Origin of the sequence: Prosthecomicrobium pneumaticum (genome assembly GCF_014199915.1) — a bacterium.
In the GTDB taxonomy this organism is placed as follows: Bacteria; Pseudomonadota; Alphaproteobacteria; order Rhizobiales; family Kaistiaceae; genus Prosthecomicrobium; species Prosthecomicrobium pneumaticum.
Window position 1 is genome coordinate 333,181 of sequence record NZ_JACHOO010000004.1, and the last position, 55,691, is coordinate 388,871.

The window sequence follows — 55,691 nt, forward strand, 5'->3', positions numbered from 1 at the left end:
AAATGGCGGCAGACGATGGGCCGAGTGGACATGGATGAGAGCGTCGGCCGGGTTCCCCTCTCCCGCGCCGCGGGAGAGGGCAGGGTGAGGGCTCTTCCCTTCACCGATCAGGAGGAACCCACCCTCACCCTTCCGTCCTAAGCGTCTCGGTCGCTCGCGCTCCCTGCGACGCCAAGGCCGGAAGCCCTCTCCCGCGGAGCGGGAGAGGGCTTCCCGACCGGCAGCTCAGATCGCCTCTCCCGCACGCGCGGCGAACCCCTCTCCCGCCGGCGAAGTCGGCTGTTGCCGACTTCGCCCTTTATGCGCTCGGCTCGGCAACAGCCGGGCCGAGTGGGGAGAGGTTGGGTGAGGGCTCTTCCCTTCACCGATCAGGAGGAACCCACCCGCACCCTTCCCTCCCAACCGTCTCGGTCGCTCGCGCTCCCTGCGAAGCCGAGGCCGGAGGCGGCGCCGGCGGTGCCGGGACACGTCGAAAGGATAAAGGCAATGCGGGGGTCACCTCTCCCCCCGCGGGAGAGGGGGCGGCCCTGTGACGACCCCGCCGCAAGCCTCTGGCGCGGAGGGGAGAGCGGGGGTCGGCGAATTGTTGGAAGTCCGCGCCTTGCCGAAAGGCGGCATTGCGCCTATATTACTGAAATCGATCTTGCTCGAAGCCTGCTGTCTTGCGGAGTTGCAACTCCCTCATGACGGCGAAATTCCTCAAAATCGACTTCGCATCGTGTCCGTCGGTCGTCGGCGGGCATGGGATTACCGTGGAACGATTGAAAGGAAATCGTCATGACCGTCGGAACAGTCAAGTTTTTCAACACCACCAAGGGTTTCGGTTTCATCCAGCCGGATGATGGCGGCTCGGACGTGTTCGTCCATGCGACCGCGCTCGAGCGCGCCGGCATGGGTCCGCTCGTCGAGGGCCAGAAGATCGGCTTCGAGGTCGTGACCGACCGCCGCTCCGGCAAGAGCGCCGCCGACAACCTGCGCGCCGTCTGAGGCGCCCCGCTCCCGCAAGCGGGAGCCGCGAGACATCGGTCGAGCCCGGTCGCCGGGCTCGGCCTTCACGGCCATCGCCGCCCCGGCGGGCCGTTTCCCCGGGCCGTGCGCCCGGTTCCGGCACGCCCGCGAGGGCTTCGCGCCGTGACCAATGCATACCGACATCGCGCGTACCGGCACCCGCCGGATTCCGGGCTTCGGCGCGCGCCGGCTCCGCCGAAGGCGACCGGCGCCGCGATCCGGCTCATTGCGCATCCGTTCGATGGCCGCTGCGCCTCCGGATGAGCCCCTGTCGCAGCGCCGCAAGGAGAAGCCAATGATCAAGATCGAGTTTTCGAGCGGTGATCTCGTCAGCATCACCACGCGCTCGATGGGCGACATCGCCATCGGCGACCAGTTCACCGTCGTGCGCAGCTATCCGGTCGAGCACGGCGAGGCGGTCTATCGCGTCCGCAATGTGCGCGACCAGCGCGAACGCATGGTGCCCGGCAGTGCGCTGCGCCGCCTCGTGGCGCCGCGCACCGATGCGTTCAGCGCCTTCGGGCACTTCTCGTAACGCTCTTCCCCTCCACCCCGACGAAGGAGCCGACCATGACCGAGAGATCCGGCAGGCAACCCGCGGCGGTGACGATCGCCCGCAAGGAGCGGGCCGCCCGCCAGGCCGCCGAAGGCGCGACCAACGCCGCGATCTACAATGCCGAAGTGCGCCGCACCCAGGACCGCATCTCGGCGCTCAGGGCGCTGCGCGTCAGCCAGGCGGAGGAGGCCTCGGCCGCCGCCCCGCCGGTCGCCAAGCGGGCGAAGGCGAAGAGCCCGGCAAAGGGCGCGAGGCCGGCCAAGGCCGCGGCGGCGAAGAGCCTCGCGAAGGTCTGAGTCCGGCGGCCGGGCCGAGCGGTCCGGCGCGCCCGCCCATGGCGCCGGACGACGCGGAGCGGCCGCCCGGCCGCGGGGGCGTCCCGCCGTTCCGCCTTTTCGTCCCGCCACGATCCGGCCGGTGACCTCCGTCGCCGGCCTTTTCGTATGGGGCGAGGGGCGGCACGTGCCGTCCCTCGCCGCGGATCAGACCGCGGCGCGACGCTCGCGGCGGCGCTCCTGGACCGGCTGATAGGCGATCCGGCTGTGATATTCGCAGTACGGCACGCCGACCTTCGAGCGATTGCCGCAGAAGTGGAAATCGTCGCCGCCCGGGTCGCCGATCGGCCATTTGCAGGTCTGCTCGGTGAGCGTCATCAGCGAGGCGCGCAGGCTGATCGGCACCACCACCTCGCCATTGCCGCGCGTTTCGCGGCGCGGTTCCGGCACGGCGGCCGGGGCGAGCTTGATCGCCGTATTGCCGGCGATCGCCGGGCGCGGCGGCGGTGCGGCGGGCGCCGCGGGCCGCGCATTGGTCGCCGGACGGGCCCCGGCGGTCGCCTTGCGCGGCCGGGCCGGCGCGGCCGCGGCCGGCCGGGCGCGGCCCGACAGCGAAAGCCGATGAACCTTGCCGATCACGGCGTTCCGCGTGATGCCTCCGAGTTCGTTCGCGATCTGACTCGCGCTCAGCCCCTCCCCCCAGAGGCGCTTGAGCAACTCAACCCTCTCGTCCGTCCAAGTCATGCCGGGGTCCTTGTCGGTCGGAGCAGCGGAAACGCCCGAATCCTTCATCGCTCGCTGTGCCCCGGGAGGAGGGACAGCCAGTACGCCATAACGGATCGGGAGGGGCCGTTGCTCGATATTTCGTATCTTAACGAGCGTTAAGATACTATATGCGTTGACTCGGTGACAAGAGTCGGAGGAAATCCGATTCGGTTTTCCCCAACTCCCGCGCCCCGTCGGCAGTTCTTGAGTCGCGTCAGAGTCTTAGCCGGCGACGATTCGGCGCCGCCGCCGCCCGCGTTGACAGAAAACGCCCCCACCGTGATATAAGGGCAACGCAAAGGTGCCTGTTCGAGGGGTCGACCCCGGGCGGCACCTTTTGATTTTGGTGCCACGAAACAGTCGGGACGTCGTCATGTCCAGCTCGGCCCTCTACGACACCTTTGCGCGGGCGCCGCTCGAATTCGAGCGCGGCGAGGGAGCGTGGCTGGTCGCCCGAGGCGGCGAGCGCTATCTCGATTTCTCCTCGGGCGTCGCGGTGAACGCGCTCGGTCATGCCCATCCGGCGCTCGTCGCGGCGCTGACCGAGCAGGCCGGCAAGGTGTGGCACACCTCCAACCTCTTCCGCGTGCCGGAACAGGAGCGTTTCGCCGACCGGCTCGTCGCCGCGACCTTCGCCGACAAGGTGTTCTTCGCCAATTCGGGCGCCGAGGCGAACGAATGCGCGATCAAGACGGCGCGGCGCTGGCATTTCGTCGAGGGCCGGCCGGAGCGCACCCGCATCCTGACCTTCGAGGGCGCCTTCCATGGCCGGACCCTCGCGACGCTCGCCGCCGGCGGCCAGCAGAAATATCTCGAGGGCTTCGGCGCCAAGGCCGAGGGCTTCGACCAGGTGCCGTTCGGCGATCTCGCCGCTGCGAAGGCGGCGATCGGGCCGGAGACGGCGGCGATCATGGTCGAGCCGATCCAGGGCGAGGGCGGCGTGCGCGTCGCGCCGGCCGGCTTCCTCAAGGCCTTGCGCGAACTCTGCGACCAGAACGGCCTGCTCCTGATCTTCGACGAGGTGCAGACCGGCATCGGCCGCACCGGCCATCTCTTCGCCTATCAGGCGACGGGCGTCGCGCCCGACATCCTCTCCTCGGCGAAGGGGCTCGGCGGCGGCTTTCCGGTCGGCGCCTGCCTCGCCACCGCGGATGCGGCGAAGGGCATGACGCCCGGCACGCACGGCTCGACCTTCGGCGGCAATCCGCTCGCCATGGCGGTCGGCAACGCCGTGCTCGACGTGGTGCTCGCGCCGGGCTTTCTCGAGGGCGTGCGCGAGACGGCGGGCTATTTCGGCCAGCGGCTCGGCGAGGTGGTGGCGAGCCATCCGGAGGTCTTCGACGGCGTGCGCGGCGAGGGCTTCCTCCTCGGCCTGCACTGCGTCGCGCCGGCGGGCGACGTCGTCAGGGCGCTGCGCGATGCGCACATGCTCGTCGCCGCGGCCGGCGACAATGTCGTCCGGCTGCTGCCGCCGCTGATCTGCCGCAAGGCCGAGGTCGACGCTGCGATCGAGCGGCTCGAGACGGCCGCGACCGCGCTCGATCACAGCGCAGCGGCGGCGTGAGGCGATCATGCCGCGGCATTTCCTCGACATCGCCGATCTCGATTCCGCCACGCTGCGGGGGATCGCCGACACCGCCCGCTCGCTCAAGGCGACCGTCGACGGCGCGCGCGACGGCGTCGGCCCGCTCGCCGGCAAGGTCGTCGCGCTGATCTTCGAACAGCCGTCGACGCGCACGCGCGTCTCCTTCGACGTCGGCGTGCGCCAGCTCGGCGGCCAGACGCTGATGCTGACCGGCGCCGAGATGCAGCTCGGCCGCGGCGAGACGATCGCCGACACGGCGCGGGTGATGTCGCGCTATGTCGATGCGATCATGATCCGCATGCTCGACCACGCCGCGCTCGTCGAGCTCGCCCGGCACGCCACCGTGCCGGTGATCAACGGCCTGACGCGGCGCTCGCATCCCTGCCAGATCATGGCGGACATCATGACCTTCGAGGAGCATCGCGGGCCGATCGCCGGCAAGACGGTGGCCTGGCTCGGCGACGCGAACAATGTGCTCGCCTCGTGGGTCCATGCCGCGGCGCGCTTCGACTTCCGGCTGCGCATCGCCGCGCCGCCCGAACTCGCCCCCTCGCACGCGCTGATCGAATGGGCGCGGCGGGAGCATGCCGGGGTGTTCGTCGGGGAGAATGCCGAGGAGGCGGTCGAGGGCGTCGACGCGGTCGTCACCGACACCTGGGTGTCGATGGGCGACAGCGAGGCGGAACGCCGCCACAATCTGCTCAAGCCCTATCAGGTGACGGGGCGGATCATGGCGCGGGCCGCGAAGGACGCGGTCTTCATGCATTGCCTGCCCGCTCATCGCGGCGAGGAGGTCACCGCCGAGGTGATCGACGGGCCGCAATCGGTGGTGTTCGACGAGGCCGAGAACCGGCTGCACGCGCAGAAGGGCGTGCTCGCCTGGTGCCTGGGGGCGGAATGAGCGAACGGCTCGAACCGAGCGAGAGCTATGGCGTGCATCTGGCGGGGGACGACGCGGTCGTTCCCTTCCAGGTCGACGCGCTCGACCTGCGCGGCCGCACCGTGCAGATGGGCCCGGCGATCGACGCGATGCTCGCCCGGCACGATTACCCGCCGGCGGTGTCGAAGCTGCTCGCCGAGGCGATCGTGCTCACGGTGCTGCTCGGCTCCTCGCTGAAATTCGAGGGGCAGTTCCTGCTGCAGACGCAGACCGACGGGCCGGTCGACATGCTGGTCGTCGATTTCCGCACGCCGGGCGATCTGCGCGCCTATGCCCGCTTCGACAAGGCGCGCGTCGCCGCGATGGCGGCTGGCGCCGACCCCTCGGCGCTGCTCGGCACCGGCATCCTCGCCATGACGATCGACCAGGGGCCGCACACCAGCCGCTATCAGGGCATCGTTGCGCTCGAGGGCGGCACGCTCGAAGACGTCGCGCACGCCTATTTCGCGCAGTCGGAGCAGATCCCGACCCTCGTCCGCCTCGCCGTCGCCGAACTCTACACGCGCGGCGAGACGGGCGCGGCGCGGCACGGCTGGCGGGCGGGCGGCCTGCTCGTGCAGTTCCTGCCCGACGCGCCGGAGCGGATCGCGCATCGCGACATTTCCGGCGGCGACGCGCCGGAAGGCGTCGAAATGCCCGGGGGCGACGAGGACGACGCCTGGGTCGAGGCGCAGTCGCTGGTCGGCACGATCGAGGACCACGAACTGATCGATCCGGACGTGCCGGTCGAGCGGCTGCTCTACCGGCTCTTCCACGAGCGCGGCGTGCGCGTCTACGATCCGACCCCGGTGCGCGACCAGTGCTCCTGCTCGCGCGAGCGGATCGCGGGGGTCCTGCGCAGCTTCACGGCCGAGGAGATCGAGGAGTCGATCGAGGACGGCGCGATCACCGTCACCTGCGAGTTCTGCGGCACGCGCTACGGCTTCGACCCGGCGGAGTTCCGCGCGGCGGGGTGAGCCCGGCGGCGCCGGCTGTGCGGAACGGTGGCCGACGAGAGCAAGGCTCGGGGACCCCCTCTCCCGCCGGCGAAGGCGGCTGTTGCCGACTTCGTCTTTTCCGCGCTCGGCTCGGCAACTGCCGAGCCGAGTGGGAGAGGGCAGGGTGAGGGCCTTTCCTTCCTTCGCTGTGCGAGAAGAGCCACCCTCACCCTTCCGGCCTACGCGTCTCGGTCGCTTGCGCTCCCTGCGACGCCAAGGCCGGAAGCCCCCTCCCGCGAGCGGGAGAGGGGGGGCCGCCATCGCGTGCCCGAAACGGCGGCTCATGCGGGCCGCACCGGCGAACGGAACCGGATGAGCGCGCCGCCGGGGGTTACCCTCTCCCGCCCCGCGGGAGAGGGCAGGGTGAGGGCTCTTCCTTTGGTTGAAGAAGGAGAGCCACCCTCACCCTTCCGGCCTACGCGTCTCGGTCGCTTTCGCTCCCTGCGACGCCAAGGCCGGAAGCCCTCTCCCGCCGGCGAAGTCGGCTGTTGCGGACTTCGCCTTTTCCGCGCTCGCTCGGCAATTGCCGAGCCGAGTGGGGAGAGGGCCGGGGTGAGGGCTCTTTCCTCAGTGCAGGACGCGGGTGGCGTCGGGCATGTCGAGGGAGAAGGCGGGGATCTCGACCGAGAACATCTCGCCCTTCTCGGTCTGCATCTGATAGGTGCCGACCATGATGCCGGACGGCGTCGAGAGCGGGCAGCCGCTCGTATATTCGAAGCTCTCGCCCGGCTTCAGCAGCGGCTCCTTGCCGACCACGCCGATGCCGCGGACTTCCTCGACCCGGCCGCGGCCGTCGGTGATCCGCCAGAAGCGGGACCGCAGCTTGACCGCCTCGAGGCCGAGATTGACGATCTCGACCGTATAGGCCCAGAAATAGCGGCCCTCGCCCGGCGAGGACTCGTCCTCGACGAAGCTCGGCTCGACCGTCACCTGGATCGACCGGGTGACGGCGCGGTAGACCGACGCTTCGGAGCGTTCCGCTTGCTTGTCCATGGTCGGGACATAAGCCCGATCGCGGCGAGCCGTCAATCGGCAGAACCGACGCGACGTCACGCCGCATCGAGCGCGGCGGCGATGTCCTCGGCGAGATCCTCCGGATCCTCGAGACCGACCGACAGGCGCAGCATGCCCTGGGTGATGCCGAAGCCGAGCCGCACCTCCTCGGTGAGCCGCTGATGGGTCGTCGTGGAGGGATGGGTGACGAGGCTCTTCGCATCGCCGAGATTGTTCGAAATCTTGACGATCTCGAGCGCGTCGGCGACCCGGTAGGCGGCCTCCTTGCCGCCCTCCACCTCGAAGGCGAGGAGGTTCGAGCCGCCCTGCATCTGGCGCGCGACGATATTCGCCTGCGGATGGTCGGCGCGGCCGGGATAGATCAGCCGGGTGACCTTCGGATGGGCGGCGATCTGGTCGGCGAGCCGGGCGGCGGTCTCGGTCTGGCGGCGGACGCGCACCTCGAGCGTCTCGAGCCCCTTCAGCAGCACCCAGGCGTTGAACGGGCTCATCGACGGCCCGGTCTGGCGCAGGAAATTGTGCAGATGGTCGTTCACATAGGTCTCGTCGGCGAGGATCACGCCGCCGAGACAGCGGCCCTGCCCGTCGATGTGCTTGGTCGCCGAATAGATCACGACATCGGCGCCGAGCGCGATCGGCTTCTGCCACAGGGGCGTCGCGAAGACGTTGTCGACGACGAGCCGGGCGCCCGCCTCGTGGGCGATCGTCGCGACGGCCTCGATGTCGATCACCTCGAGGGTCGGGTTGGTCGGGCTTTCGAGGAAGAAGGCCTTCGTCTCCGGCCGCACCGCATCGCGCCACTGGTCGAGATCGGTGCCGTCGACGAGCGTCGAGGCGACGCCGAAGCGCGGCAGCAACTCCTCGACGACATAGCGGCAGGAGGAGAACAGCGCCTTCGCCGCGACGACGTGATCGCCCGCCTTCAGCATGGCGAGCATCGCCGCGGTGACCGCCGCCATGCCGCTCGCCACCGCGCGGGCCGCGCCGGCGCCCTCGAGCAGGCGCATGCGCTCCTCGAACATCCACACCGTCGGATTGGAGAAGCGCGAATAGATGAAGCCGGGATCGTCGCCCTTGAAGCGGGCCTCGGCGGCCTCGGCATCGGCATAGGCGAAGCCCTGGGTCAGGAAGAGCGCCTCCGACATCTCGCCGAACTGCGAGCGGAGCGAGCCGCCATGGACGAGCTCGGTGGCGGGGCGGCGGCGGCGCGGCGCGGCGGTGTCGGACATCGGCATGTTCCCGGACGAAAAAACCCGGCCAAAAAGCCGGGCACGGGAAACCGCATCCGACCTTTTAGCAATTTGTTTAACGTGGCTGCAAGCCGGCCGGCTCAAAGGACCACGAAGTCGGGATTCCATAGGCTGCTTCCGGCCCGGCGTCAATCGCGTCGCTCTCTCCGCGTCTCGCTCTCTTGGCGGCGCCCCCCTCTTCCGCTAAGCGGAGCGGAGCATTCTCGAAAGGACGGCGGCATGGCGGGCGAGACGGGTTTCGGCATTCTCCCCGCGGAGGAGATCGCCGCCGCCTTCGCCGACGGGGCGATCGCGGCCGGACGGCCGCTCGACGCCGACCAGATCCAGCCGGCGAGCCTCGATCTCCGGCTCGGCGCCTCCGCCTTCCGGGTGCGGGCGAGCTTCCTGCCCGGGCCGCGGATGAGCGTCGCCGAGCGGCTCGCCGAACTGACGCTGCACGAGATCGACCTTTCCGCCGGTGCCGTGCTCGAGACCGGCTGCGTCTATATCGTGCCGCTGCTCGAGAGCCTTGCCCTGCCGGCCTCGCTCGAGGCCTCGGCCAATCCGAAATCCTCGACCGGCCGGCTCGACATCTTCACCCGGGTGATCACCGACCGGGCGCAATCCTTCGACACGATCCCCGCCGGCTATCGCGGCCCGCTCTATCTCGAAGTGAGCCCGCGCACCTTCCCGATCGTCGCCCGCACCGGCTCGCGGCTGTCGCAGATCCGTTTCCGCCGCGGCGAGACGCGGCTCGCCGACGCCGATCTCGCCGCGCTGCACGCGGCCGTCCGGCTCGTCGACGGCACGCCGCAGATCGCCGGCGGGCTGCTCCTGTCGATCGACCTCGCCGGCGCGGCGGAAGGCGCCGTGATCGGCTATCGCGCCAAGCGGCACACCGGCGTCGTCGATCTCGACCGGCGGGCGGCCTATGACATGCTCGACTTCTGGGAGCCGATCGCGGCGCGCGGCCGGGCCGAGCTGGTGCTCGATCCGGACCAGTTCTACATCCTCGTCTCGCGCGAGGCGGTGCACGTGCCGCCGGCGCACGCGGCGGAGATGGTCGCCTTCGACCCGCTGGTCGGCGAGTTCCGCGTCCATTACGCCGGCTTCTTCGATCCCGGTTTCGGCCATGACGCGGCGGGCGGGGCGGGCAGCCGGGCGGTGCTCGAAGTGCGCAGCCACGAGGTGCCGTTCATCCTCGAACACGGCCAGATCGTCGGCCGGCTGGTCTATGAGCGGATGGCGGCGGCGCCGGCCGTGCTCTACGGCGCCGGCCTCGGCTCCAACTATCAGGCGCAGGGGCTGAAGCTCTCGAAGCACTTCCGCTAGCCGTCCGCAGGCGTCCGTCGACCGGGGGCGCTCCCCGCATTGCCTAAAATTTAACCGTGCCTGTGGGCGACGCTTCGGAACCGCGTCTTCCGCTTGACATTCTCCGCGGATAGAGCCTGTTGCAGTGCAGCAGGATTTCCGAACGCTGGAGTCTCCCGATGGTCGATTTTGCCGAGGGCATCGTCGTGCCCGTGCTGATCACCCTCGCGATCCTCGCCGCACTGGTCGCCGGTGTGTGGGCGGTCGTGACGGTCGCCGGAAGCATTGCGCTTCTGCTCGCCTACATGGCGACCGGTGCCGATCCCCTGTTACGCCTCTATGGCCATGTGCCGGTCGGCGCGATCGTCGTCGCCGCCCTCGTCGTCGCCGGCGGCCTGATGTCGTTCCGGCGCACCGCCGGCTGAGGAGACGGGAGACCTCGCCTCCGTTCTCCCGCCCCGCGGAAGGGCGCGGCAGGCGCTCCTTCATCGGCGGAGGAAGACCCTCACCCTGCCCTCTCCCGCGCGGCGGGAGAGGGGCTCGTCGCGCTTGCGGGAGAGGTGATCTGAGCTGCCGGCCGGGATTCCCTCTCCCGCCCCGCGGGAGAGGGCTTCCGGCCTTGGCGTCGCAGGGAGCGCGAGCGACCGAGACGGTTAGGCCGGAAGGGTGAGGGTGGGGTTCTTCTTCATCGGCCAAGAGAAGACCCTCACCCAACCTCTCCCGCGTGGCGGGAGAGGGGCTCGTCGCGCTTGCGGGAGAGGGAATCCGGCCTTGGCGTCGCAGGGAGCGCAAGCGACCGAGACGGTTAGGCCGGAAGGGTGAGGGTGGGTTCCTGCCTTCGCCGATCCGAGAGAAGGCCCTCACCCCGGCCCTCTCCCGCGGGGCGGGAGAGGGGCTCGTCGCGCTTGCGGGAGAGGCGATCTGAGCTGCCGGTCGGGATTCCCTCTCCCGCTCGCGGGAGAGGGCTTCCGGCCTTGGCGTCGCAGGGAGCGCGAGCGACCGAGACGGTTAGGCCGGAAGGGTGAGGGTGGGTTCTTCTTCATCGGCGAAGGAAGAGAAGACCCTCACCCAACCTCTCCCGCGTGGCGGGAGAGGGGCTCGTCGCGCTTGCGGGAGAGGCGATCTGCCGGTCGGGATTCCCTCTCCGCCCGCGGGAGAGGGGCTCGCCGCTCTAAAACCCGGCCGCCGTCACCCACTCCACGCCGCCTCCCTCTCCCGCAGCGGGCGAGGGGGTGGAGAGGTCGCGGTGCGGCGCCGGCGCGTCGAGGGCGCGGGCGGCGGCGATCAGGTCGCGCGTATAGGCGGCGCGCGGAGCCTCGAACACGTCCGCCGCGGCGCCGCTCTCGACCGCCTTGCCGTCCTTCATCACCATCACCCGCGTGCAGAGTTCGGCGACGACGGCGAGATCGTGGCTGATGAAGACGAGCGCGAGGCCGCGCTCGGCGCGCAGCCGGCGCAACAGGCCGAGCACCTGCGCCTGCACCGTGACGTCGAGCGCCGAGACGATCTCGTCGCAGATCAGCACCTCGGGCGAAAGGGCGAGGGCCCGGGCGATGCAGACGCGCTGGCGCTGGCCGCCGGAAAGCTCGCGCGGCAACCGGCCGAGATGGGTGCGGGCGAGGCCGACCTCGTCGAGCAGGGCGAGCACGGCGGCGCGCCGCCCGGCGCGCGGCCGGCCCGAGATCGCGAAGGGCTCGCCGATCGCGTCCTCGACGGTGAGACGCGGATTGAGGGCGCCATAGCTGTCCTGGAAGATGTATTGCAGGCGGGCGCGGGCGGCGCGGCCGAGGCGCATCGGATCGGCGAGGACCGCCCCGCCGAGCCGGACGCTGCCGCGCTCGATGCGGGCGAGGCCGACGATCGCCTTGGCGAGCGTGCTCTTGCCGCTGCCGCTCTCGCCGACGACGCCGAGCGCGCCGCCGGCCTCGAGCGCGAAATCGATGCCGTCGAGCGCGCGGACCGGCCGTCCGAGCAGGCCGGCGCCGCGATAGCGGACGGCGAGATCCGAGACGGCGAGGATTTCCGGCGCCGCGGCCGAAGGAGCGGCGGTGGCGCGCAGCGCCGGCCGGGCGGCGAGCAGGGTGCGGGTGTGCGCCTCGCGCGGGGCGGCGAGCACGCGGGCCGCCGGGCCGGCCTCGACCATCGCGCCGGCGCGCATCACCACGACGTCCTGCGCATAGGCGCCGACGACGCCGAGATCGTGGGTGATGAGGAGGATCGCCATGCCGCGGGCGGCCTGCAGCCGGGCCAGAAGATCGAGGATCTGCGCCTGGACGGTGACGTCGAGCGCGGTGGTCGGCTCGTCGGCGATGAGCAGCGAAGGGTTCCCGGCGAGCGCCATGGCGATCGCGACGCGCTGCTGCTGGCCGCCGGACAGTTCGTGCGGGTGGCGGCGGGCGATGCCCGGCACGCCGTCGAGCCCGACCTCGGCGAGGAGGGCGGCCACCCGGCCGGCGGCCTCCCGCCGGCCGAGGCCGCGCGGCAGCGCCTCGGCGATCTGCTCGCCGGCGCTCATCAGCGGATCGAGCGCGGCGGCGGGATCCTGCAGGATTGTGGCGATCGCGCGGCCGCGCAGCGCCCGCCGCTCGGCCTCGGAGAGCGTCAGCAATTCGCGGCCGCCGAAGCGGGCCGAGCCGGCGGTCTCGACCGTCGTGCCGACCGGCACGAGGCCGATCAGCGCCATCGCCGTCATCGACTTGCCGGAGCCGGATTCGCCGACGAGGGCGAGGGTGCGGCCGGGCAGAATGTCGAAGGAGACGCCGGCGACCGCTTCCACCGTGCCGGTGCGGGCGCGGATGGTGACGCGAAGGTCGCGGACCGCGAGGAGCGGCGCGGCCGCCGCCTCGCGGGGGGAGGGGCCGGACGCCGGGGCCGGGGTGCCGGCGCGGCGGGTGTCGGGGCGTTGGGTGTCGGGGCGTTGGGTCATGCGCTCCTCAGCCTCGGATCGATGATCTTTCGGATCACGTCGGTGACGAGATTGGCGATGATGACGGCGAAGCCGAGCCAGATGATCACCGCCTGGACGACGGCATAGTCGCGGCCCTTGATCGCCTGCAGGGTGAGCGTGCCGAGGCCCGGCAGGCCGAACACCACCTCCATGGTGATCGCGCCGGTGAAGGCGCCGGCGAGCAGGAGGCCGATCAGCGCGACCGCCGCGGTGAGGGCGTTGGGCAGGATGTGGCGCAGCACGATGCGGGCGCGCGACAGGCCCTTCGCCCGGGCGGCGCGGACATATTCCGTCCGCTCGATGTCCTTCATGTCCTCGTAGAGGATCTTGGCGAGCGTGCCGGCGGTGTCGAGCGCGAGGATCAGGATCGGCACGACGAGATTGCCGATCGCCGGGATCAGGCCGAGCCAGACGGCGAGCACGAGGACGCAGAGGATGCCGATCGAGAAGGTCGGCACGGTGATCGACCAGATCGTCGTCGCCTCGACGAGGGCGACGAGGAGGCGGCGCGGCCACAGCATGGCGAGGGTCGGCAGGAGGACGCCGAGCAGGGTGCCGATGAGGAGGGCCGAAAGGCCGAGCGTCAGCGTCGTCGGGATGACCGCGGCGAGGAGGTCGGCGATCGGCTTCGCGAAGCGCGCCGAGGTGCCGAGATCGCCCGAGGCGATCATCGTCAGCCATTCGCCGAACTGGGTGATCCAGGGCTTGTCGAGGCCGAGCTCGGCGCGCATCGCGGTCTGCTGCGAATAGGTGAGCGAGCCCTCGATGCCGCGGATGTCGACGACGTCGCCCGGGATCATCCGCAGCACGAAAAAGCTGAACACGACGATGCCGGCGGCGACGGCGAGCGAGCGGACGAGGTCGGCGGCGATGCCGAGGAGGAGGCGTCTGGTGTGGGCGTTCACGGCAGGTCCCTCGAGAGCGGCAGTTCGCTGCGGCGGCGCACGGCGTTGCCGACGATGGCGAGCGCGAAGGTGACGAGCGACAGGGCGAGGATCGGCGCGAGCACGGCGTGCGGCGCCTCCTCGAGATAGGGCGTCGCGCTCGCGATCATCCGGCCCCAGGTCGGGGTTTCCGGCGAGACGCCGAGGCCGAGGAAGCTCAGGACCGATTCCGAGACGATGCAGCGCGGCAGCACGATGGCGAACTGGGTGATCAGCGCGCCGGCGATGTTGGGCAGCACATGGACGAGGGCGATGCGCAGCCGTCCGGCGCCGAGCACGCGGGCCGCCGCCGTATAGGGCTGCGCCATCTGGTGCAGATAGGTCGCCCGGGTGATGAGGGCGAAATGCGGCGAGAAGGATATGCCGAGGGCGATGACGACGGTGGCGATGCCGGGCTCGAAGGCGACGACGCAGGCGAGCGCGAAGAGGATGCCCGGCAGTGCGCGGATGAGATCGACGAAGCCGAACAGCGCCCATTCCGCGGGCCGGCCCGCGGCGAGGGCCAGCAGTGCGGCGAGCGCGCCGATCGCGAGCGCGAGCAGCGCGGCACCGGCGCCGAAGGCGAGGCTGAGGCCGGTGCCGTAGAGGAGGCGGGAATAGACGTCCTGGCCCTGATCGTCGGTGCCGAGCAGATGGCCCTCGCCCGGCGGCTGGTTGAGATCGGCGGTGAAGGCGTAAGGGTCGTGGGTGGCGAGGAGCGGCGCGGCGAGCGCGACGAGGAGGGCGACGGCGACGATGGCGAAGGCCGCCGCCGTCAGGGGGCCGAGGCCCGGAAGGGCGATCCGCCGGCTGCGTCCGGTCGCGGTGGCGAGGGTCATTCCGGGCCCCTTTCCTCAGAGCGTGGCGGGGATCACTTCTCGATCCAGGCGAAGGCGATGCCGCCGTCGACCCGGTGCGCCGAGGCGTTGAAGCCGATCGTCAGGTCGTGCACCTTCGGGCTGATCGCATAGGCGTTCGGCTGCTGGCCGAGGCCGATCGTGTAATAGTGGTCCATCACACGCTGCCACGCCTTCAGATAGTCGGCGCGGCTCTCCTCGAGGCTCGGCGTCGAGATCGCCGCCTCGATGAGCGCGTCGAGCTCGGGATCCTGGATGCCGCCCCACAGGCCCGGATTGGGGCCGTCGCTCATCAGCCGCACATAGCGCAGGAAGATGTCGGCGCGGGCGCCCGAGCCGCCGGGGAAGATGTCCCAGTCATATTCCGACAGGGCGCGCTGATAGCCGAGATCGTCATATTGCCGGTTGTCGACGCCGAAGCCGAGCGCGCGCAGCGCCTGCCCGACCGGGCCGGCGGAGCGGCTGCCGACGGTCGAGACCAGGGTGAGCGTGTAGTCGGAGGGGGTGACGCCCTCTTCCTTCAGGATCGCTTTGGCGCGCTCGAGATCGGGGGCGTTGTGCTTGTCGTTCGCCGCCATGTCGGCGTCGTAGAAGTAATTGCCCTCGCCGACCGGCTGGTTGCCCGGCGCGCCATAGCGGCCGGCCTCGATCGCCATCAGTTCCTTGCGGTCGAGCGCATAGGCGACCGCCTCGCGGACGCGCACCTTGTCGAAGGGCGGCCGCGGCTTGCGGTTGTTGAAGGAGACGAACTCCCAGCTCGTGCCGCCCTGGAAGTCGATGGTGAAGCCGGCCTTTTCGAGCGTGGCGATCTTGTTGAGCGGAATGGCGGCGGCATCGTAGTCGCCGGCGCGCAGCGCGAGCGAGGCATCCGCCACCTCGCGGACGTCGAACTCGACCGCATCGACATGCGGCAGGCCCTTCATCCAGTAATCCTTGAAGCGCGTCCCCTTCAGCGAGAGCTGCGGCGTCCAGCTGTCGAAGGTGAAGGGGCCGGTGCCGATCGGATGGGTGATGACGTCGTCCCAGCCGGGCGATTCCGGGGCGAGGATCCAGCCTTCGGCGAGGAGGTTGAGGAGCGGGCCGAAGGGCGCCTTCAGCCGGATGACGAAGGTGTGCTCGTCCGGCGTCTCGAAGGCCTCGACCTGCGCCATGGCGGTGGTCAGCCAGCCGCCCTTCACCTTGTCGCGGATGCGCTCGAAGTTCTTCTTCACGTCCTCGGCCGTCATGACGCGGCCATTGTGGAATTTGACGCCCTCGCGCAGCTTGAAGGTGTAGACGCGGGCGTCCTCCGACACCGTCCAGCTCTCGGCGAGCAGGCCCTTCGGGCTGCCGTCCTTCGAGATCGAGGTGAGCGTCTCGGCAAACGGATGGGTGAGCGAGATCGTGCCGGTGTGACGGTGGAAATCCGTCGTGTCGAGCGTGCCCCAGAACAGGCGGAGCGTTCCGCCGTCGACCGGTTCGGCGGCGAGGGCCGCCGCGGGGGCTGCCGCGCCGATCATCAGCGCGGCGGCGAGGGAGACGAGGGTCTTGATCATGGGACCTCCAGGAGGTTCGGGTCGGGACCGGAGTCTGGTGGGGTGGGGGCTCGGATGGCGGCCCCGGGCGGGAGAGCCCGGGGCTCAGCTCTGCGGCAGCGCCAGCCCGTCCATGCCGCCGCGCGGCAGGCCGAGGAAGCGCAGGATGGTGGGGGCGATGTCGACGAGGCGGGTGGTGCCCGTCTCGACGGTGCCGGGGGCGAAGCCGCCGCCATTCCCGATCAGGAAGGGGTGGCGCTCGAAACGGCCGAGGCCGCCATGGCTGCCGGCGCCCTCCGCCTTGCCGGGCTTGTCGTCGCTGACGCAGAGCACGATGCGGCCGGGCACGCCGAAGGGGTTCGGCGCCTCGTCGCGGGCCATGGCGAAGGCGAGCGCGAGGCCGCCTTCCGGCGCCTGGCCGAGGGGGAGCAGGGCGCTGCCGCGGAAGACCTCCGCGATATAGGGCTGCGCGTCGAGGAAAGCGGCGATCGCCGCGATGCGGCCGGCGGCGCGCGGCGCGACATAGACGAAGCCCGAGCCGCCCTGCGGCGCGACGACGACATCGGTCGAATCGGCGCTCTCCTTGAGGCCGGCCTCGACGAGCCGGTCGGCGACCGCGACGCGGCCGATCACCGTCTCCTGGCCGTGATCGGAGCCGACGAGGAGGAGCACGTCCTCGCCCTCGGCACGCAGCGCCTCGACCGCCGCCTCGACGCGGGCGACGCAGCGATCGGCCGCGGCGATGCCGGCGAGATGGGTCGGCGAGCCGAGTTCGTCGGCGTGCATGGCGAGATCGGGATTGGCGAGCCAGAGCACGCCGAGCCGCGGCCGGCGGTGGAGCAGCACTTCGTCGGCGAACCAGGCGGCGAGCGCCTCGTCGCCCGTGCCGTCATGGGCGACGGCCGGCGCCTCGTCGGGGCCGAGCGGCCGGCCGCCGGGGCCATAGGAGCCGGCGCGGTGCACGACATGGCCGAAATGATCGGGATCCTGGAAATAGGCGGCGCCCGGCGAGACATTCGAGGCGATCACCGCGCCGCCATGGTCGGCGAGCCGCTCGGCGAGGGTCGGCACGGCGAGCGTCCGGCCCTTCGCCGCCCTGAGCGCCGCGACGAAGGCGGGATCGCCGACATCGTGCACGCGGTAACCATCGCCGCCGTCGGGCAGGCCCATCGTGTTGCCGTGCAGGCCGTGCCGCGCCGGCCAGCAGCCGGTGGCGATCGAGGCCGAGCTCGCCCGGGTGGCGGAGGGGAAGATCGCCCGGTGGGCGAGGAAACGGCGCGACCGGCCGGCGAGCGCATGGATCGCCGGGCAGGTTTCGGGGCGGAGGAAATCGTCGCGGTGGCCGTCGCAGATGACGAGCACGGCGCGCCGGCGGGCGGGATCGTGGCGCTCCATCAGGGGTCCACTCCGTTGAGGGCGAAGTCGAATATGTCGAAATTGGCGAGGCGGCCGTCGGCCGCGCGGGCGCGATAGGCCGGGCTGAGCGGCCGCGACAGGAGGAAGGGGACGCGCCGCTCGGCGAGGCCGCCATGCGAGCGCAGCCGCGCGCCGGCGAGCGCGGCGAGATCGTGATCGGCCGCCCGCGCGCCGAGCGCATGGCCGGGCGCGGCGATCACAGCGAGATCGCCCTCGGGCTCGGGCGGCAGGTCGAAGCGGGCGCAGGCCTCCTCGCGGCCGAGCACCAGGCCGACACCCTCGAGCCCGGCGACGAGGGTGCGCACCGCGTCGCGGTCGATCCCCGCCGCGAGATGGACGCGGACGAAGCCGCCGAGCGAGGCGTGGTGGCGCACGAAGGGATCGGTGATCGGGCAGATGACGCGCGCCGCGCCGGGGCCGAACCGCGCCGCGATCGCATCCTCGACGAAGACGACGCGCGGCCGGCCGGCCGCATCAGCCATGTCGTTCATGCCGTGATCGGCGACGATCGCCACCAGAGCCGTCTCCGCGAGCCGGCCGACGCGGCGGTCGACGGCGGCCATGAAGGCGATCGCCTCCGGCGCCCCGGGGGCATGGGCGTGCTGGACGAAATCCGACAGCGACAGATAGACGAGCTCGAGGCCGTGCCGCTCGACGAGGGCGATGCCGGCATCGAGCACGAAGAGCGAGAGGTCGGCGGAATAGCGGTCGGGGGCGGCGGTCCAGTCGCCGACCGGTCCGATCGCGGCGACCGCCGCCTCGGCCGTCTCGGCCGACAGCGCGATGCCGTCGAGGCCACGGGAGAGCGCGGCGAGCAGCTTGTCCTTCGCCGTGACGAGGCCGACGCGCACGCCGATTCCGGCGAGGCCGGCGAGGATGGTGTCGGCCCGCATCGTATGGCCGTCGACCACCATCACCTCGCGGCCGGTCGCCCGGTCGAGGTAATAGTTGCCCGAGACGCCGGTCACCGCCGGCGGCGCGCCGCAGACGATCGCGACATTGTTCGGATTGGTGAAGGTCGGCATCACGGCGTCGGCGCGGCCGTCGAAGCCGGTCCGTCGCAGGTGGTCGAGCGCGGGGGTCGCGCCCGCCGCGCCGGCGGCGGCGAGATAGGCGGGATCACAGCCGTCGAAACAGATCACCACCACGGGGCGGGCCGGCCGGGCATAGCGCCGTCCGTTCACGATGGCGGTCTCCGGCTGCGGGTCGAGCGCGAGCAAGGCAGTCCCCGTTCATGCGATTGTCACTGGATGCGGCTATCGTCTTCGGCCGCTCGAAGTATTCTTTTCTATATTTCTATTGTGTTCTGAATGTCGGCTGAAGAAAATTGACTTTTCTTCCGTCATCTGTGAGCTTACGGAACAGATGAGCGAAAGATTGCCCCCTCTCAAGGCGCTGGTCGCCTTCGAAAGCGTGGTTCGCCTCGGCAGTGTGACGGCGGCCGCGGAGGAACTCTTCGTGACGCACAGCGCGGTGAGCAAACAGATCGCGCTGCTCGAGGGGTGGATGGGGCAGCCGCTGTTCCGGTCGAACCGCAAGCGGATGCAGCCGACGGCGGAGGCGGCCGCGCTCGCCGAGGTCACCGAGCGGGCCTTCGGGCTGATCGCCGAGGCCTCCGCGGTGCTGCGCCGTGGCGAGGCGGCGGAGACGCTGCGGGTCATCGCGCCCTCGACCTTCGCGATGCGCTGGCTGATCCCGCGGGTGTGGAGTTTTTCGCGCGCCAGGGCGCCGATCGCGCTGCAGGTGCGGCCGACCGACAGTCTCGAGGACTGGCAGGAGATCCCGTTCGACGTCGCGATCCGCACCGATCCCCGCGCGCCGCGCCATCTCGAGGCGCGTCCCTTCCTCGCCGAGACGCTGGTGCTCGCCGCCGCGCCGCGCTTCCTCGCCGCGCGCCGGCTCGCCGCCCCGCGCGATCTCGCCGCAACGGGGGTGATCAGGGCGGCGACGCGGCCGGGCCAGCTCGAGGCGTGGTCGGCGGCGGCGGGTCTCGACCGGATACCGGACGGCCCGTCCTTCCCGCATTTCTATCTGGCGCTCGAAGCCGCGCTCGCCGGGGAGGGCCCGCTCGTCTCTCCCTTCGAGACGCTGTGCGACCTGTTCGCGAAGGGCGAGCTCGTCGCCCTGTGGCCCGACATCCGGGTCGCCGGGCCGACCCATGTCGCGCTGTTCGACGCCGCGGCGCCGCATGCCGGCGCGGCCGAGGCCTTCATCGACTGGCTGACCGCCACGGCGGGAGAGAGCCGGCCGGCGGCGAAGGCCGCCTGACAGGGCCGCCAGGGGGCGCTACGGCGCCGTCCCGATGGCGCCGTCCGGCGCCGCGCCGGCGAGGCGGATCGCCTGAACCCGGCCGCCGAGCACCGCCTCTGCCGCCTCGACGACGTGTTCGTGATGGGTGAAGAGGAGCACCTGGGTGTGCCGGCCGAGCTCGGCGAGGAGGGCGAGGCCGGCGCGGGTGCGCCGCTCGTCGAAGGAGACGAAGAGATCGTCGCCGACGAAGGGCAGCGGCGCGGCGCGGCCGGCATGATCCTCGATCGCCGCGACGCGGAGCGCCAGGAAGAGCTGGTCGGCGGTGCCCTCCGACAGGGCGTCGACGGCATGGTGCCGCCCATCGCGCAGCGCCGCGAGGCGGGGCGGATCCTGATCGTAATCGATGCCGATGCCCGACCAGGCGCCGCCGGTCAGCGTCGCGAAGGCGGCCGATACCCGCTCGATCAGCGGGCTCTGATGGCGGGCGCGGTAGAGATCGATGGCGCTCGACAGGAGGCGCGCGGCGGTGTGGTCGCGCACGAAGCGGGTGGCGGCATCGGTGATCTCGGCGAGCGCGTCCCGCTCGTCCTGCGCGGCGGCCGCGGCGCCCGCTGTTTCGTCGAGTGCTGCGAGCGCATGATCGGCCGCGATGTGCCGTTCGATCGCCGCGGCATGGGCGGCGGCGGCGCGCGCGACGTCACCCTCCGCCGCGAGACGCGCGGCGAGGAGCGCCGCCTCATCCCGCCCGGCGAGGTCCGCCCGCAGCGCCGCCTCGTCGAAGGCCGGAATGTGCAGCGCGAGGCGGGCGCGGGCCTCCGCGACGGCGCGGTCGTGCGCTTCCGCGGCGTCGAGCCGGGCGAGGAGGGGCGGCAGATCGGCGATCGCCGCGAGGCCGGCCTCGGCGACGAGCGGGGCGAGACCGGCGGCAGCGCGCGCCGCCGCCTCGTCGGCCGCCGCGCGTGCCCGGGTCCGCCGCGCCGCCGCCTCGACCGCCTGCTCGGCGCGGGCGCCGGCCCGCCGCGCCTCGTCGAGGCGGACCTTCAGCCGGCGGATGGCGGCGGCCGGATCGTCGGGCGGCGGCAGGTCGAGCAGGGCGGCGAGCGCCGCCACCTCCGCCGCGAAGCGGTCGCGGTCTTCCTCGATGCGGGCAATGCGGTGCTCGGCGGTGCGAAGGGCCTCGACGGCGGCGGGGGCCTCGCGCCACAGATCGAGCGCGGCGCGCGCCTCGTCGGCGGCCGCCTGCGGCCGGACTGCGACCTGCGGGAACACCTCGGCGCATTCCGCGCCGAGCGCCTGCGCGGCCGCATCGAGCTCCGCCTCGCGCCGGCGGAGCGCCGCCGCTTCCGCCGCGCCGCGGGCGAGATCGCGCGCGACCTCCGATGCCGCCCGGAAACGCGCATCGCGCCGCTCGACCGCCTCGCGCACATCCTTCATCGCGAGCGGGCCGTCGCCGGCCGGCACGAGGCCGAGCTGCGTGCGGAGCGTCTCGACGGCGGCCCGCTCGGCGCGGCAGAGATCGTCCGCCGCCTTCTGATCGGCGCGCTCGCGGCGCAGACGGCTCCGCTCCTCGAGGACGGTGCGGGCCTCGCGGAGCGCCGCCAGCAGGCGCTCCTCCGCGCCGGCCGCGATCCCGGCCGCCGCGATGCCGTGCACCTCCCGCCAGAGCGCCGCCCAGCCGGCTTCCGCGTCGGTGACGGCCGCACCGGCCTCCGCGACCTGGGCCTCGGCGGTCGCCCGCCGCGCCTCGGCCTCGGCGCGCGCCCGTTCGAGCTGCGCCAGCTCGGCGACGCGGTGGGCCTCGGTGAGCCGCTCGTCGGCGAGCCGGTCGGCGGCGGCGAGCGCCGCATCGAGCCGGGCCGCGGCGTCGATGTCGTCCGGCAGGGCGGCGCGGCCGCCCGTCGCGGGCGCGCGCAGGCCCTGCCACAGGGCGTCGCGCAGCGTTCGGGCGGCCTCGATCGCCGCGGGCGTCGGCACCGCTCCGGCCGCGGTCGCTGCGGCGATCCGGGCGGCGGCGAGGCGCAGCGCGTCCTCGCTCTCGGCGAGCGTGCGGACCGCCCTGTCGCGCGTCTCGCGCGCCGTGCGGCAGAGCGCGAGCGCCGCCTCGGCGGCGGCGACATCCGGCAGCGGCAGGACGGCGAGCGCATCGGCATCGGCGAGGCCCCAGCCGAGCCGACGCGTCCGCTCGGCGAGGTCCTGCTCCTCCGCCGCGGCGCGCGCCGTCTGACGGCGCAGCGCCCGGTCGCGCTCCTCGGCGCCGTCGAGCGCATCGAGCCGGCCGCGCATCTCGGAAGGGTCGGCGGCGTGGCCGAGCCGGACCCGCTCCTCCTCGAGCGCGGCCTGCGCCTCCGCGAGCGTCCGCCTCTCGGCGGCGAGCGCCTCGCGGCGCACGGCCTGTTCGCGCAGCCGGTCGATCAGGCCGGCGGCGCGCGACAGCAGGGCGGCGCCGGGCAGGGCCGCCCGGAGCGCGGCGACATCGGCGAGGCCGAGCCGGCCGGCGATGTGGGCGAGCGTGCCGCGCGCCGCGTCGGCCTCGGCCCGGCGGCGCGGCAGGGCTTCGATCTCGTTCGCCACCGCGGCGCGCGTCTCGTCCGCCCGGTCGATCGCCTCGGCGCGGGCGAGCACGGCGGCATCGACGGTGATGGCCGCGGTTTCCGCCTCGGCCCGCGCCGCCTCCTCCGCTGCCCGGGCGGCCGCCGCGGCCGCCGTCTCGTGCGCGCCGAGCGCGGCGCGGGCACGGGGCGCGAAGCCGGCGGAGAGGGCGGGCAGCCCGCCGAGCGCCGCCCTGCCGGCGGCATGGCGGTCGATCCGGCCGACATCCTCGAAGGCGAGCGCATGGGTCTCGGCGCGGCGGAGCGCCAGCCGCGCCTCCCGCTCGGCGGCTTCGGCTTCGCGCCGGGCCGCCGCCGCCGCGTCCCGCGCGTCGCGCGCGGCGCGGACCGTCTCGACGCGCAGTTCCCCGGCGCGGATTGCCGCGCGGGCGGCGTCGCGCCGGTCGAGCGCCCGGTAGAGCGCGTGCGAGGCGACCCGGCGTTTCGGATCGAAGATCTGGCCGGCGGAGTCGCGCAAGCGGTCGCGCAGCATGGCGATCGGCGCGAGCCCCGGCGCGGCGGCGACGAGGGCCTCGGCGAGATCGCCGCCGCCCGCGAGCAGCTTGCGCCCGCCTTCGCGCAGCCGCGCCTGATCGAGCCCGAAAATGTCGAGAAAGGCGCGCCGGTCGTGCGCGCCGAGAAAGGGCACGAGGCAATCCTCGGCGAGCGCGGCCTCGGAGAGCGGATCGACGAGCGCCGCGGCGCGCCGTTTCAGGCGGCGGAAGGCGAGCGTCTCGCCGCGCCGCCCGAGCAGCTCGGCCGAGACCCGCATCGCCTTGTAGTCGTGCAGGAAATTGAAGCGCGAGCGCTCCTCGAAGCCGTAGAGCGCGTCGGCGATGGCGGCGAGCGCGGTGGTCTTGCCGGCCTCGTTGCCGCCATGCACGACGGTGAGCACCGCCTCGCGATCGAAGGCGAGCGTGCGGTCGGTGAAATGGCCGTAGCGCTCGAGCGCCAGCGAGACGAACCTCATGGTGTCCGCCCGTCCGCACCGGCCGGCCCGGCGAGCGCGGCGCGCAGCAGCGCGAGCGCCGCCCCGATCGCCGCATCCGCGTCGCCCGCCTCCTGGCCGAGGCCGGTCGCGTCGAGCGCCTCCCGCGGCAGGCGGCCGGCGAGCGTTGCGAGCGTCTCGGCGAGCGCGGCCCGCAGAAGCGGGTCGGCGGCCGCCTCGGCGAGCGCGGCCTCGAAGCCCGGCACGGCGATCGCCCGCTCGGCGCCGCCCGGTGGCTCCGTCCGGTCGACGAGCTTCTCGATGAGGAGGTCCGCATCGCTCTCGAAGGCGAGCGCCTGCACCTCCTCCTGCGTCTGCTCGAGCCGCCCGGCGAGCGCGCCGTGCAGCGGTCCGGCGCCTTCGAGCGTGACGCGGAGCGCGAGCGGCCGGCCCTCGGCGGATCGGAACGCGGCGGCGATCGCGCCGCGCAGCCGGTCGTACAGCGCCGGGCGGCCGGCGAGGCCGGAGACGTCGACGCGGATATGGTCGAAGCGGGCGGCATCGAGGGTGAGCGCCTTCATCGCCACAACGCGGCCGGCCTCGACGGTGACGAGGGTCGCGCCCTTCGGCCCCGTCTCGCGGGCGTGGCGGCCCTGCAGATTGCCGGGGAAGAGGATCGGCGGGTCCTGCGCGACCAGCTCGCGGGCATGGACATGGCCGAGCGCCCAGTAGTCGTAGCCGCGGCGCCGCAGATCGTCGACCGTGCAGGGCGCGTAGGCGCCGTGGCCCTCGCGGCCGTCGAGCGAGGTGTGCAGCACGCCGATGTTGAACCAGCCGGGCACGGCCGGCGGATAGCCGAGCACGACGTTTTCCGGCACGTGCCGCTGGGCGAAGCTGCGGCCGTGCAGCGCGACGCCGAGCCCCTCGAGGCGGACGGTCTCGGCGGCGCGGACGCCGAAGAGACGATAGCCGGTCGTGGGCGGCAGCGCCTTGGTGATGACGTTCTCGGCATCGTGATTGCCGCGCACGGCGAAGACCGGAATGGCGGCACGGGCGAGCCGCGCCATCTGCCGGATCAGGAACTGGCCGGTGGCATAATCGCGCCAATCGCCGTCGAACACGTCGCCGGCGATCACGACGAAGGCGACGCGCTCCTCGATCGCCGCCTCGACGAGGTTTTCGAGCGCCCGGCGCGAGGCCCCGGCGAAACGGCCGCCCACCGCGCCGCGCCGGGCGAGCCCCTCGAGCGGGCTGTCGAGATGGAGATCCGCGGCGTGGAGAAAGCGGAATCCCGGCCCCCCGCTCATCCGCGCCCCCGCAGGGCGTGCGCGACCGCCCGGGCGAGGCGGTCGATCCCGGGCGTCGGGTCCGGAGACGGCGGGTGCACCCGGCAACGGCCGCGCCGGAGCGCGCCCGTCCGCAGGGCGCCGGGCCGATCGGCGCGGGACGCCGCGGAAACGGGCTGCCGAATAGCGGGGCGAAGAGGGCAGGGGCGGCCGATCACCGTTGTTCGCTTCCCTTCCGTGGCTTCGCCTTCTCGGAGCTCCGCGAAGGCGCCGACTCGGGCCGGCGCGCGCGGCCGATCGGGCGCGGCGAGCCTATCGGCCCGCTCCGCTTTTGCAACCCGCAGGGGTGACGCGGAGGAGAGCGGATCCGGGAGGCGCGGCCGGTCCTACTCCGGCGGGTTCTTCGCTCCGACTTCAGGTGATGATTGCAGGAGGCCCGGCCGGCGGCTAGCCTGCCGCGACGTGTGCGGGGGCGTTGATGGACGGCGGGCGGATTCTGGAGATCGTGCAGGGCATCGGGCTCTGGGTGCGGTCGAACGTGTTGTGGGGTGCGGGTCTTCTGCGGGGCGAATCGGCCCCGGGTCTGGTCAGCCTCGCTCTTCTCGTCGTGCTCGCCCTCTCGCTGCTCGTCTTCGTCGGAGGCATTCGCTCGCGCGTCCGGGCGCTCGTCTGGCTCGACCGGGCGGTCCGTCGCCACGGCGACGAGCACGCTTTCAGCGCGGGGCTCGACCGGCTGACGGCCGAGATCGAGCGGGACGGTCGCCGCGGCAATCGCGAGAAAGTCGCCGGCGTGTGGCGGGAGTTCTCCGAGACGCTGATCGTCGAGGACGGTGGCGGCCGGCCGATCTATCGCAATTCGGTCCGGCCCGCGGCCTTCTTCAATCTCGAGGACATGGGCTTCGGCGTGGGCTTCTGGCGGCACGTGCCGAGCCTCTTCGTCTCGGTGGGCCTGTTCCTGACCTTTCTCGGCCTCGTTTCCGCCCTCGACAGCATGGTGACCGAAAGCGGCGGGAGCATCGGGGCGCAGCAGATGAACGATCTGCTCTCGGTCGCGTCCGCCAAGTTCATCATGTCGCTCACCGGACTGTTCTGCTCGATCGTCTTCACGATCGCGCTGCGCCGCGAACTGGGCGTCGCGGAGGACAGGGCCCACCGGCTCTGCGACGGGCTCGAGAAGCGGCTCTCCTTCCTGAGCCTCGAAGGGCTCGCCGCCCGTCAGCTGAAGGCGGTGATCGAGCAGAGGGACATGCTGAAATCCTTCGCGACCGAACTCGTCGCGGAGCTCGGGCGTCCGCTCAAGGAGATGCCGGCGGCGATCTCGGGCAGCATCGAACAGACCATGCGGCCCCTGCTCGACCAGGTGGGCCGGGCCGGCACCGACGGTGTCGGCGCGCTCGTGCAGGATATCAGCAGCCGGATGACCGAGGATGTCGGCCGCGCGCTCGGCGAAGCGAGCCGGTCGATCCAGGAGGCCGGCGACCGCATCGCGCGGCTGTCGGAGCGCATGGATCAGAGTTCGTCGAAAGTGGGCGACGAGCTGAACATCGCCCTGACGCGCGTCTCGGACGCGGTGGCGGGCATCCGCGACACGCTCGGCGCGGCGGCGCGGGAGACCGGCGGCACGTTCAGCGCCGGGGCGGAGAGGCTCCTCGCCGTCATGAACCAGACGCTCGAGGGTATTCGCGACAACACGTCCGCCGGCGCCGCCGCAATGAGCGCCGCCGCGGCCGATCTGCGCCAGGCGGGCGAGCGCGTCCGCGCCGAACTCGAGGCCGCGGGGCGGGCCGGAGCGGCGGCGGCCGACCGGGAGATCGGCCGCGTGGCGGCGGAGGCCTCGGCGAAAGCGGCGTCCGCCATCCTCGCGCCGCTCGACCAGATCGCCGACAAGATGGCCGGCGTCGCCGGTCAGGTCGCCGCGGCGGGCAACGACATGCGCCTGTTCGCGGACGGGGTGAAGTCCGGCGCCGACGCATCCGCACAGGCTTCGGCGAGCTTCCGCACCGCGAGCCAGGATCTCACCGCGGCCGCGGCGCCGATCCGCGCCTCGGTGGCGAGCGTCGAATCCTCCCTCGCCGCGCTTTCGGAGGCGACGCGCGCCGCGGCGAGCACGGTGAGCCGGTCGGCCGAGGCGACGGCCCGGGCCGCGGCCGAGACGCTCGCGACCGCGCAGGCGGTACTCGGCAGCGAGCAGAAGGCGATCGAGAACGCGCTCGGCGGGATCGACGTCGCGCTCCGCCGGTTGCGCGAGCAGGGCGAGCGGATCGACGATATCGACGACAAGCTCGGCCGGGCCTTCGCGATCTATACGCAGCAGGTGGCCGGCGCCGTCGACGGCATGCGGCAGCACGTCCAGCATCTGCAGCAGACGCTCCAGCCGAGCCTCGACACGCTGAAATCGGTGGTCGAGTCGGCGGAAGAGTTCATTCCCAAGTCGCGGGTCCGCTGATGCGCGCCGCCTTCCGCCGCCGCAGCCGGGAGGACGAGGAGGAATCGGTCTTCGTCTCGATGACCGACATGACCGTCAGCTTCCTGTTCATCCTGATGATCATGCTCGCCTTCTTCGCCAGTCAGTTCAATCCGGAGGACAGTGTCACCCGATCCGAATACGACCAGGTCGTCGACGAACGGGATCATCTGCGAGCCGATCTGGCGCTGCTGCGCAGCCGTGTGGCCGAGCTCGAAGCCGAGGTGAAGCGCCTGCTCGCCGAGCTTTCGCGCAAGGATCCGGTCGAGGAATATCTCAAGCTCACCGCACGGGTCCGGCAGAAGATCCTGCAGCACCTGCGCGACCGGCTGCGGGTCGATTTCCCCGATCTGATGATCGAGATCAGCCAGGAACAGGATGCGCTGCGCTTCCAGGGAGACGGCCTGTTCGCGAGCGGCGAATCGGTGCTGCGCGAGGACAAGCGCCGGATCGTCGAGACGGTCGCCGCCCGGCTCGAGGAGATCCTCCCCTGTTACACGTTCGGGCCGCGGTCGAACTGGGCGGCGGGCTGCGGCGAGGGGGCGGCGATCATCGAGGCGGTGCAGATCGAGGGGCACACCGACGCCACCGGAGACGACCGGAGCAATCTCGACCTCTCGACCCGGCGCGCCAACGAGACCTTCTGGGCGATGCTCGGGCGGGAGCCGACGCTCGTCGGCCATCTCAATTTCCGCGAGCAGCCGGTGCTTTCGGTGGCGGGCTATGGCGAGATGCGGCCGATCGCCGACAATGCGACGCCCGCCGGCCGCGCCACCAACCGCCGCATCGATCTGCGCATCATCATGTATACGCCGACGGTCTCGGGCGAGATCGACGAGATCCGCGGCCGCCTCGGCGCGCTGCCGGCCGACGGAGCGGGGCGATGAGCCTCGACGAGGTTCTCCGGCAGCGCCAGCCCTATCAGCCGCGGGCTCTGGCCTCGCTCGCGCCGCTCGCCGCCGCGACCGAGCGGATCCTCGCCCGCTGGCCCGATGCCGTGAAGGAGCCGCCCGAGACCGACCGTGAGCGCGTCGTCGCGGAGATGAAGCGTCGGCTCGAGACGGGCGACTGGCGTGGTCTGCGGACCGCCTTCGTCACCATGGCGGCCGTCGCGGTGTTCGATCCCACGCGCCGGACGCGCGACGATCTCGCCGCGCTGCGGCAGTTCTATTATGACGAGATCCGCGTCAACGAGAGCAGCGCCTTCCGGTCGGGCATGGTCGGCGTCTATCTCGGCTCGTACCAGCCCGGCGCGCCGCACACCGTGCAGCTCGGCCGGAGCCTCGGCAAGGCGGCCGGAGGTCTCGGCGGACGCTGGGCCGGTCTGCTTCAGGCCGTGCCGCGCCTCCTCGACGGCATGTCGGCGCATCAGCAGGTGGCGCAGCTGATGCTCTCGATGCCGACGCCTTTCGACGATCTGAAGACGATCGGGCTGCGCAAGCCGCACGATGCCGGCCTGATGAGTGCCGCACATCTCGCCTTCGTCAAGGCGATGGCCCCCGCGCTTCGATCGCCGCCCGCGATCGACAAGCTGATCGCCTGGCTGAAGCCGGACGGCGTGCAGCAGCCGAAATCGGAAGGCGCCGCCGAGGCGGTGGCGGCGCTCCTGGCGCCCTGGACGCACGACCCGCCCGAGGAGATCGGCGCCGATCTCACCCGGCGCCTCACCGGTCTCTATGGCGATCCGCGCACGCGCGGCGGGGAAGCACCCTGGAACACCGTGCCGGAGGAACTCGTCGAGCGCATCGTGCGCTGGCTGACGGGCGAGAACATCCGCTTCTTCATGGATATCCTCTCGGATGTCGAGGCCAGCCACATGTGGGAGCCGCGGCGCCGGTTCTGGCTGCAGCTCCACGAGGAGCGCCGCATCGACAGCGCCTGGGTGGCGCTGAGCGAGGAGGGCGCGCGCCTCGCCCGCAAGCGCGCCAATGGCCGGCCGGGGCTCGCCTTCGGCCGGCAGACCGCGGGCGGCAACCGGTCGAAGACCAGCCTTCTCGTTCTCAAGATCGAGGGGAAGATCGTTGTCGAGGGCTCGCACGACTACCGGGTGCATGTCTTCCGCGAGGGCGCACCCGGCGCGCCGAGGCTCTATCAGCCCCGCTACGACTGCGAGGCGATCCGGCACATTCCGGGGGCCGATGCGCGGAAACACACCGGCGATTGGCAGGGCTGGGTGCGGGAGCGGATCTGAGCATGGAACTGCGCTACGACGTCGATGCCGAGGGCATCACGCTGCTTCCGGTCCGCAAGGCCGGCCTCGCCCGCCTGTTCGCGCGCCGTTCTGCGGGCGATCTGCGCCACCTGCCGGCCTCGGAGCGCGATCTGATCTGCGCGATCGCCGATCTGCGGGCGCTGAGCGGCGACGATCCGCGCCAGCTCGAGATCGCCGACGACCGGATCCGGCTGTCGCACCGGCTGGCGGCGCAGCTCGATGCGGCCGGTGCGCGGGCGCTCGGCCTGCCGAAGCCGGTCGACCTGACGCTGAGCACCGATGTCGAGGGCGTGGTCGGCGCATCGGGCTTCAGGCTCGTCTATCGCTGGACGAAAGCCGGGCAGACGCAATGGCCGACGCGGGTCGGCGCCATTCTCGAAACGGCGCAGGGCGACCGCCTCGTGCCGCACTGGATGCTCGATGCGATCGAGATCGCCGACGCCGCCCGCACGGGCGGGGCGGACGCCTCGGACTGGGAGGCGCTCGCCCGCTTCCGCCAGGCGCTCGAGCCGGGTCTGACGATGAGCCGCAACGACGATGCGGCGCGGATCTCGATGACCGACTTCCTGTCCGGCCTCGAAGTGCGGCTCGCCGACGCCTTCTCGATCTCGCCGACGGCGCAGGGCGACGATTTCGACGTCGTTCCCTTCTCGCGCGAGCGCCTGCGCGGAGCGGGCGCAGCGCACGAAGGCGAGGTGGACGAGGCGCAGGGCGAGCTCGAGGGCGAGACGCTCGTCGCCTTCCAGCGCCGGCTGCGGGACCGCGGCGCCCTGCCGGCCTATCGCGTCCGGCCCGGCAGCTATCTGATCATCGACCGCAGTGCGATGCCGGCGCTGAAGGTGATGGCGGAGCGGCAGCGCGCGCCGAGCGCCGAGCGCCGCGCCTTCATGGCCGACCCGCGTCCGCGCCTCACCGAGGCGATCATGGCGGATCGCGAGGCGAGGGGCCTCTTCGAGGGGCTCGATCCGCAGGACGTCGAAGAGGCGGCGGAGGCCTTCGCCGGCCCCGTCTTCGTCGAGACGGCGCAGTATTCCGAGCGCGTGCTGGGCGTCGCGCCCTTCGAGCGGGAACAGGCGCCGCCCGATGGCGGGGGCGGAACGACCTGGCTGCCGGAGGATTTCAGCCGGCGCCTGAGCGGCCATCTCGACGCGCAGACGCCGGAAGCCCTCGAGGCACTGAGGCGGGAGGTCGAGGCGGCGATCGAGGCCGGCCGGCCCTCGGTGCTGCGCGACGGCCTCGAGATTCCCGCCGGCGCCGAGACGCTCGCGACGATCGGCGCGCGCCTCGCGAGCGAGGTCTCGTCCGATCCGGACGAGGAGCCCGGGCGGGACCGGACGGAGCCGATTGTGCTCGCGAGCAAGAGCAATCTGCGCGAACTCGAATGGTTCGCCGCGCTCGCGCCCCGGCGGGTGCGCAGCCGCGACCTTCCGGCCCTCGTGAAGACGCCGCTGAAGCCGCATCAGCAGGCGAGCTTCGCCTGGCAGATCGCCGCCTTCGAGGCGGGGCTCCCCGGCGTGCTCAATGCCGACGAGCAGGGTCTCGGCAAGACGCTGCAGACGATCGCCTTCCTCTCCTGGCTGCAGGCGGAGATGGTCGAGCCCGCGCTGCGCCGGCCGCTGCTGATCGTCGCGCCGACCTCGCTCCTTCTCAACTGGGAGCAGGAGGTCGCCCGGCATCTGCGCGAGCCGGGGCTCGGCCACGTCATCCGGCTCTATGGCGCCGGGACCGGCACCCGCAAACGGGCCGGAGCCCGAGGCCGCGACATCGACGGCGGCGCGGCGACGCTCGATCTCGCCTTTCTTCAGGAGGCGATCGCCGAGGGTCGGGCGCATCGCTTCTGGGTGCTGACCACCTACACCACGCTCACCAACTATCAGCACTCGCTCGCGCCGATTCCCTTCGCGGCGGCCGTCTTCGACGAGATCCAGGCGCTCAAGAACAACCGCAGCATGCGCGCCGCGGCGGCGCGGACGGTCAAGGCCGACTTCACGATCGGCCTGACGGGAACGCCGATCGAGAACAGCGTGCTCGACCTCTGGTCGATCATGGACCGTGTGGCGCCCGGGCGGCTCGACACCGAGGCCGACTTCCGGGCGCGCTATCGCAGCCCCGATGCCGCGGCGATGGCCGATCTCCACGCCCGCGTCTTCGATCCGCGCGAGGGCGTCCCGCCGATCGGCATCCGCCGGCTGAAATCGGACGTCGCGACCGATCTGCCCGCCAAGCGGCGGCGGCTCTATCCGCGCGCCATGCCGGGTCCGCAGCAGCTCGCCTACGAGGATGCCCGGCTCAAGCTGGCGCGGGGCGGAGCGGGCGCCGCGCTGACCATGCTGCACCACATCCGGACCGTGTCGGTCCACCCCGATCTCGACGGCGACCGGCGGGCCGGGGATTTCATCGCTGCATCCGCCCGGCTGACCGCCTGCTTCGATCTGCTGCGCCGGATCAGGGCGAAGGGCGAGCGGGCGCTCGTCTTCGTCGAGCATCGCCGCATGCAATATCGCTTCATCGAGCTCGCCAAGGCCGAACTCGGCCTCGCCGCGATCGACCTCATCAATGGCGACACGCCGATCAGGAAGCGGCAGGAGATCGTCGACCGCTTCCAGAAGCACGGCAGCGGGCCGGGCTTCGATCTTCTCGTGCTCGGCCCAAAGGCGGCGGGAACGGGTCTGACGCTCACCGCGGCGACCCATGTCGTCCACCTCTCGCGCTGGTGGAACCCCGCCGTCGAGGAACAGTGCAACGATCGTGTCCACCGGATCGGCCAGACGCGGCCGGTGACGATCCACCTGCCGATGGCGATCCATACGGGCTATCGCGAGGGCTCCTTCGACTGTCTCCTGCACAGCCTGATGCAGAGGAAGCGCAAGCTCGCGGAGGCCGCGCTCTGGCCGATGGGGGACACCGCGGAGGACGCCGCGCATCTCGAGGCGATGCTGCGCGCCGGGGCGGACCATCAGGGGGAGGGCGAGGATCCGGTCCGCCGGGCGATGCACGCCATGTTCGCGCGCGACGGCCTCGCGCCGCCCGAATGGCAGGAGGACGGATCGATCCTCGCGGAGTGACCGTTCTCCCCGCCCGACCCGGGCCGCGGGCGGGGCCGCCCTCAGGCGGCCGCCATGGTGAATTCCGCCTCGACCGTTTCCTCGTCCGCTTCGACGCCCTCGTCCCGCTCCTCGCCGCGATGGACGCGCTGGCCGGTCGCCCCCTCGATCATGGCGAGGAGCTTCGCCTGACGGTCCGCCATGAACGCCTCGAACCGATCGGCGCGCAGCAATTCGGGCTCGATCAGATGAGAGCGGAGGAAGGTATCGAGATTTTCTCTCGAAATCGGCGGAGCGTCGCTGTTGCCGCGCTCCAGCCGTTCCAGATAGCGGGACGGCGCCTCGCCGCCGATCAGCCGGTTCGTCCGATAGGAAAGCGGCGTCTTATTGATGATCGAGTCGTAGATCTCAGGCTTGATGCCGCGTTCCTCACACCATCGCCGCGGGAAGATGTGATGGATATCGACGTTCTCGCCGAAGAACATGGTGTGATTGAAGGACTGACCCGAGCGAAAATCCTGGGCCCCCCTTGCGCATCAGCAGGGCGTTGACGCCCTTGTAGGCCTGCGGTGGCCGCACGGGCTTCATGATCGGCTCGTCGTCGAACGGCGCCCGACCTGCCGATCGCCGGCGAGGCCGGCCGGAGGGCCGCGCCGAGCCGCGAGCCGTCGGCGTGCCCGCTCACCGCGCGCAGGGTCGCGCAGGTCCGCCCCTGTGACGCCGATGTACCCCGTCGCCGCTTTGGTCGCGCGTCGGACGGCCTTGATCAACAGGGGGTGGAGCGGATACAAGCAAGGCTGCGGACGGCGCTTTCGGGCGGCCGTGGGCGAGACGGATGGGCCGCAGGGCTTTCTGCCGTCGTGCGCGGGTGTAGTTCAGTGGTAGAACGACAGCTTCCCAAGCTGTATGTCGCGGGTTCGATTCCCGCTACCCGCTCCAAAAACCTCCTCGTTTTTCAATGATTTCTCGGTGAGGCGCGGAGACTGCGCCGTGAACAGATCGGGTCCGGAATTCTCGGGTTCGGGAATGTTGGCGCAGAAGGTCCCGGAAAAGTCCCGAACTGGTTTCGGGCTGTTCTGCCGGGCAGGTGGCTGTGTCGCCTCGGTCCGGCTCGCCTGGGCCGTAGTCTGCGGGAGGATGCCGGCTCCTCGCCGAGATTGCGCGCCGCGCCCCGGCCGCCAGAGATGGACCGCGACGCCCGCCGCGGCCGGGTCGGCCCGGGGGCGCGCCACTGGCGCCGCCGCACTGAAGCAGCGCTTCACGGCCTATGGCGACCGTATCCCGGTCTCGGCCTCGGCCTGCGGGGACGAGAAGCGCGGCTTCATCGGCGAGCGGCACGACCGCGACACCGGCCTGATCGACCTCAACGCCCGCTGGTATGATCCGGTGCTCGGCCGCTTCGTCACGCCGGACGACTGGGACCCGGTCGACGCCAGATCCGCCCTCGAAGGCAACCCCGCCGGCTGGCTCGCCAACGCGGTGGGCACCAACCGCTACGCCTATGCCGGCAACGACCCCGTCAACAAGAGCGACCCGAACGGGCATTTCTTCGCTCAGGCGCTGGGTGCGGTATTCGGCGCCATCATGGGAGGCGGTTTCGAGGCCGGGCGGCAGGTCTATCAGAGCGGTACGATCACGAGTTGGAAGAGCGTTGGCGCTGCCGCGGCGGGCGGCACTGTCGCCGGAGCCCTTGCCACCGTGCCGGGTGGTGCGAGCCTCGCCGGCAGCGTCGGCGGCTCGATGCTCGGGGGCACCACGACCCGGTATCTACTTGGCGAAGAGACGGACACCGAGAACCTTGTCTTCGACGCGACGCTGGGCACCGTCGTTCACGTCGCTGGGGCGGGCTTAGCAAGGTCTGCCGCCGTCGCGGAGGGAACCGCGCTTTCGCCCGCAACTAATGTCGTCGATGGCATCCGCCTTAGAAACCAATTGACGTCGCAGGAGATCGCCGGCGGACATGCTTTCGAGAAGCACGTTCTGGGCGTAGGCAACCCTTCGCGGGCCGAGTTTGGCGACTTAGGAATTCGCACGCGAACTCAGTTTGCAGAGCACATTGAGAAGGTGATCAATAACCCAACTGAGTCCGGCCTGTTGGCGCGGGGGAGAGCGTATTTCTACGATCGAACGACCAACACGATAGTCATCACGAATCCGCGAGCGGCGGATGGCGGTGCAGCCTTCCGACCCAAAAACCCGGACACCTACATCAAGACGTTAAGGTGATGCACATGGACTCGCTAGCTGAAACCCTCTCATCCGCTGAGATCGAAACCGTCAGACGCGCACTTAAAGCGACTGTCGAGGGTAGCTTTTTTCCCGATTGGGAGTTTGAGACGCTGATCGGCGTAGATCGTGGAACGGTGCAGCAGGTCCATGAGGATTGGCCTATTCAGACTGTTGATCAGGCTGAATTTAGCTGCGCGGTAATCGGTTCTATGAACAGCCTGATCGGATATCCCCACGGGAAGGACGATGAGCTTGCGATCTATGTCCCAGAGGGGCGGTCTGCCATTCAGGAAGCAATGCAGCGTTTGACTTCTTTGGGGGTGTGAGCGACAGCAAGATGAAGGTAATGGGTTGCCCCATAGGGCTAAGCCGTTGTCCGCACATCATTATTTAGGGACGCAGCTGGCGCCATGGGGGAGCCTCCTGATGCCATGTTGGTGCCAAGCGGTTGAATCGCTTCCCCGATCATCGGCACCGTCGCGAGACTCTGGGATCGCCGGAGGGGGGCGGGAATCTACAGCGAGCCAAAAGCGCCCCCTCGCATGGGTGGTAGGGGGTTGAGTTGGCGGGGGAAAAAGCGCAGTCGCTGAAGCTACGCTGCCGTCGCCCGAGCCAAATTATCCAATGATGCCAATCGATGAGGTGACGGCGCTGCCGCTCCCGTCGGTCCGATCGGCCCGGCGGAGCGGTCGGCGCGGGTAACCCGCATCGGCGTCCGATCGCGGATCAGGTCCGGGGCAAGTCCCTCGGTCGGCGTGGCGGCCTTTGCCTATGACGGCAACGGCAATCTCGTCTCCGGTTCGGGCCGCACGCTCGCCTATGACGGCGACAACCGTCCGGTCTCGGTGACGACGGCCGCGGGCACCACCGTCTCTACCTAGGGCGGCTCGGGCCGCCGCCTCGACCTTCACCCCGGCGTCGGGCGGTTCCGGGCCGGCGGTGCCGGAGACGACCTATTATGTGAGCGGCGTTGAGATCGACGGCGCCTCGGGCGTCGCGCGCCTTTCTGCCGAGGTGCGCGGCACTTCCTCTCGCATCGCGCGCGCCCGGCCGGCGGCGCAGCCGGTCCATCTCACCGGCGCGGCGCGCGGGCCGCGCGCCTTGCTGCCGCCGTCTTCTTGCCTGACCCAAGGGCACTCGTCTAAAATAACGAGGGATCCGCCTCCGGTGGTCTCGAAGGAGAGCGATCTTGACGATGAGACGTCTTGTGGGACGGATCCGCAGCGACCGGGATCTGCGTCTCTTCGTCTTGCGCGGGACATTGGTGGCGGTCACCGCCGCGCTGTGCCTCGACATTGCGAACCAGTTGCTCTTCTTCGAGGGCTGGCCGGCCGCGCTGCGCTCCTGGCTGTTCACCGTGCTGTTCGCGATCATCGTCGCGATGCCGCTGTTCAACCTCGTCGGCCGGGCGCATCGCGAGGCCGAGACGGCGCGCGCCGAGGCCGAGGCGATCGGCCGCACCGATCCCCTGACCGGCCTGCCCAACCGGCGGGCGATGATGGAACTCTCCGAAACGCATCTGGGCACGATGGTGCTCGCCATCGTCGACATCGACCGCTTCAAGGCCGTCAACGACACCTATGGCCACCTCGCCGGCGACGAGGTGATCCGCCGGGTCGGCCGGATGATGGCGGCCGAACTCGGTCGCTACGGTCCGCTCTGCCGGATCGGCGGCGAGGAATTCGCGCTGCTGTCACGCGACGCGCCGGACGAGGTGGTCGAGGCGCTGCGGCTGTTCCGCGAACGGATCGCCGCCGTGCCCCTGCTCGTCGGCGAGGCGGCCGTGCAGGTGACGCTGTCGGCCGGCGTCGCGGTGCGGCGGCCGGGGGCGAGCTTCATGGAGGTGTTCGCCGAAGCCGACCGCGCGCTCTACGACGCCAAGCGCGACGGGCGGAACCGGATCGCCTTCGCGCCCGGCGCGGCGCTCCGCGCCTGACGCTCCGGCGGCCGTCAGCCGCCTTCGGCCGCCTTCTCGAAGGCTTCCGCCGCCGCGGCGGTGAGCGGGTCGGCGAACAGCGCTTCGGCGACCTTCGGCCCGAAGGTGAAGGTGTCGACGCCGGCGCGGGCGAGGCGGACGAGATCGTCCGCGGCGCGCAGGCTCGCGACGAGGATGCGGGTCGCCCCGCCCGCCGCCCGCATCAGCTCCGCCATGGCGACGATCTCGGCGAAGCCGTCGCGGCCGGCATCGTTCATCCGGCCGAGATAGGGCGCGACATAGCGCGCCCCGAGCGCGGCGGCCGACAGGCCCTGATGGGCGGCGTAGACCGCCGTCATGGTGACGCCGACGCCCTCGGCGATCAGCCGCGCCGCGGCTTCCGCGCCCTCGCGGGTGATCGGGACCTTGACGACGACGCGGTCGTCGATGGCGGCGAGCGCCCGGCCGTTGGTGTAGAGCGCCTTCGCCGTGCGGCCCCAGCTCTGCGCCTGCAGTTCCTGCGCGCCGAGGCCGAAGGCGGCGGAGGCGAGGAGCTCGATCTCGCCGACCGAGCAGGGCTTCCTCGCGGCGGCGAGCAGCGTCGGATTGGTGGTCACGCCATGGAACAGCCCGCTCGGCAGCCAGGCCCGCCACGCCGCTTCCTCCGCCGTATCGAGAAACAGCCGCAACCCGGTTCCGCCCATCGCACCCTCCTCCGCTCTCCCGTCGAATAGCGCAGCCGGCGCGCCGCCGCATCCGGTTTCCGTCGCGCGATTCTTGTGACCCCCATCACTGCGGCGGCGGCCGGCGGATGATTGATAGGAGCCAAGCGAGCGGCTCGGCGTTGAGGCCGCGAAACGGCGGCAGCCGGTGAGATCAGGGGGCGCTCCGCGAGGGCGCGAGAACGATGAGGACCGAACCGACCATCCTTTCCACCCGGACCCTTCTCGGGACCCGGACGCGTGCCGGCCTCGCCGGCGCGGCGGCGTTCGTCGCCCTCGGGCTGACGCTCTGGGCCGGCAGCGCGACGGGCGGCACGGCCGAGGCGGGCAGCACGGCCGCCGCGCCGCGCGGCGACCGGCTGGCGAGCGCGGTGCGGACGAGCTGCGAGATGCAGAGCTGGCCTTACATCGCGCCGGACTGCCTGGTGCTCGACGGCGGCGCGCCGCGCCGCGTCTCGCGCACCATCACCATCGAGCGGCTGATCGACGAGAACACCTCCGCGCTGGTGCGCGTGCCGCTCGAGCAGATCGAGACGCGGATCGGCGAGAGCGAGGCGGTGCTCTCCCCGCAGGGCTGAGGCCGCGGCCGCGCTCAGGACGGATAGACGACGCGCGGCGTGAGCGCCTTCGCCCCGTGCGGCGTCTTCTCCCAGCGGTGGGGGGAAGCGAGGAACTGCCAGAACGCCCGATAGACCGCCGCCGACATCATCAGCCAGTAGACCGGCACGAGGGCGAGCGTCGCGAGCGCCGGGCGGCGCCGGCGCGCGGCGAGCGCGACGAGGCCGAGCCGCACATAGGCCGCATAGCCGAGCGCCAGATTGCCGAGATTGAAGGCGAGAAGGCCGCGGCCGAGCAGCCCGCCATCGCCGGCGAGCAGCGCGGGGGCGACCACCGCCACTGCAACCGTGCCGAGCCAGAGCGGATGGATCGCGGCCGAGACGATCATGCCGGCGACGGTGAGGGTGAAGCCGAAACTGCCGACCGGGCCGAGTTCGGCGAACAGGCGGAGCGGCCGGCGGGTATGGACGAAGAAGGTCTGCACCCAGCCCTTGAACCAGCGCGTGCGCTGCTTCAGCCAGACGGCGGCGGTCGGCGGCGTCTCCTCGATCGTCGGCGGCGCGATCGTCTCGCTGCGATAGCCGAGCCGCGCCAGCCGGATGCCGAGATCGGCGTCCTCGGTCATGTTGAACGGATCCCAGCCGCCGATCTCGTCGAGCACGCCGGTGCGGAAATGGTTCGACGTGCCGCCGAGCGGGAGGGGCATGCCGAGCCTGGCGAGAGCCGGCAGCAGTCCGTCGAAGAGAGTGGCGTATTCGAGCGCGAAGAGCTGCTCGACCCAGCCGCCGCGGCGGGGCACGGCCACGAGCGGCGCCTGGACGCAGCCGAGCCTGCGGCCGCCCGCCGCGAAGGCCTTGGCGGCGGCGCGCAGCTGCGCCGGATCGGGCCGGTCCTCGGCATCATAGACCGCGACGAAGGCGCCGCGGCAGAGCGGCAGCGCGAAGCTGAGCGCCTTCGGCTTGGTGCGCGGGCCGACCGGCGGCACGACGAGGATTTCGTAGTGTGCCGCGCCGGCGGCGCCTTCGAGCGCGCGGCGCGTCGCGACGTCGTGCGCCTCGACGAGGAATTTCACGTCGAGCTTGTCGTGCGGCCAGTCGAGCCGGTCGAGCGCCGCGACGAGCGCGGGCACCATCGCCGCCTCGTCGAGGAGCGGGACGAGAATAGAATAGGCGGGGAGGGTCTCGTCCGGCGCGCGCGGCGAAGGCGGGGCGCGGCGGCGGGCGAGGAGCAGTTCCGCGGCGCCGAGGCGCAGCAGCGCGACCGCGAGAAAGAGCAGGCCGGCGAGGAGATTGAGCGCGGCGAGCGTCGCCATCGGGGCGACGAGGCCGGCGCCGAGAAGGAGAAGGACGGTCGCGACGAGCGGCGCGGTCTGCCGGGGCGTGACGCGCAGCCGCGCCGACAGGTCGGGCGTGGTGGCGGCGAGCCGGCCGGTTGCGTCTTCCGCAAGCCGCGACGCGGCGACGGCGAGGAGCATCCCGCGGATCGCCCGCGGCGTCGTCACGCGCAGGCGTGCCGTGAAACCCGGCGGGCCGCCGTGCTGCCGGCGGAAAGCGGCGGTCTCCTCTTCGGTCGGTGCGATGAAGAGGAGGCGGCCCTCCGGCCGGTCGACGAAGGCGAGCCGGCCGGTGCGGATGGCGGCGGCGATCTGCGCCGGATCGTCGAGCGCGGCATTGCGCGATGCGGCGAGGCCGGCGGCCGCGGCTTCGCCGACGAAGGCGAGACCGGCCGAGGTGGCACGGGCGCGATAGAGCGCCTCCTCGCCGCGATCCGCCCCCGTCCCGTCCGTCGTCCCGTGGTCCGCCATGCCCGCCCCCGCGGCAGAGCCGCCGATGCAGAGGCCGGCGCTTTCGGCTATGCTCGCCCGCGCCGCCGTCCCCGGCGGGATGACGTTAGGGAAGATCGGCGGCAATGACCAGTACGAAGCGGCGCTGGCGCGCGGCGCGCCTCCTCGGCCCCGTGGCGCTCGTGCTGGCGACACTCGTCCCGGCGGCGGCGCTGCCGGCCGCGGCCGGACAGGCCTCGCCGCCCGCGCCGATCATTCCGAACTTCTGGGATCCGGCGCGCCGCATCGAGCGGCCGCCGGCCGGCTCCATTCCCGGCATCCGCTTCGCCACCGTCGACGACTTTCCGCCCTTCAGCTTCATCGGTCCCGATGGGCAGCCGACCGGCTTCAACGTCGATCTCGCCCGCGCGATCTGCGTCGAGCTGATGATCGCCTGCACGATCCAGGTGCGGCCCTATGACGGGCTCGCCGATGCGGTCGCCGCGAAGCGGGTCGACGCCGCGCTCGCCGGCATCGCGATCACGCCCGAGAGCCGCAGAATGCTCGCCTTCTCGGATGTCTATCTCCGCTCGCCGGCGCGGTTCGTGGCGCGCCGCGGCGCCGAGCCGGCGGCGGTGTCGCCCGCGGCGCTCGCCGGGCGGACCGTGGCGGTGAGGGCCGGCACGGCGCACGAGGCCTATCTCGCCGCGCTGTTCCCGACGGTGAAGCGCCTCGCCCTGGCCGACGATGCGGCGGTGCGGACGGCGCTGCGCGAGCAGAAGGCGGACCTGCTCTTCGGCGACGGGGTGCAGCTCTCGTTCTGGCTGCAGTCGGAGGCGGCGGGCGCCTGTTGCGGCTTCGTCGGCGGTCCCTATCTCGAACAGCGCTTCTTCGGCGAGGGTTTCGCGATCGCCCTGCCGAAGGATGCGACGGCGCTGCGCACCGGCATCGACGCGGCCCTCGACGCGCTCTACGACCGCGGCACCTTCGCCGAGCTCTATCTGCGCTATTTCCCGGTCGGCTTCTTCTGAGCGCCGGCTCCGCGGCGGTTCTCATGCCGCAGGGGGGCGCCGTCCGGGCGCCCTTCGTGCCCCGGTCCGGCGGACCCGAAGGGCGTCAGCCGATCCGCGCTGCGGCGGCCCTGCCCGAGCGGCGCAGGTGGAGGATCTGGGCCGAACCCATGCAACACGGGACGGCTCGGCAGGGTGGATCCCTCCGCGGATGGCGGCTGATCGGGACGGCGGCGGTGCGCCGCCCGCCCGGCGTCACGATCATGGACCCCGGCACGGAGGCCGGGGTGACGGGTGCTCTGGGTGGCGATGGTGCGCTCCGGCTCGATCGTCCGGCGGGCTCGCTCCCCGCACGGCCCGGCCGGTTTCCTCCAGCACCCCCGGCGCAGGCTTTGGATCCGCCCTCTCCACCCGTCATGCCGGCCTCCGTGCCGGCATCCATAATCGGGACGTGAGGTGTGCTGGGAGGACGCTTTCCGTCCTCGCTTTCGAGAGGGCGCGGCCCCATGCAACACGGGACGGCTCGGCAGGATGGATCCCTCCGCGGATGACGGCTGCATGGGACGGGATCGTTGCGCCGCCCGCCCGGCGTCACGATCATGGACCCCGGCACGGAGGCCGGGGTGACGGGTGCTCTGGGTGGCGATCGTCCGCTCCGGTTCGATCGTCCGGCGGGCTCGTTCCCGCACGCCCCCGCCCCGACCCGGGGAACAGGGATGGAGGAAGCCGCTCTTCGGCGCGCGATGTGGGTCTTGCCTTCCCCATGCATCCGTGGATTGCTCGGGGCGATCGTCGGAGTATCGCCCATGTCGTTCGAGCACTGGCTCGCCTTCGCCCTCGCCGCCGCCGTCATGCTCGCCATTCCCGGGCCGACGGTGCTGCTCGTCGTGTCCTATGCGCTCGGCCATGGCCGCCGGCTCGCCGGGGCGACGGTGGCGGGCGTCGCGCTCGGCGATTTCACCGCGATGACCGCCTCGATGCTCGGCCTCGGCGCGCTCCTCGCCGCCTCGGCGGCGCTGTTCACCGTGCTGAAATGGGTCGGCGCGGCCTATCTCGTCTATCTCGGCATCAAGCTCTTCCGCGCCCCCGTCGGCGAGGCGGCGGTGGCGGCCGCCGGCGTGGCGCGGCCGCTGCGCGCTTTCCTGCACGCCTATGCGGTGACCGCGCTCAATCCGAAGAGCATCGTCTTCTTCGTCGCCTTCCTGCCGCAGTTCCTCGTCCAGAACGAGCCGCTCCTGCCGCAGATGGTGGTGTTCGAGACCACCTTCCTCGTGCTCGCCACGGCGAATGCCGCGGCCTATGCGCTGATGGCGGCGGCGGCACGCACGACGATCCGCCGGCCGGGCGTGCAGCGGGCGGTCAACCGGGTCGGCGGCTCGCTCCTCGTCGGCGCCGGGCTGATGGCGGCGGCCTGGCGGCGCTCGGCCGCGTGAGTCTCCCGCGGCGCTCCGCCGCCGCAGGTGCGGCGCTTCGCGCCCGAAGTCTCGCCGCAGGGTGCGGCGCCGCCCGTCGGCCGGCGCTACTGGCTCGCCCAGACGATGCGGGCGATCCATTCGAGATCGACGAGGGCGACCAGCCGGCTCGGATGGGCGGGGTTGAGCGAGGCGAGCTCCACGGTCTTGGTCGTCCGCCGGGCGAGCACCTTCGCCATCACCTCGCCGTCGCGCGTGCGCACGACGACGCGGTCGCCCGGCCGGGTCTGCGCCGTCGGCGCGACGAGGATGATGTCGCCCTCGCGATAGACGGGCATCATCGAATCGCCCGACACCTGGAGGGCATAGACACCGTCGCCGACCTGGCCGGGGAAGGGCACCTCGTCCCAGCCCTGACCGACCGGGAAGCCGCCATCGTCGAAGAAGCCGCCGGCGCCGGCCTGCGCGAAGCCGAGCAGCGGAACCGGCGCGAACTGCCAGGCGGGATCGGTGCGCGGACCGCCGACGAGGCCGAGAAAGGCGCCGACGCCCTCGCCGGTCGCTTCGAGCACCTTGGCGATGCTCTCGGTCGAGGGCCAGCGCGGCCGGCCGTCGCCGGCGAAGCGCTTCGAACGGTTGAAGGTGGTCGGATCGAGCCCGGCACGCTTCGCAAGGCCGGAGGCGGACATCTCGTGCCGCGCCGCCAGCCGGTCGATCGCCGCCCAGATCTGCTCGTGCGAGAGCATCGCGCCTCCGCGGGACTGCCCGCCGGACAGGAATATATCCCTCTTCTTCACCTCTAGCCCGGGCGAGCGGGCTTGTCCAGAGGCGGGCAGTGGGCTTTCCGCTTCGCGTGGCGGCGGGACGAGGCGAACGGAAGCGGACGAGAGCGCCGGTCAATGTCACCCTCTCCCGCGCCGCGGGAGAGGGGGCGCGCCGAGCGGAAGTCGGTCGCGAGAATTGCTCTTGACAATCATATTGCAAAAAATCTAATGGTAGAAAAGCGAAAACAGGAGACGATCATGGCAACGCTCTATACGGCGAAGGTGAAGGCGGTCGGCGGACGGCACGGGGCGATCCGCAGCGAGGACGGGCTGCTCGATGTGCGGCTCGCCCTGCCGAAGGGCCTCGGCGGCAAGGAGGACGCGACCAATCCGGAGCAGCTCTTCGCCGGCGGCTATGCGGCGTGTTTCGAGAATGCGGTGCTGCATGTCGCGCGGCGCAAGGGTTCGCCGCTCGCCGACGAGGCGGTCGAGGTGGTCGCCACCGTCGGCATCGGCCCGAACGCCACGGGCGGCTTCGAGCTCTCCGCCGCGCTCGACGTGGTGATCGCCGGGATCGGGCTCGCCGCTGCCGAGGACATCGTCGCCGAGGCGCACGCCGTCTGCCCCTATTCGAACGCGGTGCGCGGCAATATCGACGTCGCCATCACCGTCGCGGTGCGATGAGCGGCGCGGCCGACCGGCCGGATGCAGGGCCGCAGCGGGACGACCTGCTGCGGCTCGACATGCAGGTCTGCTTCCCGCTCTATGCCGCCTCGAACCTCTTGACCCGGCGCTACCGGCCGGTGCTAGAGCCGCTCGGCCTCACCTATCCGCAATATCTCGTGATGCTGGTGCTGTGGGAGGACACGCCGAAGACGGTCGGCGAGCTCGGCGACCTGCTCCATCTCGACAGCGGCACGCTGACGCCGCTCCTCAAACGGATGGAGGCGGCCGGGCTCGTCTCGCGCCGGCGCGACCCCGCCGACGAGCGGCGCGTGCTGATCGACCTCACGCCGGCGGGGCGCGCGCTGCAGGAGCGGGCGCGCGACGTGCCGCTGACGCTCTTCGCCGGGACGGGCGTGACCGAGGCCGAACTCGGGACGCTGCGCGACGCCGTGCAGAAGGTGGTGGACCTCCTCGCCGGGACGCGGCCCGAGGCGTGACGCCCGTTGCACCGCACACGGCGCGCCGATAGGGTCCGCGCCATGGGCATCGTCTACAAGATCGCGCCGCGCGCGCTGTGGGCCGAGGCGGTGGAACGGGGCGTCTTCACCGGCGCGCCGGTCGACCACGCCGACGGCTATATCCATTTCTCGACCGCCGGCCAGGCGGTCGAGACGGCGGCGAAGCATTTCGCCGGGCAGGGCGATCTGGTGCTCGTCGCGGTCGACGATGCGGCGCTCGGGCCGGCGCTCCGCTGGGAGGTGTCGCGCGGCGGCGCGCTGTTCCCGCATCTCTACGCGCCGCTCGAGCTTGCCGCCGTGCTGTGGGTCGCCGAGCTGCCGCTCGGGGCCGACGGCCGGCACGTCTTTCCGGAGGCGCTTTCGTGAGCGTCTTCAGCCGTCTCGTCCGGCCGGCCCTGTTCCGCGTCGACGCCGAGGTGGCGCACGGCCTCGCCCTCAAGACGCTCGGCGCCGGCCTGCACGGCCGCGTCGCGCCCGACCGCGATTCCCGCCTGCGGCGCGATCTCTTCGGCCTCTCCTTTGCCAATCCGCTCGGCCTCGCCGCCGGCCTCGACAAGAATGGCGAGGTGCCGGACGCGCTGCTTTCGCTCGGCTTCGGCTTCGTCGAGATCGGCACGGTGACGCCGCGGCCGCAGGCCGGTAATCCGAAGCCGCGTCTGTTCCGTCTCGTCGCGGATCGCGGCGTGATCAACCGGCTCGGCTTCAACAATGACGGCCATGCCGCGCTCGCCGCCCATCTCGCCGCGCGGGGAAGGCGGCCGGGCCTGATCGGCATCAATATCGGCGCCAACAAGGACAGCGCCGACCGCACCGCCGACTATGTCGCCGGCATCCGCGCCTTCGCCGCCCATGCGGGCTATTTCACCGTCAACGTCTCCTCGCCCAACACGCCGGGCCTGCGCGACCTGCAGGCGAAGGACGCGCTCGACGAATTGCTGGTGCGCGTGCTCGCCGCGCGCGACGAGGAGGAGGAGCGCGTCGCCCGGCGCCTGCCGATCCTGCTCAAGATCGCGCCCGACCTGCCCGAGGCGGGGCTCGCCGACATCGCCGAGGTGGCGCGCGCCCGCGCCGTCGACGGGCTGATCGTGACGAACACGACGATCGGCCGGCCGCCGCTCGCCGATCCGGCGGCGAAGGAGGCGGGCGGGCTGTCCGGCCGGCCGCTGTTCCGGCTGTCGACCATCCGGCTCGCCCAGATGCGGCGTCTCGTCGGCCCCGACATGCCGCTCGTCGGCGTCGGCGGGGTGGAGAGCGCCGAGACCGCCTTCGCGAAGATCGCGGCAGGGGCCGATCTCGTCCAGTTCTACACCGCGCTCGTCTATGAGGGCCCCGGCCTCGTCGGCGACATCCTCTCCGGCCTCTCGCGCATCCTCGACCGGCGCGGCATCGCCTCGATCGCCGACGCGGTCGGCAGCGAGACGGAGCGCTGGGCGAACGAGGCGCCCTGAGCGCCGTCCGGCGGAGGCTTCTCTCAGGCGAAGGTTTCTCTCAGGCGAAGGTTTCCGCCGCCCGCACCCGGCAGCGCCAGGCGAGCGAGACGCCGCGCGCCGAGAGGAAGACGAGGAGGGCGAGCCACAGGCCGTGCGTGCCGAGGAGCGGCTCGGCGACCGCCCACACGGCGAGGAAAAGGACGAGCGAGACGAGCATCATGTTGCGCATGTCGCGCGACCAGGTGGCGCCGATGAAGACGCCGTCCATCTGGAAGGCGAGCACGCCGGCGACCGGGGTCAGCGCCGCCCAGACGAGATAGGTGCGCGCGGTCTCCCGCACAGCCGGGCTCGTCGTCATGAAATCGATCAGCGCCGGCCCGGCGAGGAGGAAGACGAGCGTCGCCGGCACGGCGAGGAGGAAGCCCCACAGCACGGTGAGCCGCACCGAGCGGTCGAAGGCCGGGCGGTAGTGCGCGCCGACGGCGCGGCCGGCATATTGCTCGGCGGCGGCGGCGAAGCCGTCGAGGAAATAGCCGCCGATCAGGAAGAAGTTCATCAGGATCGCATTCGCCCCGAGCACCACATCGCCCATCGCGGCGCCGCGCGCCGAGAAGAACGAGAAGGCGAAGAGGAGCACGAAGGAGCGGATCATGATGTCGCGGTTGACCGCGACCATCCGCCAGAGCGCGTGCCGGTCGAAGATGGCGGCCCGGCGGGGCAGCCGCTCGCGCGAGAGGACCCGGGCCGCGATCGCGAGGCCGATCACCGCCGTCGCCGCCTCGCCGAGCGTCGTGCCCCAGGCGGCGCCGACGACGCCATGGCCGAGGCCGAGCACGAACCACACCGTGAAGAGGATGTTGAGGCCGTTGAGCACGGTCTGCAAGAGGAGCGCGACGCCGGAGCGGCCGAGCCCGACCAGCCAGCCGAGCAGCACGTAATTGACGAGCGCGAAGGGGGTCGAGAGGATCCGCACCGTGAAATAATCGGCGAGCGCGGCCTGAACTTCGGGGCTGCCGCCGAGCCCGGCACGGGCGGCGGCGAGGATCGGCACCTGGAGCAGGATCGCGGCGAGGCCGGCGACCGCCGCGAGCACGAGGGCCCGCAGCACGATCGCTGCGATCTCGCGCCGGTCGCCGGCGCCGAGCGCCTGCGCGGTGAAGCCGGTGGTGCCGGCGCGCAGGAAGTTGAAGGTCGCGAAGATGAAGTCGAAGACGATCGCGCCGAGCGCGACGCCGCCGAGCAGCGCCGGATCGCCGAGCCGGCCGATCACCGTCATGTCGGCGAAGCCGAGCAGCGGCGTCGACAGATAGGCGAGCGTCATCGGCACGGCGACGGCGAGGATGCCGCGATGGGTGACGGCGAAGGGGCGGCTCTCGCGACGGGTCTGCAAAGGGAACGGTCTCCGGGGCGCCGAGCGGTAGCCGCTTCGCGCCGCGCCGGGAAGGGCGGCCTCGGATCTTCGCCGGTCGCGTTGGCGATGACAGAGGCGCCGGCCGTCCTATATGCTCAGAGCGGGCGCCCCGCGGTAGCCTCTCAGTTTGAAAATCTTGTCAATAGCGTAGCCACGATACCCATTGCGGGCTGTGCTTGCCGCTAAGCATATGGCAGCCTACGCTCGAATCATGTCCAAAGACCTTAACCCTGAGAAAGCGCTCATTTTCCGGATTGTCCACAGGGACAATATCGAGCCAATGCTGGTTGACGGTTGCCACTGCCGCGCAACCATGAAGGGCGTAAAATATACCGAGATTGGGAATCCTGAGCTGATCCAGAAGCGCACGGACAAGGCGGTTCCAATCGATCCGGGTGGTACTTTGAGCGACTACGTTCCCTTCTATTTCACGCCCTACAGTCCTATGCTGTATAATATTAAGACCGGTTACAACGGGATCAAGCAGCGCCCGATGCGAGATATCGCGATCCTCGTATCTTCGCTTCATCGCCTAGCCAAGCTGAAGGTTCCGTTTGTGTTTACCGACCGGCATGCCTATCTGAAGTTGGCGCAATTCTCGGACGATTTGGCCGACTTGAATTGGATTATCTGGCCGACCCTGCAAGCGCGCGATTTCACGAAAGATGATATTGACAAGTTCGAGAAATATCAGGCTGAAGCGCTTGTATATAGGCACGTCCCGATCGCTGCCCTGCTTGGCATCGTTTGCTATGACGAAGGCGCTATGGCCGAGATCGAAGCTGCCGCCGCCAAAGCCGGCGCGAAGGTGAAGGTCAAGGCAGAAAGGAGATGGTTCCTCTGATGGTCAAATTTGTCCATGGTAACCTCCTCGAAGCTGACACTGAAGCTCTGGTCAACACCGTCAACACCGTCGGGGTCATGGGGAAGGGCATCGCGTTGATGTTCAAAGAGGCGTTCCCCGAAAACTTCAAGCTCTATGAAGCTGCTTGCGATGACAAACGCGTGCGGCTTGGCGAGATGTTTGTTACGAAGCGGAACGACCTCTATGGCCCAAAATGGATAATCAACTTTCCTACGAAGTCTCACTGGCGATATCCGTCTAAGATTGAATGGATAGCGAAGGGTCTGGACGATCTCAAAGCCGTCGTGGAGTGTAACAACATCAGGTCCATCGCTATTCCACCGTTAGGTGCTGGTAACGGGGGCTTGGATTGGCCTGATGTTCGCAAACTTATCGTTTCTAAGCTTGATTCTCTTAAAGACGTGGAAGTCGTGATTTATGAGCCAACTCGGCAATATCAGAATGTTGCCAAGCGTACAGGCGTCGATAAATTGACTCCAGCGCGAGCGTTGATAGCCGAGCTTGTCAGGAGGTATTGTGTTCTCGGAATCCAATGCTCTTTGCTCGAAGTTCAGAAGCTTGGCTATTTCGTGGAGAGATTCGCTAATCGAGATGGGCTTGGCGCGCTTCATTTTGAATTCGGACCTAATAAATACGGCCCCTATTCGGACAGGATGAAGCATATGCTGAATGCCCTAGACGGAAGCTATTTGCATTGCGACAAACGACTTGGTGATGCCGGGCCTTTTGAACCCATTCGTTTCGATGATGGGAGAAAGGAGCTCGTTTCAGCTTACTTCTCCACCACTGATGCAAAGCCATATCGCGCAGCTTTGGAAGCCACGAGCAAACTTATCGACGGCTTTGAGTCCCCCCTAGGAATGGAGTTGCTTGCGACTGTCGATTGGCTGGTGTGTCACGAAAAAATCGTCCCTCAAGTTAGCGAGATCAGGGCAGCTCTGCGGAAGTGGCCCGGTGGCGAAGACGCTGCTGAGCGTAAGTTGCGACTGTTTGATGATCGTATCATCAAGGTGGCGCTAGATGCCCTCAAGGAAAGCTCTTTAGTGCAGCAGGCGAGCTAATGCCCACGGGACCCAAAGGCCAGAAGCGACCAGCCGACCTGATCGGCAGCGCCGTCCGCGTTATGCGCATTGCCACAGGCGAGGAAGCCGATCAGGTGCAGGTCGACGGCAAGAGTGCTGCCGCCAAAGAGCTTGGCTCAAAAGGCGGAAAGAAGCGAGCCGAGAACATGACGCCGGAGCGTCGTGCTGAGATCGCGAGGAGGGCGGCGGAAAAGCGCTGGCGAAAGTAAGTGCCGGGCGTGCGGATGCGCGGCGTGCCGCTCGTCGGGGTGATCGGCGGGGGCTACTCGGACGATCTCGACGCGCTCGCCGACCGTCACGCGATTCTCCACCGCAGCGCGGCGGCGCTCGCCGGCGCCTGAGCGGCGTCAGCCGGCGAGAAGGCGGGCGGCGGCGACGGGGTGGACCGTCTCCGCGCCGCACACCCAGGCATGGAAGGCGCGGCCGCGGAAGAGCGTCGAGAAGGCGGGGTCGAGCACGTTGAGGCCGCCCGCATAGGCGCCGAAGGCGGGCAGGACGAGACGGTGCGGGTCGGCGGCGAAACAGCGGCGCCGGAGCGAGCGGCCGCGCGCCGCAACCCGCGCCGCGGGATGGAGGTGACCGGCGATCTCGCCCGGCAGGGCGCCGGCCCGCGGCTCGTGCCGGACATGGAGCGGCCCGATCGCCAGTTCCGAGGTCGCCCAGCCGCCGACGCCTTCGGGCGGCTCGGGATCGTGATTGCCGGCGATCCAGATCCATTCCGCGGCCGCGGTGAGGCCGACGAGCGTCTCGCGGTCGGCGGCGGCGAGCCGTTCCGCGCCGCGCCGGTCGTGAAAACTGTCGCCGAGCGCGATGATGCGGGCGGGCTCGAGCCGCACGGCGAGGGCGGCGAGCCGGGCGAGCGTCGCCCCGGTGTCGTAGGGCGGCAGGAGCATGCCGCGGCGGGCGAAGGACGAGCCCTTCTCGAGATGCAGATCGGCGACGATCAGCGTGCGCTCCGCCGCCCACCACAGCGCGCCCTCGGCGAGCAGGGAAAGCGCCACGCCGGCGAGCCGGAAGGGCGCCGGCGTGGCACAGAAGAGGGGGCGGGTCGGCGGCGTCATCGGGTTCGGCGGGTCGGGTCTCGTCTGTCGGGTCGACGGGTCTCGTCAGGCGGGGGCTTCGCCCATCGCCTCGCGGATCAGATCGTCGGCTTCCTCGCGCAGCATCAGGTCGGGGTCGGCGCCGGCCACCGCCTCCTTGCCGATTTCGAGCATGGCGGGGACGGCGAGCGGCGAGATCCGGTCGAGGCGCTGATGCACGATTCGGCCTTCGATCCGGGACAGCATGTCGGAAAGCCGGCGAATGTCGAGCAGGCCGCGCGCCGCATCGGCCCAGGTGGCGCGCAAGAGGATGTGGTCGGGCTCGTGGCTGCGCAGCACGTCATAGACGAGATCGGTGGAGACCGTCATCTGCCGGCCGGTCTTCTCCTCGCCGGGGTGCCGCCGCTCGACGAGGCCGGAAATGATCGCGCAGGTGCGGAAGGAGCGCTTGAGGAGATAGCTCTCCGCCATCCACGCCTCGAGATCGTCGCCGAGCATGTCGGCGTCGAACAGCGCGCCGATCGCCGGCCGGCCGGCGGCGAAGGCGGCGCCGAGATCGCCGAGCGCCCAGACGGCGAGGGCGTAATCGTTGGCGACGAAGCCGATCGGCGACAGGCGCGCCCGCTCGAGCCGGCGGGTCAGCAGCATGCCGAGCGTCTGGTGGGCGAGCCGGCCCTCGAAGGAATAGGCGACCATGTAGAACCGGTTGCCGCGCGGAAACGTCTCGACGAGCAGTTCGTCGCCGCCCGGCAGGACGGACACCTCGCCCTGCAGCCGCAGCCAGTCGGCGACCTGTTCGGGCAGCGCGCTCCATTTGTCCGGGTCGGCGAGCATCGCCCGGACGCCGGCGGCGAGATGGGTGGACAGCGGGAACTTGCCGCCGGCATAGGCCGGCACCTTCGGCTGCTCGTCCGCCGTGCGGGTGGCGAGCGCGTCGTTGTCGCGCATGCCCTCGAAGCGGAGCACCGTGCCGGCGAAGAGGAAGGTGTCGCCGGGCGACAGCGTCTCGACGAAATATTCCTCGACCTCGCCGAGCACCCGGGCGCTCGGCCGGAGCGGCCCGCCGCCGCGGCGGGAGGCGAGCCGCACCTTGACGTGCGGCGCCTCGACGATGGTGCCGACATTGAGCCGGTATTGCTGCGCGATGCGCGGATGGGTGATCCGCCACAGCCCGTCCGCGCCACGGCGGATCTTGGCGTAGCGTTCATAGGCGCGCAGCGCATAGCCGCCGGTGGCGACGAAATCGACGACCCGCTCGAAGGTCTCCCAGTCGAGCGCGCGATAGGGCGCGGCCGACACGATCTCGTCGTGGAGCGCGACGGCGTCGAAGGGCGCCGCGCAGGCCATGCCCAGCACGTGCTGCGCCAGCACGTCGAGCGCGCCGGGCAGCGGCCGCTCGGTGTCCTGGACGCCGGCGGCGCTCGCTTCCAGCGCGGCGCGGCACTCCATCGCCTCGAACCGGTTCGACGGCACGAGGAGGGCGCGGGACGGCTCGTCGAGCCGGTGGTTGGCGCGGCCGATGCGCTGCGCCAGCCGGCTCGCCCCCTTCGGCGCGCCGACATGGATGACGAGATCGACATCGCCCCAGTCGATGCCGAGATCGAGCGTCGAGGTGGCGACGACGGCGCGCAAGGTCCCCGCCGCCATCGCCGCCTCGACGCGGCGGCGCTGGCCGACCTCGAGCGAGCCGTGATGGAGGGCGATCGGCAGCGCGTCCTCGTTGACGCGCCACAGTTCGGCGAAGGTCCGCTCCGCCTGGCTGCGGGTGTTGACGAAGACGAGCGTCATCTTCGCCGCCTTGATCGCGGCATAGATCTCGTCGGTCGCATAGACCGTGGTGTGGCCGGCCCAGGGCACGCGGTTCACCGAATCGAGCACGGTGATCTCCGGCTTCGCACCGGCGGGCGCCGTGACGAGGTCGGCGAGGGCGGCGGGCGCCCCGGCGGTCTGGCCGACGAGCCAGAGGCGGAGGTCGTCGGGCTCGGAGACGGTCGCGGACAGGCCGACGGTGCGCAGATGAGGCCGCAGCCGTCTGAGGCGCGCGAGACCGAGGGCGAGCAGGTCGCCGCGCTTGGTCGTGACGAGCGCGTGCAGCTCGTCGAAGATCACCGTGTCGAGGTCGCCGAAGAAGCGATCGGCGTCAGGGAGGGAGAGGAGAAGGGCGAGCTGCTCGGGCGTCGTCAGCAGGATGTCGGGTGGCTTCTCTCGCTGGCGCTGGCGCTTGTGCGCCGGGGTGTCGCCGGTCCGGGTCTCGATCGCGATCGGCAGCGCCATCTCGCGTGCCGGGGTCTCGAGATTGCGGGCGATGTCGACGGCGAGCGCCTTCAAGGGCGAGATGTAGAGCGTGTGCGGGCCGCGGCGGGTGTCGGCGGGCGGCCGCTCGGCGAGCGCGACGAGGCTCGGCAGGAAGCCGGCGAGCGTCTTGCCGGCGCCGGTCGGGGCGATCAGGAGCACCGAGCGGCCGTCGGCGGCCTTTTCGAGCATGGCGATCTGGTGCGGCCGCGGCGCCCAGCCGCGCCGGGCGAACCAGTCGAGGAAGCGGCCCGGCAGCAGCCGGTCCGCCGCTGCGGGCTGAGGCTGCGCGGTCACGGAGAAAAGAGGTAGGCCGCGGACGGGGCGGTGTCGAGGGCGGGGCCTCGCGGGAGACAGCACCGGAACGCCGAGCGTCCTATCCTCCCCCGGGCACCCGTCACCCCGGCCTCCGTGCCGGGGGTCCATACTCGTGACGCCGGGCGGCCCGAGCGCCGCCGCCACGCCGCGCACCCGTCATCCACGGCGAAAGCCGAGACCGATCGCGCAGAGCTCGGGCAGGGTCCGATCGAGGTGACCGTCGCGCGGCTCGAGGGGGCCCGGCTTTCGCCGGGATGACGGGTGGCGCCGTCGTTCCAAGACACCCGCCCGCACGATTATGGATGCCGGCACGGAGGCCGGCATGACGGGTGGAGGGGGTGTTCGACGACCTCACGAGGAGGTGCGAGGGCGGGGCCTCGCGGGAGACAGCACCGGAACGCCGAGCGTCCTATCCTCCCCCGGGCACCCGTCACCCCGGCCTCCGTGCCGGGGTCCATACTCGTGACGCGGGACGGCCCGAGGACGCAGAGCGCCGGCTCTCCCCCGGGCACCCGTCACCCCGGCCTCCGTGCCGGGGTCCATACCCGGGACGCGGGGCGGCCCGAGCACCGCCGCCATGCCGCGCACCCGTTATCCACGGCGAAAGCCGACACCGATCGAGCAGAGCTCGGGCAGGGTCCGATCGAGGTGACCGTCGCGCGGCTCGATGGGTCCCGGCTTTCGCCGGGATGACGGGTGGCGCCGTCGTTCCAAGACACCCGCCCGCACGATTATGGATGCCGGCACGGAGGCCGGCATGACGGGTGGAGGGGGTGTTCGACGACCTCACGAGGAGGTGCGAGGGGGAAGCCGACGGGACGGCCCGAGGACACAGAGCGCCGGCTCTCCCCCGAGCACCCGTCACCCCGGCCTCCGTGCCGGGGTCCATACTCGTGACGCGGGGCGGCCCGAGCGCCGCCGCCACGCCGCGCACTCGTCATCCACGGCGAAAGCCGACACCGATCGAGCAGAGCTCGGGCAGGGTCCGATCGAGGTGACCGTCGCGCGGCTCGAGGTGTCCTGCCTTTCGCCGGCATGACGGGTGGCGCTGTCGTTCCAAGACACCCACCCGCACGATTATGGATGCCGGCACGGAGGCCGGCATGACGGGCCCTTTGGGGTGGGGCGTCCTTCTCGCGCGCGGCGAGGGCCGCTCCTACCGTTCGCCGCGGCGGCGCCCTATCTCTTCACGGCGATGATGCGTCCCGAAGACCTGCTCTGTCCCGGACCCTCCGGGCTCTATTCGCCGCTCGGCGATTTTTACGTGGATCCCGTCCGGCCGGTGCCGCGGGCGCTCGTCACGCACGGCCATTCCGACCATGCCCGCGCCGGCCACCAAGCCGTGCTCGCCACCGCCGAGACGCTCAAGATCATGGCGGTGCGCTATGGCGCCGATTTCGCCGGGGCGACTCAGGCGATGCCGCTCGGCGAGACGATCCGCATCGGCGAGGTCGCCGTCACCTTCCAGCCGGCCGGCCATGTGCTCGGCTCGGCGCAGATCGTCGTCGAGGCGCGCGGCTGCCGCATCGTCGTGTCGGGCGACTACAAGCGCCGGCCGGACCCGACCTGCGCGTCTTTCCATCCCGTCCCCTGCGACGTCTTCATCACCGAGGCGACCTTCGGCCTGCCGGTGTTCCGCCATCCCTCCGACGCGCACGAGATCGGCAAGCTCCTCGCCTCGCTCGAGGCCTTCCCCGAGCGGGCGCATCTCGTCGGCGCCTATCCGCTCGGCAAGGCGCAGCGCGTCATCCGGCTCCTGCGCGATGCCGGCTATGACCGGACGATCCATATCCACGGCGCGCTCGAAAAGCTCTGCCGGCTCTATGAGAAAGAGGGCGTCGCGCTCGGCCCGCTCGCGCCGGCGACAGTCGAGACGGGCCGCAAGGCGGAGTTTGCCGGCGCCGTCGTCGTCGGCCCGCCCTCCGCCTTTTCCGACCTCTGGGCGCGGCGCTTTCCCGATCCGGTGCCGGCCTTCGCCTCGGGATGGATGACGATCCGCCAGCGCGCCAAGCAGCGCGGCGTCGAACTGCCGCTGATCCTGTCCGACCATGCCGACTGGGACGAGCTGACCGCGACGATCGCCGAACTCGGGCCCGCCGAGGTCTGGGTGACGCATGGCCGCGAGGAGGCGCTCGTCCGCTGGTGCGAGCTCGCCGGCATCCGCGCCCGGCCGCTGCATCTCGTCGGATATGAGGACGAGGGCGAAGAATAGATGGAGGCCTTCGCCGATCTTCTCGACCGGCTCGTGCTGACGCCGTCGCGGAACGCGAAGCTGAAGCTGCTGTCCGACTATTTCCGCGATACGCCCGATCCCGACCGCGGCTATGCGCTCGCCGCGCTGACCGGTGCGCTGTCGCTGCGCGGCGTCAAGCCGGCCATGCTGCGCGCGCTCGTCGCGGAGCGGGTCGATCCGGTGCTGTTCGGCTATTCCTACGACTATGTCGGCGATCTCGCCGAGACGATCGCGCTCGTCTGGCCGGCGAAAGCTTCCCCCCACCCCGACCCTCCCCCACGAGGGGGGAGGGAGAAGGGGCCGTCCGCCGAGGATTTTGCCGGTGGCTCCGAGAAGGAGAGCGGCGGTCTCCCGCCGGCGGGGAGCGGGCAGGGGACGCCATCGCTCGGCGCGGTCGTCGAGGCGCTGCTCGCCGCGTCGCGCTCGGAGGGGCCGGGCCTCGTCGAGCGCCTGCTCGATTCGCTCGATGCGCCGGGGCGCTGGGCCCTGATCAAGCTCGTCACCGGCGGTCTGCGGATCGGCGTCTCGGCGCGGCTGGCCAAGCAGGCGCTCGCCGATCTCGGCGGCAAGGAGATCGGCGAGATCGAGGAGGTGTGGCACGGGCTCGCGCCGCCCTATCGGCCGCTGTTCGCCTGGCTCGAAGGCCGCGGCGCCCGGCCGGAAGCCGCGGCGCGGGCGCCGTTCCGGCCGGTGATGCTCGCCCAGCCGCTCGAGGAGCGCGATCTCGGCCTCGTCACGCCGGAGGCCTATGCGGCGGAATGGAAATGGGACGGCATCCGCGTCCAGGCGGTCAACGAGGCGGGCACGGTGCGGCTCTACAGCCGGACCGGCGAGGATGTCGCCGCCGCCTTTCCCGATCTCGCCGCGGCGATCGACATCGAGGGCGCGATCGACGGCGAATTGCTGGTCGGCCGTGCCGAGGGCGGGCGGATCGTCGCCGGCAGCTTCTCCGAACTGCAGCAGCGGCTGAACCGGAAGAGCGTCACGCCGAAGGTCGCCGCCGCCTATCCCGCCTTCATGCGCGCCTATGACGTGCTCGTCGACGGCGGCGAGGACGTCCGGGCGCTCCCCTTCCGTGATCGGCGGGCGCGGCTCGAGGCGCTCGTCGCCCGCTCGCTCGCCGGCCGGATCGACCTGTCGCCGCTCGTCGCCTTCGCGACGGTGGAGGACCTCGCGGTGCTGCGCGGCCGGCCGCCCGAGCCGATCATCGAGGGGCTGATGTTGAAGCGCTGGGATGCGCCCTATGAGGCCGGCCGGCCGAAGGGGCCATGGTTCAAGTGGAAGCGCGACCCGCACACGGTCGACGCGGTGCTGATGTATGCGCAGCGCGGCCACGGCAAGCGCTCGTCCTATTATTCGGACTACACGTTCGGCG

Annotated in this window: 48 protein-coding genes, 1 tRNA gene and 1 riboswitch (1 of these 50 running past the window's edge); of the genes, 31 read left to right on the forward strand and 18 right to left on the reverse strand. The window is 71.2% G+C overall.

Annotation, left to right across the window (positions count from 1 at the left end; all coding sequences use genetic code 11):
- Nucleotides 1-777 precede the first annotated feature (777 nt).
- The 3 genes from GGQ63_RS11900 to GGQ63_RS11910 all read left to right on the forward strand — a co-directional run bounded on the left by GGQ63_RS11900 (nt 778) and on the right by GGQ63_RS11910 (nt 1,860).
- Nucleotides 778-987 (forward strand): cold-shock protein, encoded by a 210-nt coding sequence (locus tag GGQ63_RS11900; protein WP_183856051.1) that lies wholly within the window; start codon nt 778-780, stop codon nt 985-987.
- A gap of 316 nt (nt 988-1,303) precedes the next feature.
- Nucleotides 1,304-1,543: a hypothetical protein gene (locus tag GGQ63_RS11905; RefSeq protein ID WP_183856053.1), complete on the forward strand. Its 240-nt coding sequence runs from the start codon at nt 1,304-1,306 to the stop codon at nt 1,541-1,543.
- A gap of 35 nt (nt 1,544-1,578) precedes the next feature.
- Nucleotides 1,579-1,860 (forward strand): hypothetical protein, encoded by a 282-nt coding sequence (locus GGQ63_RS11910; protein WP_210308475.1) that lies wholly within the window; start codon nt 1,579-1,581, stop codon nt 1,858-1,860.
- A gap of 186 nt (nt 1,861-2,046) precedes the next feature.
- Here the strand turns inward: GGQ63_RS11910 and GGQ63_RS11915 are convergent, their stop codons facing one another.
- Entirely contained in the window at nt 2,047-2,583 is a 537-nt protein-coding gene (locus GGQ63_RS11915; RefSeq protein WP_183856055.1) for a GcrA family cell cycle regulator, read from the reverse strand.
- Nucleotides 2,584-2,977: 394 nt separating this feature from the next.
- On the opposite strand from GGQ63_RS11915, the gene GGQ63_RS11920 reads away from it, so the two are divergent.
- The 3 genes from GGQ63_RS11920 to GGQ63_RS11930 are packed head-to-tail and all read left to right on the forward strand — an operon-like array spanning nt 2,978 to nt 6,085.
- Nucleotides 2,978-4,168, forward strand: coding sequence for an aspartate aminotransferase family protein (locus GGQ63_RS11920; protein ID WP_183856057.1), 1,191 nt, complete (start codon nt 2,978-2,980; stop codon nt 4,166-4,168).
- Between the two features lie 7 nt (nt 4,169-4,175).
- Complete coding sequence (argF, locus tag GGQ63_RS11925; RefSeq protein ID WP_183856059.1) at nt 4,176-5,090, forward strand: ornithine carbamoyltransferase; 915 nt, start codon at nt 4,176-4,178, stop codon at nt 5,088-5,090.
- Nucleotides 5,087-6,085, forward strand: coding sequence for an Hsp33 family molecular chaperone (locus GGQ63_RS11930; RefSeq protein WP_183856061.1), 999 nt, complete (start codon nt 5,087-5,089; stop codon nt 6,083-6,085). Before argF ends, GGQ63_RS11930 begins: the two co-directional genes overlap by 4 nt.
- Before the next feature lie 588 nt (nt 6,086-6,673).
- Here the strand turns inward: GGQ63_RS11930 and apaG are convergent.
- Nucleotides 6,674-7,099: a Co2+/Mg2+ efflux protein ApaG gene (apaG, locus tag GGQ63_RS11935; protein WP_183856063.1), complete on the reverse strand. Its 426-nt coding sequence runs from the start codon at nt 7,097-7,099 to the stop codon at nt 6,674-6,676.
- 56 nt (nt 7,100-7,155) lie between these two features.
- Entirely contained in the window at nt 7,156-8,349 is a 1,194-nt protein-coding gene (locus GGQ63_RS11940) for an O-succinylhomoserine sulfhydrylase (RefSeq protein ID WP_183856065.1), read from the reverse strand.
- Nucleotides 8,350-8,393: 44 nt separating this feature from the next.
- A riboswitch (SAM riboswitch) is annotated at nt 8,394-8,472 on the reverse strand.
- 117 nt (nt 8,473-8,589) lie between these two features.
- Between GGQ63_RS11940 and GGQ63_RS11945 the strand changes: the two genes are divergently transcribed.
- The gene (locus GGQ63_RS11945; RefSeq protein WP_183856067.1) at nt 8,590-9,681 is read left to right on the forward strand and encodes a 2'-deoxycytidine 5'-triphosphate deaminase; all 1,092 of its coding nucleotides are present in this window, start codon (nt 8,590-8,592) and stop codon (nt 9,679-9,681) included.
- A gap of 158 nt (nt 9,682-9,839) precedes the next feature.
- A complete protein-coding gene (locus GGQ63_RS11950; protein ID WP_183856069.1) occupies nt 9,840-10,085 on the forward strand; it encodes a hypothetical protein in 246 nt (81 codons plus the stop codon).
- Between the two features lie 746 nt (nt 10,086-10,831).
- Here the strand turns inward: GGQ63_RS11950 and GGQ63_RS11955 are convergent.
- The 6 genes from GGQ63_RS11955 to phnA all read right to left on the reverse strand — a co-directional run bounded on the left by GGQ63_RS11955 (nt 10,832) and on the right by phnA (nt 18,537).
- Nucleotides 10,832-12,586, reverse strand: a complete 1,755-nt coding sequence (locus GGQ63_RS11955; protein WP_183856071.1) for a dipeptide ABC transporter ATP-binding protein — start codon at nt 12,584-12,586, stop codon at nt 10,832-10,834.
- On the reverse strand, nt 12,583-13,512 hold the full coding sequence (locus GGQ63_RS22035; RefSeq protein ID WP_210308476.1) for an ABC transporter permease subunit: 930 nt from the start codon (nt 13,510-13,512) through the stop codon (nt 12,583-12,585). Before GGQ63_RS22035 ends, GGQ63_RS11955 begins: the two co-directional genes overlap by 4 nt.
- Nucleotides 13,509-14,369 (reverse strand): ABC transporter permease, encoded by an 861-nt coding sequence (locus GGQ63_RS11965; RefSeq protein ID WP_183856073.1) that lies wholly within the window; start codon nt 14,367-14,369, stop codon nt 13,509-13,511. The genes GGQ63_RS22035 and GGQ63_RS11965 overlap by 4 nt, the downstream gene beginning before the upstream one ends.
- Before the next feature lie 32 nt (nt 14,370-14,401).
- Nucleotides 14,402-15,922, reverse strand: coding sequence for an ABC transporter substrate-binding protein (locus tag GGQ63_RS11970; protein WP_210308477.1), 1,521 nt, complete (start codon nt 15,920-15,922; stop codon nt 14,402-14,404).
- Nucleotides 15,923-16,006: 84 nt separating this feature from the next.
- Entirely contained in the window at nt 16,007-17,296 is a 1,290-nt protein-coding gene (locus GGQ63_RS11975) for an alkaline phosphatase family protein (RefSeq protein WP_183856075.1), read from the reverse strand.
- A complete protein-coding gene (phnA, locus tag GGQ63_RS11980) occupies nt 17,296-18,537 on the reverse strand; it encodes a phosphonoacetate hydrolase (RefSeq protein ID WP_183856078.1) in 1,242 nt (413 codons plus the stop codon). Before phnA ends, GGQ63_RS11975 begins: the two co-directional genes overlap by 1 nt.
- 145 nt (nt 18,538-18,682) lie before the next feature.
- Between phnA and GGQ63_RS11985 the strand changes: the two genes are divergently transcribed.
- A complete protein-coding gene (locus GGQ63_RS11985; protein ID WP_183856080.1) occupies nt 18,683-19,585 on the forward strand; it encodes a LysR substrate-binding domain-containing protein in 903 nt (300 codons plus the stop codon).
- Between the two features lie 18 nt (nt 19,586-19,603).
- Here the strand turns inward: GGQ63_RS11985 and GGQ63_RS11990 are convergent, their stop codons facing one another.
- Nucleotides 19,604-23,125, reverse strand: coding sequence for an AAA family ATPase (locus tag GGQ63_RS11990; protein ID WP_183856082.1), 3,522 nt, complete (start codon nt 23,123-23,125; stop codon nt 19,604-19,606).
- On the reverse strand, nt 23,122-24,390 hold the full coding sequence (locus GGQ63_RS11995) for a metallophosphoesterase family protein (protein WP_183856084.1): 1,269 nt from the start codon (nt 24,388-24,390) through the stop codon (nt 23,122-23,124). Before GGQ63_RS11995 ends, GGQ63_RS11990 begins: the two co-directional genes overlap by 4 nt.
- Nucleotides 24,391-24,847: 457 nt before the next feature.
- Here GGQ63_RS11995 and GGQ63_RS12000 point away from each other — a divergent pair, with 457 nt between their 5' ends.
- The 4 genes from GGQ63_RS12000 to GGQ63_RS12015 are packed head-to-tail and all read left to right on the forward strand — an operon-like array spanning nt 24,848 to nt 32,110.
- Entirely contained in the window at nt 24,848-26,815 is a 1,968-nt protein-coding gene (locus GGQ63_RS12000; RefSeq protein WP_210308478.1) for a hypothetical protein, read from the forward strand.
- Nucleotides 26,815-27,720 (forward strand): OmpA/MotB family protein, encoded by a 906-nt coding sequence (locus GGQ63_RS12005; protein ID WP_183856086.1) that lies wholly within the window; start codon nt 26,815-26,817, stop codon nt 27,718-27,720. Before GGQ63_RS12000 ends, GGQ63_RS12005 begins: the two co-directional genes overlap by 1 nt.
- Nucleotides 27,717-29,024 (forward strand): EH signature domain-containing protein, encoded by a 1,308-nt coding sequence (locus GGQ63_RS12010; RefSeq protein ID WP_183856088.1) that lies wholly within the window; start codon nt 27,717-27,719, stop codon nt 29,022-29,024. Before GGQ63_RS12005 ends, GGQ63_RS12010 begins: the two co-directional genes overlap by 4 nt.
- Before the next feature lie 2 nt (nt 29,025-29,026).
- A complete protein-coding gene (locus GGQ63_RS12015; protein WP_183856090.1) occupies nt 29,027-32,110 on the forward strand; it encodes a DEAD/DEAH box helicase in 3,084 nt (1,027 codons plus the stop codon).
- 41 nt (nt 32,111-32,151) lie between these two features.
- Here GGQ63_RS12015 and GGQ63_RS12020 read toward each other — a convergent pair whose 3' ends face one another.
- Nucleotides 32,152-32,574: a hypothetical protein gene (locus GGQ63_RS12020; RefSeq protein ID WP_183856091.1), complete on the reverse strand. Its 423-nt coding sequence runs from the start codon at nt 32,572-32,574 to the stop codon at nt 32,152-32,154.
- 379 nt (nt 32,575-32,953) lie between these two features.
- Between GGQ63_RS12020 and GGQ63_RS12025 the strand changes: the two genes are divergently transcribed.
- The 5 genes from GGQ63_RS12025 (at nt 32,954) to GGQ63_RS12045 (ending at nt 36,254) form a co-directional block, all read left to right on the forward strand.
- Nucleotides 32,954-33,028: transfer RNA gene (locus GGQ63_RS12025), tRNA-Gly, on the forward strand.
- A gap of 87 nt (nt 33,029-33,115) precedes the next feature.
- The gene (locus tag GGQ63_RS12030; RefSeq protein ID WP_183856093.1) at nt 33,116-34,315 is read left to right on the forward strand and encodes an RHS repeat-associated core domain-containing protein; all 1,200 of its coding nucleotides are present in this window, start codon (nt 33,116-33,118) and stop codon (nt 34,313-34,315) included.
- A 5-nt stretch (nt 34,316-34,320) separates the two neighbouring features.
- Nucleotides 34,321-34,644, forward strand: a complete 324-nt coding sequence (locus tag GGQ63_RS12035) for a hypothetical protein (protein ID WP_183856095.1) — start codon at nt 34,321-34,323, stop codon at nt 34,642-34,644.
- A gap of 429 nt (nt 34,645-35,073) precedes the next feature.
- Nucleotides 35,074-35,199: an RHS repeat protein gene (locus GGQ63_RS22225; RefSeq protein ID WP_183856097.1), complete on the forward strand. Its 126-nt coding sequence runs from the start codon at nt 35,074-35,076 to the stop codon at nt 35,197-35,199.
- A gap of 314 nt (nt 35,200-35,513) precedes the next feature.
- The gene (locus tag GGQ63_RS12045) at nt 35,514-36,254 is read left to right on the forward strand and encodes a GGDEF domain-containing protein (RefSeq protein WP_246429759.1); all 741 of its coding nucleotides are present in this window, start codon (nt 35,514-35,516) and stop codon (nt 36,252-36,254) included.
- A 14-nt stretch (nt 36,255-36,268) separates the two neighbouring features.
- Here the strand turns inward: GGQ63_RS12045 and GGQ63_RS12050 are convergent, their stop codons facing one another.
- Nucleotides 36,269-36,937 (reverse strand): transaldolase family protein, encoded by a 669-nt coding sequence (locus GGQ63_RS12050; protein ID WP_183856101.1) that lies wholly within the window; start codon nt 36,935-36,937, stop codon nt 36,269-36,271.
- A 203-nt stretch (nt 36,938-37,140) separates the two neighbouring features.
- Here GGQ63_RS12050 and GGQ63_RS12055 point away from each other — a divergent pair, with 203 nt between their 5' ends.
- The gene (locus GGQ63_RS12055; protein ID WP_183856103.1) at nt 37,141-37,533 is read left to right on the forward strand and encodes a hypothetical protein; all 393 of its coding nucleotides are present in this window, start codon (nt 37,141-37,143) and stop codon (nt 37,531-37,533) included.
- A gap of 14 nt (nt 37,534-37,547) precedes the next feature.
- On the opposite strand, the gene GGQ63_RS12060 is transcribed toward GGQ63_RS12055, so the two are convergent.
- Nucleotides 37,548-39,317 (reverse strand): glycosyltransferase family 2 protein, encoded by a 1,770-nt coding sequence (locus tag GGQ63_RS12060; RefSeq protein WP_183856105.1) that lies wholly within the window; start codon nt 39,315-39,317, stop codon nt 37,548-37,550.
- A gap of 104 nt (nt 39,318-39,421) precedes the next feature.
- Between GGQ63_RS12060 and GGQ63_RS12065 the strand changes: the two genes are divergently transcribed.
- Together GGQ63_RS12065 and GGQ63_RS12070 are read left to right on the forward strand one after the other, a co-directional pair.
- Nucleotides 39,422-40,306, forward strand: coding sequence for a transporter substrate-binding domain-containing protein (locus GGQ63_RS12065; RefSeq protein WP_210308479.1), 885 nt, complete (start codon nt 39,422-39,424; stop codon nt 40,304-40,306).
- A gap of 785 nt (nt 40,307-41,091) precedes the next feature.
- Nucleotides 41,092-41,718, forward strand: a complete 627-nt coding sequence (locus GGQ63_RS12070) for a LysE family translocator (RefSeq protein WP_183856107.1) — start codon at nt 41,092-41,094, stop codon at nt 41,716-41,718.
- 86 nt (nt 41,719-41,804) lie between these two features.
- Here the strand turns inward: GGQ63_RS12070 and GGQ63_RS12075 are convergent, their stop codons facing one another.
- Nucleotides 41,805-42,443 carry a S24 family peptidase gene (locus tag GGQ63_RS12075; RefSeq protein ID WP_183856109.1) on the reverse strand — a complete coding sequence of 213 codons (639 nt, stop codon included), beginning with the start codon at nt 42,441-42,443 and terminating at the stop codon, nt 41,805-41,807.
- Between the two features lie 276 nt (nt 42,444-42,719).
- On the opposite strand from GGQ63_RS12075, the gene GGQ63_RS12080 reads away from it, so the two are divergent.
- The 4 genes from GGQ63_RS12080 to GGQ63_RS12095 are packed head-to-tail and all read left to right on the forward strand — an operon-like array spanning nt 42,720 to nt 45,093.
- Nucleotides 42,720-43,145: an organic hydroperoxide resistance protein gene (locus GGQ63_RS12080; protein ID WP_183856111.1), complete on the forward strand. Its 426-nt coding sequence runs from the start codon at nt 42,720-42,722 to the stop codon at nt 43,143-43,145.
- Entirely contained in the window at nt 43,142-43,624 is a 483-nt protein-coding gene (locus GGQ63_RS12085) for a MarR family winged helix-turn-helix transcriptional regulator (protein WP_183856113.1), read from the forward strand. The genes GGQ63_RS12080 and GGQ63_RS12085 overlap by 4 nt, the downstream gene beginning before the upstream one ends.
- Nucleotides 43,625-43,666: 42 nt before the next feature.
- Complete coding sequence (locus tag GGQ63_RS12090) at nt 43,667-44,011, forward strand: DUF952 domain-containing protein (RefSeq protein WP_183856115.1); 345 nt, start codon at nt 43,667-43,669, stop codon at nt 44,009-44,011.
- Nucleotides 44,008-45,093 (forward strand): quinone-dependent dihydroorotate dehydrogenase, encoded by a 1,086-nt coding sequence (locus GGQ63_RS12095; protein ID WP_183856117.1) that lies wholly within the window; start codon nt 44,008-44,010, stop codon nt 45,091-45,093. Before GGQ63_RS12090 ends, GGQ63_RS12095 begins: the two co-directional genes overlap by 4 nt.
- A gap of 40 nt (nt 45,094-45,133) precedes the next feature.
- On the opposite strand, the gene GGQ63_RS12100 is transcribed toward GGQ63_RS12095, so the two are convergent.
- The gene (locus tag GGQ63_RS12100) at nt 45,134-46,465 is read right to left on the reverse strand and encodes an MATE family efflux transporter (protein ID WP_246429740.1); all 1,332 of its coding nucleotides are present in this window, start codon (nt 46,463-46,465) and stop codon (nt 45,134-45,136) included.
- Between the two features lie 232 nt (nt 46,466-46,697).
- On the opposite strand from GGQ63_RS12100, the gene darT reads away from it, so the two are divergent.
- Genes darT through GGQ63_RS12120 form a run of 4 tightly spaced genes read left to right on the forward strand, consistent with a single transcriptional unit; the run spans nt 46,698 to nt 48,774 of the window.
- Nucleotides 46,698-47,330, forward strand: coding sequence for a type II toxin-antitoxin system toxin DNA ADP-ribosyl transferase DarT (darT, locus tag GGQ63_RS12105; protein ID WP_183856119.1), 633 nt, complete (start codon nt 46,698-46,700; stop codon nt 47,328-47,330).
- Nucleotides 47,330-48,412, forward strand: coding sequence for a type II toxin-antitoxin system antitoxin DNA ADP-ribosyl glycohydrolase DarG (darG, locus tag GGQ63_RS12110; RefSeq protein ID WP_183856122.1), 1,083 nt, complete (start codon nt 47,330-47,332; stop codon nt 48,410-48,412). Before darT ends, darG begins: the two co-directional genes overlap by 1 nt.
- A complete protein-coding gene (locus tag GGQ63_RS12115) occupies nt 48,412-48,642 on the forward strand; it encodes an RNA-binding protein (RefSeq protein ID WP_183856124.1) in 231 nt (76 codons plus the stop codon). Before darG ends, GGQ63_RS12115 begins: the two co-directional genes overlap by 1 nt.
- Complete coding sequence (locus GGQ63_RS12120) at nt 48,643-48,774, forward strand: hypothetical protein (RefSeq protein WP_343061136.1); 132 nt, start codon at nt 48,643-48,645, stop codon at nt 48,772-48,774.
- Between the two features lie 6 nt (nt 48,775-48,780).
- Here GGQ63_RS12120 and pdeM read toward each other — a convergent pair whose 3' ends face one another.
- Both pdeM and GGQ63_RS12130 read right to left on the reverse strand, forming a co-directional pair.
- Nucleotides 48,781-49,494 (reverse strand): ligase-associated DNA damage response endonuclease PdeM, encoded by a 714-nt coding sequence (gene pdeM, locus GGQ63_RS12125; RefSeq protein WP_183856126.1) that lies wholly within the window; start codon nt 49,492-49,494, stop codon nt 48,781-48,783.
- Between the two features lie 45 nt (nt 49,495-49,539).
- Nucleotides 49,540-52,062 (reverse strand): ligase-associated DNA damage response DEXH box helicase, encoded by a 2,523-nt coding sequence (locus GGQ63_RS12130; RefSeq protein WP_183856128.1) that lies wholly within the window; start codon nt 52,060-52,062, stop codon nt 49,540-49,542.
- A gap of 1,219 nt (nt 52,063-53,281) precedes the next feature.
- Between GGQ63_RS12130 and GGQ63_RS12135 the strand changes: the two genes are divergently transcribed.
- A complete protein-coding gene (locus GGQ63_RS12135) occupies nt 53,282-54,295 on the forward strand; it encodes a ligase-associated DNA damage response exonuclease (protein ID WP_183856210.1) in 1,014 nt (337 codons plus the stop codon).
- Nucleotides 54,296-55,691, forward strand: the 5' portion of a protein-coding gene (locus GGQ63_RS12140; RefSeq protein WP_183856130.1) for a cisplatin damage response ATP-dependent DNA ligase. Its footprint extends 320 nt past the window's final position; only the first 1,396 of its 1,716 coding nucleotides appear in the window; it begins with the start codon at nt 54,296-54,298; the stop codon falls past the right edge of the window.

Excerpts from the sequence above, each read along its gene's own strand:
- pdeM (WP_183856126.1), bottom strand. The coding sequence starts at position 49,494 with ATGACGCCGCCGACCCGCCCCCTCTTCTGTGCCACGCCGGCGCCCTTC.
- GGQ63_RS12065 (WP_210308479.1), top strand. The coding sequence starts at position 39,422 with ATGACCAGTACGAAGCGGCGCTGGCGCGCGGCGCGCCTCCTCGGCCCC.
- GGQ63_RS11915 (WP_183856055.1), bottom strand. The coding sequence starts at position 2,583 with ATGACTTGGACGGACGAGAGGGTTGAGTTGCTCAAGCGCCTCTGGGGG.
- GGQ63_RS11900 (WP_183856051.1), top strand. The coding sequence starts at position 778 with ATGACCGTCGGAACAGTCAAGTTTTTCAACACCACCAAGGGTTTCGGT.
- GGQ63_RS12045 (WP_246429759.1), top strand. The coding sequence starts at position 35,514 with ATGAGACGTCTTGTGGGACGGATCCGCAGCGACCGGGATCTGCGTCTC.
- GGQ63_RS12135 (WP_183856210.1), top strand. The coding sequence starts at position 53,282 with ATGCGTCCCGAAGACCTGCTCTGTCCCGGACCCTCCGGGCTCTATTCG.
- GGQ63_RS12030 (WP_183856093.1), top strand. The coding sequence starts at position 33,116 with ATGTTGGCGCAGAAGGTCCCGGAAAAGTCCCGAACTGGTTTCGGGCTG.
- darT (WP_183856119.1), top strand. The coding sequence starts at position 46,698 with ATGTCCAAAGACCTTAACCCTGAGAAAGCGCTCATTTTCCGGATTGTC.
- GGQ63_RS12005 (WP_183856086.1), top strand. The coding sequence starts at position 26,815 with ATGCGCGCCGCCTTCCGCCGCCGCAGCCGGGAGGACGAGGAGGAATCG.
- GGQ63_RS12085 (WP_183856113.1), top strand. The coding sequence starts at position 43,142 with ATGAGCGGCGCGGCCGACCGGCCGGATGCAGGGCCGCAGCGGGACGAC.
- GGQ63_RS12055 (WP_183856103.1), top strand. The coding sequence starts at position 37,141 with ATGAGGACCGAACCGACCATCCTTTCCACCCGGACCCTTCTCGGGACC.
- GGQ63_RS11940 (WP_183856065.1), bottom strand. The coding sequence starts at position 8,349 with ATGTCCGACACCGCCGCGCCGCGCCGCCGCCGCCCCGCCACCGAGCTC.
- argF (WP_183856059.1), top strand. The coding sequence starts at position 4,176 with ATGCCGCGGCATTTCCTCGACATCGCCGATCTCGATTCCGCCACGCTG.
- GGQ63_RS11995 (WP_183856084.1), bottom strand. The coding sequence starts at position 24,390 with ATGAGCGGGGGGCCGGGATTCCGCTTTCTCCACGCCGCGGATCTCCAT.
- GGQ63_RS12080 (WP_183856111.1), top strand. The coding sequence starts at position 42,720 with ATGGCAACGCTCTATACGGCGAAGGTGAAGGCGGTCGGCGGACGGCAC.
- GGQ63_RS12090 (WP_183856115.1), top strand. The coding sequence starts at position 43,667 with ATGGGCATCGTCTACAAGATCGCGCCGCGCGCGCTGTGGGCCGAGGCG.
- GGQ63_RS12020 (WP_183856091.1), bottom strand. The coding sequence starts at position 32,574 with ATGTTCTTCGGCGAGAACGTCGATATCCATCACATCTTCCCGCGGCGA.
- GGQ63_RS12070 (WP_183856107.1), top strand. The coding sequence starts at position 41,092 with ATGTCGTTCGAGCACTGGCTCGCCTTCGCCCTCGCCGCCGCCGTCATG.
- darG (WP_183856122.1), top strand. The coding sequence starts at position 47,330 with ATGGTCAAATTTGTCCATGGTAACCTCCTCGAAGCTGACACTGAAGCT.
- GGQ63_RS11950 (WP_183856069.1), top strand. The coding sequence starts at position 9,840 with ATGGTCGATTTTGCCGAGGGCATCGTCGTGCCCGTGCTGATCACCCTC.
- GGQ63_RS12075 (WP_183856109.1), bottom strand. The coding sequence starts at position 42,443 with ATGCTCTCGCACGAGCAGATCTGGGCGGCGATCGACCGGCTGGCGGCG.
- GGQ63_RS11965 (WP_183856073.1), bottom strand. The coding sequence starts at position 14,369 with ATGACCCTCGCCACCGCGACCGGACGCAGCCGGCGGATCGCCCTTCCG.
- GGQ63_RS11930 (WP_183856061.1), top strand. The coding sequence starts at position 5,087 with ATGAGCGAACGGCTCGAACCGAGCGAGAGCTATGGCGTGCATCTGGCG.
- GGQ63_RS12060 (WP_183856105.1), bottom strand. The coding sequence starts at position 39,317 with ATGGCGGACCACGGGACGACGGACGGGACGGGGGCGGATCGCGGCGAG.
- GGQ63_RS11990 (WP_183856082.1), bottom strand. The coding sequence starts at position 23,125 with ATGAGGTTCGTCTCGCTGGCGCTCGAGCGCTACGGCCATTTCACCGAC.
- GGQ63_RS12000 (WP_210308478.1), top strand. The coding sequence starts at position 24,848 with ATGGACGGCGGGCGGATTCTGGAGATCGTGCAGGGCATCGGGCTCTGG.
- GGQ63_RS11945 (WP_183856067.1), top strand. The coding sequence starts at position 8,590 with ATGGCGGGCGAGACGGGTTTCGGCATTCTCCCCGCGGAGGAGATCGCC.
- GGQ63_RS11975 (WP_183856075.1), bottom strand. The coding sequence starts at position 17,296 with ATGGAGCGCCACGATCCCGCCCGCCGGCGCGCCGTGCTCGTCATCTGC.
- GGQ63_RS12115 (WP_183856124.1), top strand. The coding sequence starts at position 48,412 with ATGCCCACGGGACCCAAAGGCCAGAAGCGACCAGCCGACCTGATCGGC.
- apaG (WP_183856063.1), bottom strand. The coding sequence starts at position 7,099 with ATGGACAAGCAAGCGGAACGCTCCGAAGCGTCGGTCTACCGCGCCGTC.
- GGQ63_RS12010 (WP_183856088.1), top strand. The coding sequence starts at position 27,717 with ATGAGCCTCGACGAGGTTCTCCGGCAGCGCCAGCCCTATCAGCCGCGG.
- GGQ63_RS11905 (WP_183856053.1), top strand. The coding sequence starts at position 1,304 with ATGATCAAGATCGAGTTTTCGAGCGGTGATCTCGTCAGCATCACCACG.
- GGQ63_RS12015 (WP_183856090.1), top strand. The coding sequence starts at position 29,027 with ATGGAACTGCGCTACGACGTCGATGCCGAGGGCATCACGCTGCTTCCG.
- GGQ63_RS11970 (WP_210308477.1), bottom strand. The coding sequence starts at position 15,922 with ATGATCAAGACCCTCGTCTCCCTCGCCGCCGCGCTGATGATCGGCGCG.
- GGQ63_RS11985 (WP_183856080.1), top strand. The coding sequence starts at position 18,683 with ATGAGCGAAAGATTGCCCCCTCTCAAGGCGCTGGTCGCCTTCGAAAGC.
- GGQ63_RS12050 (WP_183856101.1), bottom strand. The coding sequence starts at position 36,937 with ATGGGCGGAACCGGGTTGCGGCTGTTTCTCGATACGGCGGAGGAAGCG.
- GGQ63_RS11955 (WP_183856071.1), bottom strand. The coding sequence starts at position 12,586 with ATGACCCAACGCCCCGACACCCAACGCCCCGACACCCGCCGCGCCGGC.
- GGQ63_RS11920 (WP_183856057.1), top strand. The coding sequence starts at position 2,978 with ATGTCCAGCTCGGCCCTCTACGACACCTTTGCGCGGGCGCCGCTCGAA.
- GGQ63_RS12035 (WP_183856095.1), top strand. The coding sequence starts at position 34,321 with ATGGACTCGCTAGCTGAAACCCTCTCATCCGCTGAGATCGAAACCGTC.
- GGQ63_RS11910 (WP_210308475.1), top strand. The coding sequence starts at position 1,579 with ATGACCGAGAGATCCGGCAGGCAACCCGCGGCGGTGACGATCGCCCGC.